Genomic DNA, 57671 nt, shown 5'->3' with positions numbered 1-57671 from the left:
CTTATTAGCACAAAGCGAAGAACTAGAGTCTGACGATGAGCCATATGTTGATGCAAATATGGACGTTGGACTTAACGAGTTTGAGAACCTACTTGCGGGTGAGAACCCGACAGACGTTGACCTTGAAGAGAATGGTTATTCAGCGAAACTCGATCTTGCAAGAGCCTATATTGAAATTGAAGATTATGATGCGGCCAATCGCGTGATCGAAGATATTGTTAACAATGGTCCTGAGAGTGTGCAACAAGAAGCGGTTGCGCTGAAAAATAAACTTGAAGCATAAATAAGATGTTGAGATTAGCTGCTTGCTGAGTAAGCTGCTCTCAAAGCCTTTTGCTCCCTAGCTCTGTTGTGTTAAGGCAAAAGTGTGAAAATATTAATCACGGGCTCAGCCGGTCGGGTTGGTCGCGCTATTTATATCAAGTTAATGAAAACACACGATGTTGTTGGTCTTGATATAACGCCTTGTTCCACAGTTGATTTTGTCGGAGATATTCGAGATATCAATCTAGTAAAAAAAGCGCTGCAAGGTGTGGATGCCATTGTTCACACTGCGGCTTTGCATGCCCCTCATGTGGGCCTGTTCTCTGAGCACGAGTTTCAGAGTATTAACGTCGAAGCGACCGAGCGTTTGGCGCTACAGGCTGTAAAAAATGACATTAAGCACTTTATATTTACGAGCACAACGGCACTTTATGGCCATGCTTCTACGCCGAATGGAATGGCAGGTTGGGTAACTGAGCAAGTAAAGCCACAGCCAAAATCGGTTTATCACAAAAGTAAAATATTAGCTGAACATAAGCTTCAGGAAATATCAAAGCAGTTTTCTTTACCTGTCACCGTGTTGCAAATGTCTAGATGTTTTCCCGAAGCTGGTGATTTAATGACGGTATATCGACTTACCCGTGGTGTTGATGTTAGAGATGTTGCTGATGCACATTTGTGCGCTGTAACTAAGCGTCTAAATGGTTTTAATCGATTTATTATATCGGCAGCCACACCTTTTCATCGATCCGATCAAAAAAGCTTGTTTAGTGCGGCCGATGTCGTAATTAAACGAAAGTGCCCAAAGATTGCTCAAGAATTTGAGCTAAGAGGCTGGGTTCTCCCGAAATGTTTGGATCGCGTATATGATTCCTCTGCCGCGCAGGAAATCTTAGGTTGGATACCTAAACACGGATTTGAAAGCGTATTAGATATGCTGGATAACGAATTAGCAGAAGTTCTACCTGTTATAAAACACGGATAACGAATTAAGTCGCACAATTTTTCAATGGTTGATTTATAACTGCGGTCAGATATAGGTACGCATGTAGACCATATCTGACAGCTTAGTTAGGTTATTTATATTGCAGTGTGTGGTCTATCCGCCTGCAATTTTTACTTTAAATTTCAACGTTTCTAAAATTTGCTTGAGCTTTTCACGGTCATCGCCTTGTATCTCGATAACACCATCTTTTAAAGCGCCGCCTTGACCCATTTTGCTTTTTAGGGTTTTGGCCAGCTTTTTCAAGTCATGTTCTTTGGGGTCAATACCAACGACAAGCATGACACCTTTGCCTTTACGACCTTTGGTTTGTCTTTCGATTCTAACAAAGCCATCTTTAAACGTTTTGACTTGGGCTTCTTCTTTAGGTTCTTTAGTATCAATTCTTCCAAGGTCAGTTGAATAAACTAAGCGACTATCTGACATGTTTAATCTCATAGAGGGTATTTAGCATATGCGGATCATACCATCTATTTTTAATATTGCAGTATAGATACACAGATGAATGAAGGGGGGAGCTTAGCGTTTTAACTTTTGTGCGCTTTATTTTTGCTAATCTATATATAGCGATTATATTTAAAGCAGTGCTACATAACAAATTCAAACCATATTAGGAGCTTAACATGAGTTTGAGCAAAAGTTCGTCTGCAGATGGAAAAGTTTTAACGATACAGATCCGTGGTAAGTTCGATTTCAACCTAGTGCAATCGTTTCGCCAAGCCTATGCTGATATAGGCTCAGGAACTGAGAAAGTGGTTGTGGACCTACGTGAAACTGACTATATGGACAGTTCGGCGTTGGGTATGCTGTTAAACATGAAAAAAACATTGTCTGAAACCATAGATACGATTCAAATAAGTAATTGCCGCCCGCAGTTAAAGAAAATTCTCCAGATTTCGCGCTTTGATAAAAAGTTCGATATTGATTAATTCATAGTCAGCGTTTAGAGAGACACACTGTGCGAGTACTGGTTGTAGACGACCAACCCCTGAACTGCATTTTGCTCAAAACAATGCTTGAGCAACAAAACTATGACGTATCGATTGCAAACAATGGTGCACAGGCGTTGGAAGTATTGAAGTCCAGCGAAGTGGATATTGTTCTGCTTGACGTCATCATGCCTGTAATGGATGGTTTTACTGCAGCACCAAAAATTAAAGAACTAGCCGGTGACGTGTATTTACCAGTGATTTTTATTACCACGCTTGAAGATCACAATAGCTTTGAACGCTGTTTGGAGGTGGGTGGTGACGATTTTATTCATAAGCCATTCGACAAGGTGATCCTTTCTGCCAAAATACGCGCACATGCACGAACTAGAAGGCTTAGCCAAGAAGCAAATCAACAAAAAAAGCAGCTTGAGTACCACTACAACCAAATTGAGCGCGAACATGAGATTGTGGAGCATATTTTCAGTAACGCGTTAAGTCAATCGCCTGAATACCAGCGTTATTGCGATTATCACCTGTCTCCAGCTTCAATGTTTAACGGCGACATGTTCTTAATGGCAAAAAGTCCGATGGGAGGCTTTTATTGTTTGCTCGGCGACTTTACAGGTCACGGGCTTGCAGCCGCTGTTGGCGCGCTGCCCGCATCTCGTATTTTCTACGCAATGGTCAATAAAGGAATGGCTGTAAACGACATTGCTTATGAGCTTAATGGGGTACTGAGTACTTTATTGCCGAGCAATATGTTTTGTGCCGCTGCGATTGTCGAATTGAGTGAGTCGGGTAAAAGCTTATCGGCTTGGTTAGGTGGGTTACCGGATCTATATTTATTAGACCAAGAAGGCAATATTGTTGAGACGTTGGAGTCGCAACATATGGCTTTAGGGATCTTGGAGCAGGATGAGTTTGAGCGAACAACGTTACACTTAGAAGTAGATGCAAGTCGCAGACTTTTTATGGCGACTGACGGTATTATTGAAACTGAAAACAAGCAAGGAGATATGTTTGGTGAAGACAGGCTAAAAGCCTTGTTATCTTCGGTACCCACCATTTCTACCGAGTTAGTTGTTAGTCATACCCAAAAGTTTTCAGAACATAGTGCTCAGCAAGATGATTTGAGCGTTGCCATATTAAATTGTTTGCCAAGTAAAGTTAAATCTACACAGCCTATAGAATACTCTCATGTTCCGTTTGAATTGAACGTAAAAGTTGATGAGACGAATATTGTGAGTACGGATCCTATCTTGGAATTAGTAGATGTACTTAGCCAAGTGAAAGGGATTAGTGAGCATCGCTCTAATATTTTCTTACTTTTGTCTGAGGCTTATAATAATGCAGTTGACCATGGGGTGCTCGGCCTTGATTCCGATATCAAGAATAAAGAAGATGGCTTTTTAGAGTTTTATCAACTGCGCGAAGATGTATTGAGTACTTTAGAGCAAGCTTTGATCGTGATACATGTGCAATACGCTCCACTAGAAAGTTTATTGATTTTTACGATACGAGACTCTGGTGAAGGCTTCAGACCTAAATCTAAGCAAGAAGATAACTTGCAGTTGGAGCACGGTAGGGGCCTTAGGTTGCTCAGTGAGATCGCAAAAGACATTCAATTTAACGACAAAGGTAACGAAGTAAAAATAATCTATGCGCTTCGTTGATTTTTTATTTGCAACAATCACGCGCCATGTTAGTCTCTATTTTTAATTTTGGAAGTTTGGATGGCTAGATGGTTTCTTCTTATCTTGATCTCGCACAGTTATCAATCGACCCTCGATTGATAGACACGGCATTAGCAGAGTTAGATTTATTTTTAAATGATGAGAGCAACAGTGTACAGGCTGTTTGGTCTTATCGTATCCCTGAGTTGGGTGAAGGTGGGGCGTGTAGCTTATTTGGGCACCTTCAAGATGAACCATTTGAACTTTCATCTATATTAGATAAAAGTGAAAATACACAAGTATGTTTAACTAAACTACAAGCTATCGTTGACTTTGTTAGTCGTCGTACTCTAGTTGATTGGTTTGGCATTTATCAAACAAGAGTGACGCCTGAAGGCCCTCAATTACTCAAGCTTGCGTATGTCGGCGCACCGAGCAGACCGCTTTTTCCCGTCAATGAACAGTTTGCGGCAACCAGCAATAATGTACAAGTGGTCATGAGCCATCATGCCCGCGTGATTAATGATGTTCAGGCTTATGTTGAAGCTGGAGGAGAGTATTATACTTGCGATCCTAAAGTGCAAGCTGAAACTTGCCTACCATTGTTTGACAGCGCGAACAACTGCATCGGAATCATTGACGCTGAAGCGTTTAGCAAAGAATTTTTTACACCTGATGTATTAGCTTTACTAATCGCTGTATGTATTAAAATTCCTCAGTATCTACCTGAGTGATATAGCTCGTTTTAGCACATAATTATGTTAAGATGAGTTCAGTTTAAACCCCCATTGCTCGGCATCAATAGACATCTAGTGCTGTGTCTGATGCGGTGCTGACCTAATATAAAAAGAGATAAACCATGTTCAGTGAACTAAAACCATTACCGACAGATCCAATTCTTGGCTTGATGGCAGCTTATAAACAAGATACTAATCCGAATAAAATAGATTTAGGCGTTGGTGTATATAAAGATGAGCAGGGTGATACACCAGTTTTACGTGCCGTAAAAAAAGCTGAAGCTTTCCGTTTAGAAAATGAAAAGACCAAGTCTTACATTGGTCTAGCTGGTAATTTGGATTTTTGTCATCAAATGGAATCTTTATTACTAGGTGAGCACAATGCATTGCTAGCAAACCGTGTGCGCACGGCACAAACGCCTGGTGGTACAGGTGCACTGCGTGTTGCGGCTGAGTTTATTAAGCGTTGTAATGCAAATGCAACCGTTTGGGTAACAACGCCAACTTGGGCAAACCACATTAGTTTGTTTGAAGCTGCAGGCTTAAATGTTAAAGAGTATCCTTACTACGATTATGAGAATAAAGGGCTACTGTTTGATGAAATGATCAACACGTTGAAGCAAGTACCAAAAGGCGATGTTGTATTGCTTCATGCATGTTGTCATAACCCAAGTGGTATGGACTTAAACGAACAGCAATGGAAAGTGGTTGCAGAACTTGCGAAAGAAGTCGGTTTTACACCATTAATTGATATTGCTTACCAAGGTTTTGGAACCAGCCTCGACGAAGATGCAAAAGGTCTTCGTATGGTTGCTGATGCGGTAGAAGAAATGATCATCTGTTCTTCATGCTCTAAAAACTTTGGTCTTTACCGTGAACGCATTGGTGCGTGCTCATTGATTGCTAAAGATGCGGCAACTGCAGATGTTTCAAACTCGGTATTGCTAAGCGTAGTGCGCAGTATTTACTCAATGCCGCCAGCGCATGGTGCAGACATTGTGAATACAATTTTGAGCAGCAATGAATTAACGCAAATGTGGTACGAAGAGCTTGACGAAATGCGTAGCCGAATCAATAGTTTACGTACTTTGATCAAAGAAAGCTTAGCAGCAAAAGGTGTTGCGCAAGATTTCTCTTTCATCGATCGCCAAAATGGTATGTTCTCATTCCTAGGCATTAATAAAGAGCAAATCGAGCGTTTACAAAAAGAGTATGCGATTTATATCGTAGGCTCGAGCCGTGTAAACGTAGCGGGTATCAGTAAAGCAAACATCGATTACTTCTCAAATGCCGTGGCTGACGTTTTAAAATAAGACTTCAGTCACATAAAGAAACCCGCTTAGGCGGGTTTTTTTATGTCTTGATTTTATCTTGATGACTTAGCTTTGGTATTAAACAAGGTTAAGCTTCTTTAAGTGGCGTGACATTTTCCGCTTGCGGTTTATTTGCCGCTTTGGTTTTTTTCACTGGTTCAGGTTTTCCGCCTTTTAATACAGCAAGAAACTGATCTTTTTGCTTAGCAATCTCAAGTGCTAAAGACTCAACCTGCTGTTCACTCAACGGTACGTCTACTTTGGTAAGCATTTGTTCTAAAGATTCTGCAACATCTAACATTTTGTCGTATGCATCAGCCTCTTTTTTACTGGTAAAGGTCATGCGCTCGACTCCATTTCTTTCTACCACATACTTAACAACAACAGCCATGATCACTCCTGCTAAACACTGTTTTTTTATACAGTAAATGTTTACATCAATTTATGCAAGGTTTTATTCGCACTTGTTGAGTGCGTACATCAATATTTAGCATAGTCATATTATTAATAAATTACATGATGCGTAATGGTGTGTGAACTTGACAAAAATGTACTACTTACCTTTATTTAAAGGGCTTTCATAAAGTTGTTATTGAAGGCATATATGGACATTAACTAGTAAGGAACTACTATGATTCAATCAATTATTCTTATTGTGACGCTCGTTCTAGCGTTTGGACACTATCCAACCGTACTTGCCCAAACTCCACTCATCGATACTGAAGAGGTTGTAGCACCACCTTCGGTTGAACTCGTGGATATAAATAATGCATCAATAGACGAGTTAACCAGCTTACCAGGTATTGGTCAGAAAAAAGCACAAGCCATTATTGATTATCGTGAGATAAATGGTCGCTTTGACAGCATTGAATCTCTACAACAAGTGAAGGGAATAGGCCCAAGGATGGTTGCTAAATTAGAAGGGAGGATCCGCTTTTAAAAGCAAGGACGGGCCCTTATTCGGGCCCATTTATATGTTCTTTAGAATTAAACTGTTTTTCAGCTTGTTCAATGGTTGATTTAGAAAAGAAAATTTCAATCGGACTAGTAAGCAAAGGGTAGCTTAAGCCTGCCAACAGTAAGATAGGCAGTAGTATCCAACCTTCAACATATGCCAGTGCAATAAAAAAAGGTATCAGTACAGATAGTTTTGCAATACGCAGCATAATTTTTTGAGTGACTGGCAGCATTTCAAGAGCATTTGACAATATACGTTGTTTGTCTCTTAGCTTATAGCCGTCAAGTGCTTTGAGCTGACTGAGTCGTAAAATCATTTGTTTTTTACCAGTAAGGCACAGCCTACGATGGCAATAAAGCTCACACTATAAAATGCGAAGATGATCTCCATCCAACCTGGCATACTCAATGACATAAACGACCAATCGATATTACCGCAATCCCCCGTGGCTGCAAAAAATGCAGGGATCCACTCGTGTAGTGGCATAAATGAAGGGAAATTGGGCACAATGTCACAGGTAAAAGCAAAAGGATCTGTCGTTGTTTGCATATCGATATGCTCACGTGCAATTAACCAGCCCCAAATGCTGCTAACCCCCCATGTCGCATAACCTAACCATCTAAGTAGCAAGTTTTGCGGGTTGATAAAGCCGATAACACCGGCAGCAAATAGCCCTAACATGGCCGTGCGTTGGTAAATACACATAATGCACGGTTCAAGGCCCATGGCATATTGGAAAAACAAAGCTGTAATTTCAAAAATCGCAGCACTAAGTGCCAAAAGCGCCCAAGCTTTTTTAGATAAAGGCAGAGTACCTAGCCAATTCATATCCGCTCCCAAGGATTATCTTTTGGTCGCTATTATGTGGCAAAACTAGATATGCCTGCAACTAATCTCGGCTGACATCAGTATATACTCGATAAGCTTCTTTGCTTGTTAGTTGAAAATCATCTGGTACAATCAGTGGATTACAATGGTACGGTCACGTATTTCACAAAAGTGGTGCTAAATGAGAATTTTCAAAGCCAAAAGCCCAGCAGGATTTGCTGAGGAGTATATTGTTGAATCTATTTGGAATGGGGAATTTCCGCCGGGTTCTATTTTACCTGCTGAGCGAGAGCTATCGGAGTTGATTGGCGTTACGCGCACCACGCTACGTGAAGTTTTACAGCGTTTGGCTCGAGATGGTTGGTTAACTATCCAGCACGGCAAGCCTACTCGCGTAAACAATTTTTGGGAAACCTCAGGGCTAAACATTCTAGAAACGTTAGCACGTTTGGACGAAGACAAAATGCCTGAGTTGACAGACCAACTGCTATCGGCTCGTACCAACATCAGTGCTATTTATACTCGTGCCGCAATTAAGTTTAATCCTGAAGATGTGATTGATATTTTATCAAAGAGTGATGAGCTGGAAGACTCTGCTGAAGCATTCGCTGAATATGACTACCGAGTTCACCATCAACTGGCTATTGCTGGTAACAACCGTATTTATGTGTTGGTACTGAATGGTTTCAAAGGCTTGTACTCGAAGATTGGTGGACATTACTTTTCAGATCCTCGCACCCGTGAGTTGGCAAGACAATTCTATAAAGATTTGACGGTGCTTGCGCAAGAGAAAAACCACGATGGTGCCATTTCGTTGATGCGTAAATACGGTCACAAAACGGGTGAGATCTGGCAGCAGTTACGTGGTGAAATGCCTGAAAACATAATGGATTAAATTCTATTCAAGATTCAGACGCTCCGAATTCGGGGCGTTTTTTTTGCGGGCAAATATTTGAATTAAAAAGCAGCAATCAAAAAAATTGATGGTGGTTATCGTTTTATTCGATTGTTAATTTGCTTATGAGCAGCATAAACTGATGCCAATTTTTACAGAGGCTTGTTTTTTCATTTACCGCCTCAATAATAAGATACAGTGTTAGTACAGATTGATGTGCTAAATTAAATTGGACAAAAAACCTAACTATTTGGAGAAAACAATGGGTGTATTAGTTGGCCGTCAGGCACCAGACTTTACAGCAGCAGCGGTACTAGGTAATGGCGAAATCGTAGATAGCTACAATCTACACGAAAACATCAAAGGTAAAAAAGCGGTTATCTTCTTTTACCCACTAGACTTCACTTTTGTTTGTCCTTCAGAGCTAATCGCTTTTGATAAGCGTTTTGAAGAGTTCCAAAAGCGTGGCGTTGAAGTGATCGGTGTTTCAATCGATTCTCAATTTTCGCACAATGCATGGCGTAACACACCTGTAAATGAAGGTGGTATCGGTCCAGTTAAATATGCACTAGTTGCAGACGTTAAACACGAAATTTGTCAAGCATACGATGTTGAGCACCCAGAAGCTGGTGTTGCTTTCCGTGGTTCTTTCCTAATCGACGAAGAAGGTAACGTACGTCACCAAGTAGTTAACGACCTTCCTTTAGGTCGTAACATCGACGAAATGCTTCGCATGGTTGATGCATTAGCATTCCACAGCGAGCACGGTGAAGTATGTCCTGCTGGTTGGACTGAAGGTAAAGCAGGTATGGATGCAAGCCCTGAAGGTGTTGCTAAGTTCCTATCTGAGAACGAAGACGCTCTATAATTGATACGTTTTTCGTTTAAACCCGCCGCTAGGCGGGTTTTTATTTGCCTGCTCGCTTCTTCAAAGTTCATCTCAACCATACTTTTACCCCATGCTTAATCGTTGTCCTACATGGCGCAAAAGCTCTATCCCCATGTACGCGGCGAATGTGCTCACGACAGGTAATGCTAGTAAGCCCAGTAACATTAACTCATTTCCCATGATTAGGTGCCTCTTGCGTTACTGCAGCTGTTTGTTCTTTTGTTGGTTGTTCAAAAGCGGTATTTAAAGATGAAGTCACAGACTCGAAAGTGGTCACTTTCAGCTCTTCAATGCTGTTGCTGATGCTATTGCTAATTGCGGTACTGATCACATTCGATAGCTCAGCTGTAACATCGGTTGTTAAGTCATTGGCATTTGCAGAAACGCTAACACCACAAAGTAATGCGATAGTTGTTAATTTAGTAAAAGTTTTCATAATCTTGCTCCTTTAATGTATTAGTCGCATTTACTATTACAAAGGTTGTGCCATGTTATGAAAATATTTTAATTAATTGTTTTAATTGTATTTTTATGTTTTTTGATATGAGGTCAATTTTGGCTGGTTGTAAAATTGACCACTTAATTTGGCGAAAAAAGCTATATTTTAGTCATGTTCTAGAAGTTGATAAATCAAGCGCTTAACAGACTCAGGTTCAAATGGTTTATCACACAGTGCATTCACCCCTGATTGCATGATATTAGCAAGATGCGTGTCATTGGCTTCTGAGGTAACCATTAGCACTGGGATATGCGCGTGTTCATCACTGGTTCTAATCGTTTCGGTGAGTTCTTGGCCATTGACTTGAGGCATGTTGTAGTCAGTGACAATCAGGTCAAACATCTGCGTTTGTAAAATTTCAATGGCTTGCGCGCCATCTTCAGCTTCCGTAAAACGATGAGCACCAAGGTTTGTGAGCACGCGTCTGATGTGATTACGAGCAAGACGAGAATCATCAACAATGAGTATTCTGAGGTCTTGTACGTCGTACAGATCAAGTTCTAACTCTTGTGGAGAGAGAATATCAAGGGTGGCATTAAGGGCTTTACCAAGGTGCTGCTTGTTAAACGGCTTTGGCAAAATTGCGATTACACCGGATTGTTTGAATATCTCCAATTGCGCTTTGCGGGTTTCGCTGGATATGAGCATAAATGGAATAGCATATTCACTCAGCTCATGGTTAAGATAATGCTGTAAATCGACTGCGCTGCCATCAGGTAAATGCAGGCAGGAAATGATCAAGTCAGGAATATTGTTGACCAACTGCGCTTTGGCATCATTGATGGAGTCAGCAAAATCAATATGCAATATACCTTCGTCTTTAAGTTCTTTGGTGATGACCTTTCGTTGTGTTGGTGAAGGTTCAACAAGCAGTATCGCAAGATCTGCGCTCAGTAATTCATTCATAGAAACCCTGTTGTTCTAAGCGTTATTAACGTTATTTACAGGGCATATTAACCAAAGGTTTTTCGATGGGCCAGATAATTAATTTGTTAGGCTTAGCGTCTGAACTCATCCGATTGTGGTAAATCGATCAAAATCAAGACCGCTCCTTTGCCACCATATTCAAGTGGCGCTTGATGCATTGCCAATACATCGGGGTGCTGAACTAAGTATTGAGGCACTTTATGCTTGAGAATATGCTCCCCAATCCCATGTACAACACACGCGCAATAGTAATGCTGCTTTTTACATGCATGGATCAAAGCGGCCAATTCGTCTTTTGCTCTGTCTGTATTTAATCCGTGTAGATCTAATATCAGCTCTGGCGCGAAATCCCCTCTGCGCAGCTGTTTTGCCAGATAGCGGTCTGCGCCTGGTTTCACATAATTAACCGTACCATGCGTATCTATATCTGGAATGTATTCGTCGGAAAAATAAAACTCAGATTTGTGCTGCTTCTTTTGCTGTGCCAGATCACTAAATTTCGGTTTTTTGGTGGTGTTACTGAAGCGAATGGTATCCTGCTTCATTTTTGTGGCACCAGCAATGGACTGACGGAATAAATCTAAATCAGCATCGTCTATTTGGGATGATTTTGAGGGTTCTTTTTTCATAGCGCCATTCTAATGAAAAAAAGCGTAAAAACCCAGTATAGAAACCATTACAAGAAATAATATGGTGATATGTGTGCAGATAGGGGGCTTACTTGAAAAATATACCTGTTATGAGCCTAATAAAAGGGGGCTGTGGTGATTGTGTGGTCTAATGCGAGTAACAAGCTAACTGCGCGCACGAGCGCTTTTACTAACGGCTCACGCGCTTGGTTTTAGCACAATACGTCACTTGAACATCATTTTGTGAAAGCAACAGACTGAGCTCTTTCTACGCCCGGCGCTAGCCTGCAATCATTTGCTGACACTACCTCAACAGGCAATAAGTTGCTCGCAGCATTGAGCAACATCAAATAGTTTGCTTGACCGCTCAAAGAGGTTACATCCAATGACCAGTGATTTTTATACTCCTCACTAACGCAGGTGAGCGGCTGCGCTTTTTTAGCAGTGGTGATAAAGTAGGCAACCCCTTCGCTGACTCGTAGGTGTTTAATATAGTCTTTGGCGTACAATGGCCCTGTGTATATAAAAATACTTAACAACGTGAATATTTTAAAGTGTTTCAGCATGAGGCTCTTCCTTACGACTTGCTGCGCCGTAAAAATTGTTTGTATCGTCATTAAATTAAATCAATTACTCATCTCTAAGAATGCAGGGCTTATCGTCGCAAAATGGATGTGTTGTCGGTTCAAGTTCATAACCGTCCATTGGAAAACTGTCTTTTAGACAACGGCCATCCTTCAATAAGTATGAATTGATTGTGACGCGTTTCCTTGAGCTTTCAATGGTTTTGAAATAACGACCACTTTCATAATATGGATTTGCTATCCATTGAGACGGAGAATTAACTACAGCTTGTTCTTTACAGTCTTTTCCTAGAAAAAACAATCGAGTATTAGCAAAAGCACCAGCAGAACGAAAATTTACAAAATGTTGGTTATCACCCGGTCTAATAATCGACCAACCGGCGCCCCCGTTATAACTAACAAATCGCCCAACCTTTGTTACACCATCACCCTTGTAAATCATGGTAATGCCTTTATATCCATCTGCTGAGCGTGGTTTTGGTGCAAACGCAACGCCTTTAGCTCGTTCAATGGTGGGTTCTACCATACAGTCATTGGCACTTTCTACAGTTACGGGCAGCTGGCTTGACACCGCGGTGATCAGCAACGAATACATCGCTCTTCCCACCTCAGACTCTAGGGAAAAGTTATAGTAATTTTTTGTTTGTGATTGCACACAACTGGGTAATTGATGCGTTTTCGCTTCTCCGATAGCAAATCGAACTGTTTGCTCGTTAACACTTAAATGGGTGATCTCGGAAGCTGCAAATGCGTTGCTACTCACAGTAAATAAAAGTGGGTAAACAAAGGAGTGTTTCATTAGTACATCTGCCTAATTAGTTTTTATATTTATAATTAATATGTTTAATTTAATGTTGTTTATTTTTTGAATGCTAAATTTTTTATTTTCGCTTTTTTAATGAAGTAGCCTCACGGCTTTTACTATTCACCTCGAACAATACAGCTTTTACTCCCACATAGTGGATGAATGGTAGGAACGAGTTCGTAAACTGGTTGTGGCCTCTTAACAAATGAATCGTAATCCAAATAACACTGTCTATTTGCGGATAAATATGATTTTAAAACCACTGCTTGGCTTGAATTGACGTCAGCCTTAAACAATGATTTATCTTTATATGACGAGTTAGATATGTAGGGTTCATTTGCTCTGTAATCATCCTGTCGTACAAATGGTTTTCCCGAACAATTAGGTCCAGCAAAATAGATAGCTTTATTTCTAAGCACATCTGCATCAAAAATTGAAAAGCCTTGCTCAGTGTCTGTATGATCCCCTGGCTTGATATACCACCACGTATTGCTAGCTCTAAAATCGACAAACTGTCCTACCTTTGTTACACCATCGCCCTTGTAAATCATGATAATGCCTTTATACCCGTCAGAAGACGACGGGGTAGCTGCGAATGCAATGCCCTTAGCGCGTTCAATGGTGGGTTCTACCATACAATCATTAGCGCTTTCTACAGTGATGGCAAGCTTGCTCGACAGTGCCGTGATCAGCAAAGAGTACATCGCTCTACCAGCGTCAGACTCTAGGGAAAAATTATAGTAACTTTTTGTTTGTGATTGCACACAACTGGGTAATTGATGCGCTTTCGCTTCCCCGATAGCAAATCTAACTGTTTGCTCGTTAACACTTAAATGGGTGATTTCGGAAGCTGCAAATGCAGATGTATTTGATAATATCAAAGGAACAAAACAGGCATAAATTTTCATGAAAATATCAATGTGAAGTGGGTTTTAAAAATTTTGGGTACAGATGATATGGTAGAACAATTAATATGTAAAGATAATTAAATTTTAATCTTATTAAGTCTATTTATATTTTTTTTGATAAAATTTCGGTGATTTTGTTTTATATATGGTGGGCGAAAAGTGCTGGTTCGGTTGTTTTTTACTCTGTTTGTTGTGGGTATTATACCTATTTTATCATTTGCTAGTACAAATACTGGCCCGTCAGTGTCTTATTTTATGGGGTATAACAAAAAAGTATCGCCATTAATTGTTGATAATGTGAGCTATGATGGAAAACTTATGCTCCGTTGGCACGAGTTTGCAAAAGAAGGTCATTACCAACTGGAAATTAGTCGCAAAGATTCAAACTGGCAAACTCTCTACCAAGGCAACAATTTATATTATCAAGCGTCAACTCCTTTAACCGCAGGGCAATATCGCATTCGATTATTATGTGCAGGTTATAATGGCTGCCCAGCGAGTGGCTATTTTGAACAACAAATAGAAGTGATCACCAAACCCGATTATGTACACCTTAACTATGACTATGACACCCAATTAATGCATGTGAAATGGTCGAAAATGGAGCAGGTATCAGGCTATATATTGGAGCAAAGTGACGACATGGGACAAAGCTGGCAAGTGGTAAAACCACAAGCTGCGCAATTTAAAACCACCTCAAACGCGGATGCGTCTAATACAGTTAAACCTAAAGAAAGCACGGGTTTTGTGCCAAAGTCAGATTTACATACACGTGATAACGCGCTTATTTTCATGCCAAGGGATGTAAATAAAAAGGTGATGTTTAGGGTAAAAAACTGTTCAACAGATTACTGTAGCTTGTATACAAATTCTAATGCATTACTCGTTAACGTAAATAATCTGGTGCCTTTAATGCCACAACCTAGCTTTGAACATGGCAGCGCCATGTTTACACTGGACCCACGTTTTGGCTCTTTGTCAATCGCATCAGATACACCACTTAATCCAGAAAAGCCGAGTTATTTAAATATCAAGCTCAAAGATTGGGGTTTTACAACTTATCATAAAATATTTGGCTGGCATGGCGTATATGGCGATATGGGTGGCAAGTATTTAACTGGGGCTTCTATTACAGGTAAAGTACGAGTTAATCAGTTGGCCCCTGAAAGTAAGGTAGTTATTACCCCCGTTGCTTATTACAACTCCAACTATCGGGTTAAAGGTAGCGAGCTGGTTATTGCTCAGGCAAGTGACAAAGCCATTAGTTTTCGAGAAAATTTATGGCTCGATAATACAAAACGCGTGCGTTATATCGCGTATGAAATTCGCTTAGTTGGTCAAGAGGCTGAAGTGCAACTTGACGACATACAGCTGTACGAAGGCTCTGGCGCTGGGCAATTTGCACCATCATTCTCTGTGTCGCCTTCTAACCTCGGTAATAGCATTGAAATGGGGTGGACGCCTTTTCACACAGAGCAAGGGCAGTACCATGTTGAATACACAGAATATGGGCAGGAAAATTGGCAGACTTATTATTATGGTGGTATGAGTCGACGAGCGCTTTACGATATTGCGCATTTGTCGCCGCAGGTATACCAATTTAGGCTCAATTGTCAGGCTGTAATAGGCTGCCCTGAAGGCGGGTATTTATATGATACTTCCGCGATTAAGTATAAATTGGATTCGATAGATCCAAGCGTTGTAAAAGCAACGTTTGACGAATCAAGTAAAACAGTACATTTAGAGTGGCCAACCATTCCGGGTGCCTATGGGTATGCGGTTAATCAAGAAATTGATGGCCGCAATTCAACCAGACTTATACCCCCAGGCTATCTGTGGGCCAAACGTTGGCGTGATGAAGTACTATTTGCGAAAACCAAGACCATTCTACCAGTATCTAAAAGTGGCAAGTATCGCTTTACGATTAGTGCATTTAGTCTATTTCAACAAATGGGCGCATTACCTGAAAAAACGGTGGACGTCACAATCTATACACCCCCTGTGGTCATACCCAAAAGCGTTGATGCAGTGACTGGGTTGTCACCTAAAAACGGCACCGAGATAAAAACCACATCGGGCATATATGTTACATGGCGAAAAGCCTATGTGCGAGGTATGCCGCTAGATACACCACTGATGTATAAACTTTATCTAAATCCGCCACAGGCAAGTGAACCGATAACACCCATTGTTGTGACGGGTAAAGAATACGATAACGGTCATAGGCTAGATAAGTATTTGCTGCAACAAACTGGGGAGTACGAAATAGAAATTGAAGCCTGTACGCTAAACGATATTTGCAGTCATAAAGCCAAAACCCAATTTACAGTGGTTCAGGGAGCACCGCCTGCTCCGGACTATATCGAAGCAACCCCCGTATTTGCATGGGGAGGCGAAGATGAGGACGTTGCTCTCGTCATGCCTGGATCAACTCTAAACATAAAGTGGGGCATGCATGAGTCATACAATCAGGATGTTAATTACAACATTAAACTGTTGGTAAACCTTGACTCTGGTAGCCAAACAACCTCACACAACCTAAAAACAAATTATCCAGACTCCAGTTTAAACTTCACGTTTGATAAAAAAGGGGTTTACATTTTCGTCGTGCGTGCTGTTAGTAAAGCGAGCGATTGCAATTCGTATGGGTGTAAATCAGTTTTGGATAAAACGATAGTTGTTGATGTACAGGATTTTGATTACTTTGAAATACTTCCTCCATCTGTGTTTGATTATACACTTGAAGGGGCAAACTCTCAGATCAATATGGGAGACGTGATCACGCTGTATTGGCGTATGCCAGAACATTATCCACAAAAGCATATCGATACATTGACGTACCGACTTTTCTACCTTGACGATAATAACCAGCTAAAGCGCATCGCGTTAACGGCAAGTGAGGTGAGCCAAATGCAAAAGCAGCATTTGGTAAATACAGAGGGCGTGCAAACCTTCTATATACAAGCGTGCACACAAAGTGGTAAATGCAGTGATAAACGAAAGTTAGTCATACCGATCAATGTGCCAGATTGTAACGTGGTGCCTAAACTGTCGGCGGTCAGTTCTGGCAACATATTTAGGTGGTGTGAGCTACAAAATAAAGAAATTGAAACGTTAGAGGTGAAAACAGCTCATTGTGGTCATAGTTGTGATGCCAATGTGGGAGAACTGTCGTGGCAAGCTTATCATGCAAAAATACCGGTTGCACAGCGCTCTGAGGCTTTAACTTCTATTGGTACCGGGTGGCATGTGCTCAGAGCGAGGGGCTGTACCATAAATGGCCGCTGTTTTGCTTGGAGCAATCGGGTCGAGCTTAATCTCATTGAATATACTGCACCGACCATTAAGGCAACCAGTGGCACGGTATCTTGGGACCGAGTTCCCAATGCAATACATTACGAGTTAGCAAGGGCTATGTGTTCAGGCAATGGCCAGTGTGATGCATTAAAGGTAAATAATTGGCAAGCAGTGCCTAACATTGGATTATCGCGTGAATATGTAGAACCTGAGAATGAAAACACGCAGCAAGAAACGCCTTATATATACAAAGTCAGAGCGTGCTTTTCTGCTAATGCTTGCTCAGCATGGCGCTACGCGGTCATGAAAAAAGCTAAAAAGGTTGTCTTCATCCACACAGATTTGTTGGGCAATCCGGTGGTTGAAACGCAATAAGTAACAAAGTCAAAGCTGCGTAGCGAGAGGTCTGTTGACTTTTCGCTACGCTGTGACGGCTAAAAGCTCAGTTAACTATTTTCAATAGAAATAGACTTAATGGCTTCAAAGTTTGGTATAAATCGGCAATCGCCCGTAGACTCGATATTCACTTGCACATTTTTACTGGCTGCGGCAAGTAAACTTAAATGCATACTTTGACCCGCTAAGGTTTCGAGCGATAACACCCAAATATGGGTGTTATCTTTTGGTACACAGTCAGGCAGTTTACTCATGCGACCATGGGAGGTCACATACACATAGTTACCAACCACTTTTATATCTTGAATATAAGTTTTGATGCCTGCAAACGCATTACCACTGAGTATGGATAATAAAATAAAGGCAGGAATAAAATGTTTTTTAAGCCGAGTAGTCATACAGTTATTTTACACACGCAACATAATGCTTATTTTGGCAGCTTGACAGTTCAAAATTGCCATAGGTTAAATTAAGAGTAATTCCAGAGTGGGCGTGAGTGTGAGTGTAGTTTTTACAATTTATTAAGTCTCGTATTTTGGGGCGATCATAAAAATTGTAGTTCATATCAAAGTTATTTACTTGTCCCCCCTTAAAAATAAACGAGTAAATCATATAGGGCAAATTTAAGTTTTTATTATCGTTTATTTCAACCGAAACATCTTTAACAACATCATTTATCCAAATCTTCTTAGAAAGAAGGTTAGTGGGGATCGAACCTTTTATACTTGGGTATTCTTCCCATTTCATAGCACGACCTGTTGGAAAATAGGCTTTACATGCTTTATTAAGTAAGCCTGAGGGGGTTGAGCTTTGCCAAGAGTGAGTAGATTGATTGAGTTTGCCATTATAAGGCCCTATCAATCCGGCAAATTCCACCGGCGACTCTTCGCTTTGTTGATTAAACTTACTAATACTTAACCCTTTTACAACTTCAATGCCATCGGCTGTACAGGTTGAATTGCTATCCACGGTGACGGTGGCATCTTTGCTAAACGCAGTCACTAAGTTAGAGTACATGGCGCGACCTGAGTGGGTGGTTAAGTCAACAGCCCACAATTGTTTAGTCGTTGCATTTACACAGCTTGGCACATCGTGCTCTTTTATTTTAGTTAATTTAAATAAGGCCGTATCGCCGCTAATTGTTAAGTCGGCGATGGTGCTGGCATACGCATTTGATAAAAATAATGCGCTACAAAGTATTATAGGTTTGGTTTTAAAAGCCATTAGTTTCTTGATTCCTAATATTGCTGCAATTTATATAGGGTTGAACGAAGTACTTAAGTGGTATTTTATCTAACACATGCGAGTCTACGAGGCTGTATGCACGACGCTACCGAGAGTCGAGAGTTTTCAAAAACGACAGTGTGATAATTGGGTAAATTATTTTGTACCTGAAAGTTGCCACATGATGAGTAATACGGTTTATTCGGGTTATAATTTAAATTAGAAAAGTCAGAAATATTCCCGTCTTTGAGCAACGCGGTGGTTGAATAAAGCGGTTGATTATTTTTGACATAAACGTGTGTTGAAAACCATTGTAACCCATCCGGCATCCACAACGCTGGTACAGTATGGGCAGGGTCGGTGATTAAGTCGGGCAATAAACGTGAAAACTCCTCCCATGTGGCCATTCGTGAACCAGAATATTTGCTATTGCATATTTGATTTAATCGTTTTCTAAAAGCAGGAGAGTTGGGGCCAAAGTTATTCTCATTACCTGGTAAGCGATTAGAGTAACCAGCAAAAGTGAGTTTATCCGGCTCGCTAGAAAAGTGACTTATCTCGACCGACTCTGCTTTTTCGTATCCACTACCCTGAGTACACAACATTGCACTTTGAACAGTGACATTGGTTTCTTTTGACAATGCGGTAATGAGCATTGAATAGATGGCTCTGCCAGTATGAGTTTGTAGATCGGCCGCCCAATAATCTTTTACATCGCTTTGCGCGGCACACGCGGGCAAAGCGTGGCTTTTAGGGCTTTTAAGTTTAAATACAGCAAGGTCACCTTTTACTTTTATTTCAGCAATATTGGTTGCCTGTGCATTTACTGCAAAAGTCAGTGCAATCAAAGCAGATAGTATAGATATGGGCTTATTTTGAGATATATGTTTCATTCTGAGCTTTCTGGCAATTATTTGGCCCCGTATTTTATACAATAAGTGCAGAATTATACAACAATCTATCGCGTTGTGATTTTTGCAGTAATTTCATTGGTGTTGGTATGGTTGTTGTTATTTTGGGTAACCACATGTAATATTGCCGCATTTTTTTGTAGTGAGAACAATGTAAATGAAACACTTTATATCTTTTTGGGTGCTCAGTCTTTTTAGCGCAAATGTGCTTAGTGCAACAATGGTTGAGTTAAAAGTGGATGGTGACTTAGCCATTTTTAAAACTGCAACAGCAAAAACTCATGTAGAACCTAGCTGTGTCGGCGAATCACTAAAGCCTTATTGGGGAGTTGACCTAACGACTGCTTCGGGTAAAGCCATGTACTCAAGTTTAGTGGCTGCATTTAGTTTAGGTGCCCATGTTGAAGCTCAAACAAGTGGCGCTTGTTCTTCTGAAAAAGGCTATGAACTTGCTAAAAGTGTTGCACTTTCGAGTGTGTCAAGTGGTATTAAGGTGGCTCGTTTAGCTGGTTTTGCAGGCCCCTATGAAGGTAATTTTGGTGCGCAAACTGTGGATGGGTATGACAACCCACTGGCCGCAATGGACGGTGTATGTGCTGCGCGATTTGGTGGTGCACGTACTATGCAGTGGCAAGATTACCTTGAAATAAAGCATGTTTACAAACCTCATAAGGGTAAACAGGTATGGATGTTTAACCCCATAAGCCATATTAGCCAATCAGCGTATGCAAATAATGGTTATAAAAGCATACGCACAAGTGATATATAAAAATGGAAAAATTGAAGATGTAATAGAAAATCGTGATTATCTTCCACTGACAAAAGGCAACTTAAACTGTAGTAACTTTGGCAGTAATCATGATATCACTCAAGGTATATATTTTTGGAATGGTCATTTTTCTAGAGGGGCATGTAATATCGCGAGATATGTGCCGTGTGTATATTAATGAGAATTAATAAAATTAAAAATAATATGGTGCTTGCGCCGTGGATACTTATGTTTTCCTTTGCTTGTAACGCACAGTACTACATCAAAGACGTAAAAGTAGAGGGGCAGTGGGTTATCGTGACCACACATACTAACCATGCTTATGCTCCACCATGTGTTGAATCTAATAAAAAGAATCAATGGGCGTTTTTAAATAACACGCTTTCTGGCCAGAGTATGTACTTAAATGTACTTACTGCTGCAACACAAAAACTACCGATTAAAGTGGATGCAGAGCAAAAATGCACATTTTATCCGGGTGTCGAAAATATTAGCGCGTTGGCGATAGTGAGCGTTCAATAAGGGAACCTATGCGATATTTTTCTATTTACTTAATTTTATTTAACTTTTGGGTAAGTGCCGCGTTTGCTAGCAATGCCTTTTTACCAGCAACATCCTATTATGTTAACCAAGAGCATAACTATCAAACGCAATTAAGTACCCAACAAGCAAGTTTTGATGGCAACATAAATTTAAGCTGGTCTGACTTTAAATTAGGTGTTGAAAATTATGTTTTAGAATACAAAGTACACGGTTCAAATGAATGGCAGGTTTTATACGAAGGTCCAAATTTGTATTACAGCAACGACTTACCTTTGAAAACCAATACCTATAATTTTCGAGTTAAATGTGCCGGTTATAAAGATTGCCCAGAGTCTGGATATTTATATCAGCAAACTGAGGTTGTACTTAAGCCTAAGTATGTAAACCTAGCGTATGATAACCGCTCTCAGAGTGTGAATGTTTATTGGCAAGGTCTAGAAAATACAGAAGGTTATGTTTTAGAGCAGTCACTTGATAAAGGGAGTTCTTGGCAACAAGTTGTACCCAATGAACCCGACACTCGATTATATCAAGGGCAAAACTTCTCCGGTTTTGTGAGTAAAAGTAATGATGTAGTTTTAACGAAAGCAGCATCTCGAACGCTCGCACAGCGTGCGGGCATTAAACTAGACACCAGCCTTTATTCAACACAAACGATTAACCGAGCCTTAAATGATGCGGCGGCAAATGGCAGTTTTAAATACCGCGTTAAGAACTGTAACTCTGCACTTTGTGGAGAGACAAAACTCTCAAACCAATATAATGAAAAACCTTTAGTCGGCCTAATGCCCGATCCTACTTTCGAAACGGGCCAGTTGCAGTTTTTACCTAATAACGCTGAAGAATTAACCATAGAAACTGCCAGACCCATTAGTGGGCAGAGAAGTTTGCGTGCCTCTTTAGTTAACTGGGGATATATTCAATATGCTCATAAATATTACCGTTGGAATAATAAATATACGAAAAGTGGTCTAAATGGTGCAACAGCAAGTGGGAAAATTGTAGTTGATTACTTAGCACAAGACTCACGGATTAGTATTTATCCAGTTGCCTATTATAGAGAAGGAGACTCAGGTCACAGACTTGAGGGGCAGCGGTTGATTATTAAGCGCAGCCCGACTAGAGCTGACAAGCTTATTTTAGAAACTGTTCGTGGCGAAATTGAAGTTGATGCGAATAAGCCAATAGATTTTAATCAACAAATTTGGTTGGGTGAATCTCAACCTATTATGAATTTACAGTACTATGTTCGTCTATTAGGTAGCGCAGCGCGTTTTCGTTTGGATAACGCGCAGCTATCTGAAAATGGTGGCTTAGGACAATTTGATCCTTCCTTTTCAATATATTTATCTAACTATATCGGTCAATTGAAGTCGGAATGGACCAACTTTGCACACAATAATGTTGCATTAAAAGACGAAGGAAATACCAATCTACCAGCGGCACAATGTAAAGCGCTTAATACCGGCAACAATAAAGACCACTATTACTTGGTTGAATATATTCGCGATAGTGAAGCTAACTCGCCAAATGCAAACTGGCAGACTTTTTATTGCGGTAAGGGTTGGCGACATGAAAACATCAGTGCAATGGAAACGGGTCGTTATCGCTTTAGATTAGAATGTAACGGCTTCCCGAACTGTTCTCAATCAGGTTATGTTTACGGGCACTCTATTGTACTGCGCGAAGTGGAAGACGTATTGGCGCAACTTAATCAGCGCGACAAGAAAGTGATTTTGACTTGGCCCAAAACACTGGGTGCATATGGGTACATTATTCAAGAAAGGACCAGTTATAGCGGTAATTGGCAGGATATTACCCCATCGTCTATTGATGAACAGATGGTATGGCGTGGCGATCATTTGTTTACAAATAACCGAGCCGTTGTGACACCGCGTTTTTATGAAGGGCGCAGTGCGCAATTTAGAATAAAAGCGTGTCGTTATACCCGCTGTCAGGACAACTTTGGTTATTCGAATAAGGTGTATTATTTAAATGGTGCTTCCGATGGGCCAGTCGGAAAAGTGCGTCACTTTAAAGCCAATAAAACAAACATTATTCCTGGTGAGGCAATTGTATTGAGCTGGGACAGACCCATAAACAACGCCGGTACTCCTTATCAAGATGAAATGACTTACAATATTTATGTTAAAAAACCCGATGGCGCTGAGTTTTTGAAGTGGAGTGGTTTAACAGAGCAAAGTGTCAAGCGAGAAGGTGATACGGGCGTACAACGTACCGGGATACAAAAGTTTAGGATTGAAGCGTGTAACTCGTTTGGGAGTTGTGGGCCTTCTGTTGAAACGCAAGTGACGGTAAATGGGCAAACTCCAATGCCTATAGAGTTTACGACTGCAAACACAGACATAAATATTGGCGACACCATCGCTTTAAACTGGAAAATGAGCGCGAACTACACGCAAGCTGTGCGTTTTAACGTGTATGTTAATACGCCGACAATGGGTGTGAATGAGCGCTTGAAGTTTAGATCTAACCTAACTACCACATCAACTGAGAGGCTGATTAACAAAGCGGGTGTTCATACTTTCTTTATTGAAGCATGTAGCGATATTGGCGGTTGCAGTGAACGACGCTCTTTAGTGATCACCGTAAAAGAGCCAGAGTGCAAAATTATTCCAAAGCTTGAAGCCCCCTCATCGGGTAATGTTTTTACTTGGTGTGAGCTCGAAGACAAGCGCATTAAGACGTTGGAGGTGATTTACGCGGCGTGTGGTGACAGTTGTAAGCATGATGCAGCTCAGCTGCAATGGAAAAACTATGGTCGCCCCTTGTCTGCTTCCAAACTATCTGGAGCGGTTACGTCAGTTGGTGTTGGGTTACACGCGGTGAGAACAAGAGGGTGCACAGCAACTGGCGAATGTTTTGGTTGGAGTAACATCATTAACCTCAACCTATTCGAGTATCACAAACCAAATGCTAAGTTGAAAGGAGACATCGTCTCTTGGGACAAAATAGAGTCAGCGACTCGTTACGAGATGGCTAAGTTCGAATGTCCTTCGCAAGAAAAATGTAACGCTGAAGTACTATTGGGCTGGGAGGATATACCAAATATTGGGCAGGCAACCTCGTATAAAGTCGCACAGAATAAAGAACACTTTATGCATTACAGAGTAAGAGCATGTTATGGCTCGACAGCTTGTTCTGAATGGAGTTATGCGTTAGAGCAAAAGACCAAACAAGTTATATATATCCACACCGACTTGTTGGGTAATCCGGTGGCGGAGACCATAGCGAAATAAAAAAAGGCAGTGCTTTAGAAGAACTTTGAAGCACTGCCTGCAAATTTAAAGTCAAAGAATAGTTTTGATGTGAGCTTTATCGCTCACATATGATTTTTGGGATAAAACTGTGAAAAAGAATTTCAAAAACAATAGTAATGTGTTTATAAAAACGACGCTGATAGGAGCGCTCGGCACTTGTAGTCATTTAGTTTTGGCTCAGCAAAGTGTTGATTTGAGCAAGTTTGTCATTACGCTGGGTCAACAGGTGAGTGAGCCCGCTGGGAAAGTAGACGGTATTCAAACTGCCATGTTGCGCCATATGCAAAGCTCAATACAAGCTGAAAATGATAATGGCATACCAAATATAGATCGTCGTGAGATAACGACAAATTATCGTGAACTTTTCAATTTAGACCATAAAGTTGAAGCTTATACATCAGATTTGTTTGGCGAGCGGTATGGCGCAGCGACGGGGTCAATTTCATTTAGTCATACGGATATAAGTATTCCAGGGAATAGTAGTTTACCGGTTGACCTAACGCGGATTTATGTTGGCTCGGATTCTTTTGATACCAATACCCGGGATTTTGGAACTTGGGGCATAGATTTACCTCATGTACGCGCTAACTTGTTGTCTCTTGAAGAGAGTGTTGCTTTTAAAGGCAGCTGGGGCACGGGTAAAGCGTGTACTGGTGAATTAGGTGATGGTGGCACATGGGCGCCTTATGTTAGCCAATCTTACGAGCCAGAAATGGGGCAAAGTGTCTGGAATGGAGACCAAATTCATATTCCAAATTATGGTAGTTCAAAAATACTGATTGACAGTAATGGTAAAAAAACAACGAATCAAAATTGGGAAATTTCATGCATTGATACGCCGCATGGGTATGAAGGGTTTGTTGTAACCACAAATGACGGAACTCGTTATACTTTTGGTCAATTGCGCATTGTGGGCGGTAAATCGTTGACATTAATTGAACCAAGCCAATTTGCAAAAAGAAAGTCGCCGCAGTTTAGAACCTATCACGCGTTTTTACTGCCTACGCAAATAGAAGATAAGTTTGGTAACTGGGTTAAGTATCAGTACAACGGTGTGTTGTTAACCAATATCACCTCAAGTGACAACAGAGAAATTGAGTTAACTTACTATGGTCAAAATGAAGCGTATCCTAATTTAGTTAAATCCGTAACAAATGTGGGTTCAGGTCAAGTTTGGCAATATGACTATGAAAGCTTAGGTGGATTTTTCAAATCGACGTACGTTGGTATGGATTTATACCCAGGAGACTACCAATTTACCGACGACATAGTCACTTTAAAGACGGTAACGCGACCAGATAATTTAAAATGGCAATTTGCTTATCCCGAAGGAGAATCGAGGTTTAATTGGAAAGCCGCCTATTTGGGATTCCACTCATATAGGGTGCCAACAGACGAAAAGAGCAGTAACCCTAAGGTGTGTGAGTTTGATAGAAACGAAGGTAACTGGGTTACGATGACGCACCCTCATGGTGCGGTTGCAACTTTCAACTATCAATTAAGGTCAATGAACCGTGCTGGAGTTGAATATAAAATAGTTGCGCCAAAGTACTTAACTGAATGGGAAGCGGGGCAAGTAGAAACCACGGCTTGTACAATGGCCTTCACCTTGTCAGATAAAACCATCACTTTGAGTGACAATACCTCATACAAATGGGCGTATAATTATTACAACTCAGTTGCTTATTATGAAGAAAAGCAAACATATATCACTCGCGAAGGGTATCCGACTTTACCCTACAATCTAATTTGGGCGGATATTAAGACAACCGTTGTCACTGCACCTGATAACAGTAAAGTAGCTCACTATTTTAGCGCGCGCTTTGGAGAAACAGAAAATAAGGAAGTGCTGACAGCATATTTTGCTAAAGACGGTAGCACTCAATTACGTCAAATTTTAAAGGTAGAAGAAAACAGCCCAAGTCGTGGCGAAAGTAAAGTACGCCATGACTTTACCAGCGCCTACTTTGCTCGTCAAAAATCAACCATTACGTATGAAAAAACAGGTGAATCGACGGACTTTAGCGATGCTTATGAAGTCACAAACGAAACATTTAATGATTACGACGCGCCCACGCTGACCAAAGAATCAAGCCCGACTGCAACGCGTTATATTAAACGCGGTTATGAACATGATGAGAATAACCATGTATTTAACTTGCTAAATTCGGTGTCGGTGTCTGCTGATAATAATACGTTTACACAAGCTTACTCAGCAGACTACGCGGCAAAATCAGCCAGTGATAGCTCGTATACCAATATTAAATTGCTAACCAACTTATACGAATATGGGCAACTTAAAAAAACCTACGCGACTTATACCGATGAAGGGCAAGTGTCTGAAATTCAGTTTAACGACACCCGTTTACAAAGCAATGGTACGCGTAGCAGCGACAAAAATTACCTAAAGCGCACCAATTTTTACCGTGGTAAAGCGCAAAACTTTGAAATGCCAGCCCGTATTGAGGGGGTGGGAAGCGTTATTACAGGCAGTATGGAAGTGAACTCAAACGGTTGGGTAACCAGCACCACAGACTTTAACGGTAATAAAACCCAATATCACTATGACATTATGGGGCGTATCACCGGGGTTGATTTAAGTAATGACGCTAATGGCACTTGGTTAGATACCGCCTATGAATGGGATTTAGCCAATAATACCCGTACCGTAAAGCGCTGTACGCTTATCGCTGGTACGGGGACCTGTGCCGATAGCTCTGTATTTACCAGCACAGAATACTATGACAATTGGTTGCGTTTAACTAAGTCGGTCGCCAACGACGTGACAAATAGCTTGTATCGTACCCAAACGTTTACTTATGACTACGCTAATCGACCTATTTTTACTTCAATTGTCACAGCTGACCAATCAGAGTCTGATTATGGCACTACCAATACCTATGACGGCTTAGGACGAAAAATTGAAGAAGCCAAAAGCGGCTTGGGCAGTATAAAAACAAAATATCTTGCGGGTAATAAAGTACAAGTTACCGACGCAAAAGGGAACATAACAACCACACAATATCTTGCGTATGGCTCACCCAGCTACAGTACAGCCAAAGAAATTGTCAATACGCTTGATGGCGGTGATGTTACTACCACGTTAGACATAGATATTTTGGGCAATATTAAAACCATTACGCAAGCGGGTAAATCAAGCAAAGACGGCTCGAATGTTTCAGCCATTGAAACACGTCAGTATGACAGTAACAATAACCTATGTTTGGTATCGCGCCCTGATGTGGGCAATACCCTATTTGGTTACAATGCACTGGGGTTAATGACGTGGAAACAAGAAGGGGTATCCTCAACAGAGTGTACAACCAGTAAGCCTGCAAATGCGATTAGCTACACGTATGATAACCTAGGCGACCCATACAAGGTGACTTACCCAACGGGGGATACAACACCAGCGTTAACCTACACCCACGACAACAGTGGTAATGTAACTAAACTTATTGCAGGGGACGTAGAGCACGATTACCACTACAACAATCAAGGATTGCTTGAATTTGAGCGTATTTATATTGCGGGTCAAACGGTGAGCCTTGAGGCTGATCATGGTTATAACAGCTTGTTGCATCGCAGCAGTTTAACGTACCCAGACTATACGACGGTGCACTTTGCGCCCAATGGTTTTGGTGAGCCAACCCAAGCGCTTGTATACAAGCCGGGTAGTACTTCAGAAGTAGAACTCACGTTTGCGACCAATGCACAATACAATGGCCAAGGCGCTTTAACCAGATTTACCTATGGTAATGGTGCAACCCATTCGCAAACTTATGACAATCAAAGTGGGCTACCAACCGTATTAGTTGATACCCTTGCAAGTAAAAAGGTTGTAAACCTCACTTATAGCTACGACAACAATGCCAATGTAACGTCGATAATCGATGCGGTTAAGCCAGAGTTTAGCTTGACGACATTGCAGTATGACAAACTTAACCGTTTAACTCATGTTTATGGTGGGTCTGAAGCTGGCGACAGCACCATACAATACGATGGGCTGGGCAATATTGAAAAGTATACCGCGCTTGGCCGAACGCTAACTTACAACTACGATAGAACCACTAACCGTTTAAGTAGTGTTACAGGCACAGGTACGCAGGGCAAATATAGCTCAATTGGCTATGATGCACGCGGTAGTATCACGCACAATGGTGCCTTTGCACTTGACTATAACTCAGCAAATCAAATGGTGAGCGCCAAAGGCAACAGCTATTTGTACGATGGTCACAACCGTCGAGTTAAGCAGGTTGAAGCCCAAGGCACCAGCTATAGTTTTTATAGCCAAGATGGCACATTGTTATATCGCGAAGAAGGAAGCAACATTGCAGGTGAGGGCGTCAACTACATTTACTTAGGTAAAAAGCTGATTGCTAAATACGGGTTTACTGATGCACAATCGTTAGAAGAAAGCCGCCAGCAGTACCGCCCTTACGGTGAAGTAATAGGCGAAGCCAAAGACGATATTGGTTACACGGGGCATAAGTTCGATAAAGAACTAGGCTTGAGTTATATGCAGGCACGATACTATGATCCAGTTATCGGGCGTTTTTATTCGAATGATCCTGTTGGGTTCAGGGATGTACATAGTTTTAACCGCTATGCTTATGCGAATAATAATCCGTATAAATATACAGACCCTACTGGAATGTGTTCGCAAGATAACTCAAGCTCAGGAGCAGCATGTGTAACCGAAGATTGGTTGACCAAGAAGCTCGAACCGTTAATGGTAGAGCTTCTTGAAGCTATGGGAGCAGAAGCTGTTCCAGATGGTGAGCGAGACCCTAATGGGGAGTTTGCACATTCGGCTGACGAAAACTCTATAGGTGAAGAAGTTCTTGCTATTGGAATTATTGCGGCAAAAGCAAAACTAACTGGTGGCGGTAAGAAAAAAATTGGTAACTTAGGTGGTCTAAAAGATAAATCAGCTGCTGACGCGATTAAGCAAAGAGGTGGTGGGGCAAGCCAAGTAAACCAATTGGGGGAATATAGCTCGCTAACTGTAGGTCAACTTGCGAATATGGCTGCGGCAGGAGATAAAAAGGCAGAAACGGCAATGAAAATTATTAAGCAAGCATCCAAGAAAGCCCAAAAATATGGAGGGAAATAAGGATATGATGGAGATTATTGATAAGTTAGTTGATAGCGGTGCGCCTTTAAGTAAAGTTGTAAGGCACTACGACAAAGAGTTAGAAAATGACAATGGTGCTTTTGAGTTAACCTTTGCAGACAATGTAATCTCATTGCTTGCTATGGAAGATGATTCTATTAGCTTAACAATTGGAACTTTAGAAGAGTTAAACGACATTTCAAAACAGGACGTTAGTAGATCAAATGTATGGAAAAGTGCTATTGGAAAACCTTTGAGTTGGGGGTGGTTACTTACGAACAATCGAGGTTATTCTGATGCAATGCAGCTGCACTTTTCTGATGGTATTTTTGATAAGGGGGTCACTTTACAGCTTTTAGTTGAATGTTCGTCCTTAAAAATTCGAGCAGTAATTGACATAGAGTGAATCAACTGAGTATTTGAATCCAAAGCCTCGCTTCACACAGCGGGGCTTTGTTATGCTTGCGATCTGAAGCCTTTAAAATTAGTTTCATTCAGATACGGAGGAATTGTAGCCGCCGAGATAAGCTGACGGAAATTGAAAATAAAGGAAGTTAAAAAATGACATTACCAAAAAAAGAGAATTAACATGGACAGCCACTTTAACTGGAAAGTTTTAGTGGCTTTCCTACACTTAGGACTCTTCAAAATCATTTCAATTTCTCAGTTCAAGGAGTGAACGATGGGATTAGCAAGGAAGTGTCAAATCAGTTTGTCAGATACGCCCTATTATCATTGTGTTTCACGTTGCGTACGCCGCGCGTTTTTGTGCGGTGAAGACAAATTTACTGGTAAATCATATGAGCATCGCCGAGGGTGGGTGGAAGAACGATTGTTGTTTCTGGCTCAAGTGTTTTGTATTGATGTGTGTGCGTACGCGGTGATGAGCAACCATACTCATGTGGTGTTATATATTGACAATAAAAAAGCACACAGATTAAGTGATAAAGCGGTGCTTATTCGTTGGCATAAGTTGTTTAAGGGCTCAATGCTCGGTCATAAGTTCTTACAGGGTGAGCGTTTAGACGAAGGGCAGCGATTCTTTTTGAATAAAGAAATTAAAGAATATCGGCAACGTTTATCGAGCATAAGTTGGTTTATGCGAGTTTTAAATGAAGGGATAGCACGTCAAGCTAACCGAGAAGATGGTTGCACAGGCAGATTTTGGGAAGGGCGATTTAAATCACAAGCGCTGTTAGACGAAGCTGCACTGATGGCCTGTATGGCATACGTAGATTTGAACCCAATCAGGGCCAAAATGGCTAAAACCCCCGAAGAATCAGCTCATACTAGCATAAAAAAGCGGTGTGAAGACGCTATACAGGGTAAGCAACCAAAACAATTGGCGCGATTTGCTGGTAGCCCGAGAAAAAATATGCCAAAAGGTTTGCCTTTCGAGCTCAAATCTTATTTAGAATTAGTCGAGTTAACGGGTAAATGCATTAGAGCGGACAAACGAGGTTATATAGAACAAAATGCAGTGCCAGTTTTACAGCGACTCAATATCAAGGCTGAAAACTGGGTTAAACTCACTACGCAGTTTGAACACGTGTTTAAAGGTGCCGCAGGAAAAGAGCAATCGTTAGATGTATATTGTGAACGATTAGAGCGAAAACGACGCAGCAATATCAGCAACAGCAAAAAGCTGCTGGCCTGAAACTATCATCATTTTGACTCATTAATGTTTACAGATGCTCGTATAGGGCAGAATAAATCGTGTCTGACGCTTGGTAAAAAGGCCGAGTTGCGTAAGCGCAAAGCGAGTCTTTACCCTTTCAATTACATACTTTGACAAAAAAATCATCACAATATGCAGGTGGTTTACACAATCGTTTTTTTGAGCACAGCTTTTAAAGTGGATGTCCTAGCAGCACTACAATCGTTTTTTTGAGCACAGCTTTTAAAGTGGATGTCCTAGCAGCACACTGTTACACGGGGCATAAGTTCGATAAAGAACTAGGCTTGAGTTATATGCAGGCACGATACTATGATCCAGTCATAGGTCGATTCTATTCGAATGATCCTGTTGATGCATTAGGGCACATGGAGCTCGGAAACCCTGTCCAAGGCTTCAATAGGTATGCTTACGCCAATAATAATCCATATAAATATACAGATCCTGATGGTAAGTTTTTACAGTTTATACCTGCAATTGTAGCTGTAGCAAAAGTTGCTCATAAAGCTTATAAGGCATACAAGGCTTCAAAAAATGCTGGTAGAGGTAAGCAAATAGGGAATATGATCAAGAAGGATGGCTCTACAAAGGCTAGTGATATTAAAGCGAAAGCTGAAAAGCTAGGCTTTAAACCTTCTCAGTCTAAAAACGGTCCTTTAAAAATGAAAGATGAGAACGGTGTTGATAGGGTAACAATCAAAGGTGGTAGCGACAGAGCGCCGGGAAGTAAAAACCCTCACGTTGAATTGAAGGATTCAAAAGGACAACGAGTGAGCCCTGAAGGTAAGCCTGTTACAAGGAAGAGTCCAGAAAATCATACTCCTATTAAAAATGATTTGGATAAGGCATAGAAATGAGTAATTATTTTGAAATAGAAGGTTTGGAAAACATTTACTTTGAGGATTCCTTCGTATTAAAAATTGAAGAGTCTAAGGATGAGTTAACCTTCCTGTTAGATTTAGTGTTGACGGATGAACACCCTTTGTACTCTGACCCCAAAGACGATGAGCAATATTGCTATAAGAAAGCTCGACTAATATTCAGGGAGTGTGAAGCAATAAATTGGATTGAGAAAACTAATAATAAGTTCTCTGATAGTAGCGGTGAATTTGATCTCGGCAATATAGATAGCTTTAGAAAAGATGGTAAAGAAAATCACCTAGAAGGAGATTGGGGAGAAGTAGTATTAGTTACCGATTTAGTTGAGATTTCTTTTGTCTAAAAGGTTCTTAATGTAATTTCTAATCCAAAGCCTCGCACTCGCGGGGCTTTTTTGTAACTCGAAAACGTCAGGGAGTAAATTCAATATTGCTCTAGTTGGTAAAGAGAATTAACATGGACAGCCACTTTAACTGCTTATGTTGACCCATCGACCGGAAAACAAAGAATATTGATACATCCGGGCGCAGACTGTGGTTCACACTGCCATGTTAACGATGCAGATGGGAATAGACTTGATATAGACGGGAATGTTGTCCCTCCAGAGTCACCTGAGGCTCATCTTCCACTAGACGATAAAAAAGTAGGTAGCGATTGATGCATGATTGGACATTTTTAGATATTAAATACTGCTGGTTAGATAAAAAGTGTGTTCTTAGGTTTAAAAACCGGAATTCAGAGATCGAAGAGGTTTGTGGAAATGGTGTTACGCTTTTAAATGTACCACATCAGGAAGAGTGGGGACCAAGTGTGAGTGTAAATGAAATAACCTACTCAAAAATGCCTGATGATATCAATGAGCTTAAAATAGAAATGCAATCTGGGGATGTTATTACTATTCAAGCAATAAGTTTTAGTGATAAAAATTAACGTGGACATATATGGACGCTCAGCTGTTGTCAAACAATACTAACCAATCGAGGTGACTTTTAGTCGCCTCGTGCCGTTTTCTATAGTGAGAACTAAAAGGGCAGCCACTCAAGCTTGAGTGGCGTTCGCTCCGAATGTTTAACTTAATCAAAACAAGCTGAACAGCAACCCGAGCAGCAATTTGCAGCAGAAGTGTTCAGTTGTGCTCAGCAGATGGTGCATTTTGAGACAGTCCCACTATATAGTGGGACTGTCAAAAATGCTCATGGCTGCTGATTGAGGTTGATCACTTCTACTGGGCGGCACTGATCATTTCACTCTATTTGATGAATAGTACATGTGTGTTTAGTTTTTGATTTCGCGGTCTGGTTTTATTGAGTTTGGTAATAAGCCATTTCAATCCTTTTGGTCTGTCTTTTAAAAAGACTTTTCTTCTTCTTAATGACAGTGCCATTTCGATAACACATAAGAATTAACATGGACAGCCACTTTAACTGGAAAGTTTTAGTGGCTTTCCTACACTTAGGACTCTTCAAAATCATTTCAATTTCTCAGTTCAAGGAGTGAACGATGGGATTAGCAAGGAAGTGTCAAATCAGTTTGTCAGATACGCCCTATTATCATTGTGTTTCACGTTGCGTACGCCGCGCGTTTTTGTGCGGTGAAGACAAATTTACTGGTAAATCATATGAGCATCGCCGAGGGTGGGTGGAAGAACGATTGTTGTTTCTGGCTCAAGTGTTTTGTATTGATGTGTGTGCGTACGCGGTGATGAGCAACCATACTCATGTGGTGTTATATATTGACAATAAAAAAGCACACAGATTAAGTGATAAAGCGGTGCTTATTCGTTGGCATAAGTTGTTTAAGGGCTCAATGCTCGGTCATAAGTTCTTACAGGGTGAGCGTTTAGACGAAGGGCAGCGATTCTTTTTGAATAAAGAAATTAAAGAATATCGGCAACGTTTATCGAGCATAAGTTGGTTTATGCGAGTTTTAAATGAAGGGATAGCACGTCAAGCTAACCGAGAAGATGGTTGCACAGGCAGATTTTGGGAAGGGCGATTTAAATCACAAGCGCTGTTAGACGAAGCTGCACTGATGGCCTGTATGGCATACGTAGATTTGAACCCAATCAGGGCCAAAATGGCTAAAACCCCCGAAGAATCAGCTCATACTAGCATAAAAAAGCGGTGTGAAGACGCTATACAGGGTAAGCAACCAAAACAATTGGCGCGATTTGCTGGTAGCCCGAGAAAAAATATGCCAAAAGGTTTGCCTTTCGAGCTCAAATCTTATTTAGAATTAGTCGAGTTAACGGGTAAATGCATTAGAGCGGACAAACGAGGTTATATAGAACAAAATGCAGTGCCAGTTTTACAGCGACTCAATATCAAGGCTGAAAACTGGGTTAAACTCACTACGCAGTTTGAACACGTGTTTAAAGGTGCCGCAGGAAAAGAGCAATCGTTAGATGTATATTGTGAACGATTAGAGCGAAAACGACGCAGCAATATCAGCAACAGCAAAAAGCTGCTGGCCTGAAACTATCATCATTTTGACTCATTAATGTTTACAGATGCTCGTATAGGGCAGAATAAATCGTGTCTGACGCTTGGTAAAAAGGCCGAGTTGCGTAAGCGCAAAGCGAGTCTTTACCCTTTCAATTACATATTTTGACAAAAAAATCATCACAATATGCAGGTGGTTTACACAATCGTTTTTTTGAGCACAGCTTTTAAAGTGGATGTCCTAGCAGCACACTAGCAGCAGAGCATCCTAGCAGCAGAAAAATAAAACATCTGATAGTTGTTTTTTGGTCTGCCAGCTCACTGAATTTAGGCTTTTTAGTGGTATTTCCAAAGCGAATGGTATCTTGTTTAATTTTTTTGGTGACAGCAATTGACTGACGAAATAAATCTAAGTCAGCGTCGTCTATTTGGTTCGATTTTGAGGGTTCTTTTTTCATAGCGGTATTCTAGTGAAAAAAAGCGTAAAAACCCAGCGCAAAAACCGCTACAATGTCGCTAATTTAAAAATGACCGAGATAGAAACATGAGCGAATTTCAGCTGACAGAAGCACTATCCGAAGAAGCGGTAAGTGACTTACTAACAATCCGAGACTGGTTACGTTGGACAACCAGCCAATTTGCAAGCCAAGGGCTATTTTTTGGTCATGGAACAGATAACGCGTGGGATGAAGCGGTTAATCTAGTTTTGCCAATTTTAAATTTACCACTAGATACTCCAACAGAATTAATGAACTCTCGTTTAACGCGTTCCGAGAAACTGCGTTTGTTAAGTTATATTGAAACACGTATCGTTGAGCGCACACCTGTGGCGTACTTAACCAACCAAGCTTGGTTCGCGGGTATGCCATTTTATGTGGATGAGCGAGTACTGGTACCGCGCTCACCATTTGCTGAGCTAATAAATAATAAGTTTGCACCTTGGTTATCGGCTGAACGGCCTGTTGAACGTATTTTGGATATGTGTACCGGCTCTGCGTGTATTGCGATTGCTTTAGCACAAGCTTTTCCAGAGTCACAAGTTGATGCAGTGGATATTTCTTATGATGCATTGGAAGTGGCAAACATTAATATCGAAGATTACATGTTGCAAGATCAAGTGTTTGCAATTCAGTCCGATGTATTTAGTGGGGTAGAAGGTCAAAAGTATGACTTAATCGTAGCCAATCCTCCGTATGTTGACGCTGAAGATATGGCTGATTTGCCTCATGAGTTTCATCATGAACCAGAGCTTGGCCTTGCATCGGGTGAAGATGGCTTGGACGTAACCCGTACTATTTTGCAAGAAGCAGCAGAGCACCTTACTGACCATGGACTTTTATTTGTCGAAGTTGGTAACTCTATGGTACATATGGAAGCGTTGTACCCAGGAGCGCCATTCGAATGGATTGAGTTTGAGAACGGTGGACTAGGTGTTTTTGTTATTTCAAAACAACAACTAGTAGAATATTTTAACGACTAAGTAAACACTCACTTAGTATTTTGGGATGTCATTTGGAATGAGGGTGAATAATGGCAGGTAATAGCATAGGTCAGCTTTTTAAAGTGAGTACCTTCGGTGAAAGTCATGGACCCGCACTTGGCGGTGTGGTTGATGGGGTTCCCGCAGGGCTTGAGCTTTGTGAAGCTGATTTACAAGTTGATCTAGACAGGCGCAAGCCAGGACAAAGTCGTTACACTACACAACGTAGAGAAGGTGACGAAATTAAAATATTGTCGGGTGTGTTCGAGGGGAAAACCACAGGCACTAGCATTGGTTTACTGATAGAAAATACCGATCAACGCTCAAAGGACTACAGTAAAATCGCCGAGGTATTTCGTCCCGGTCATGGTGACTATACTTATTGGCACAAGTACGGGCATCGTGATTATCGAGGCGGTGGACGTTCGTCGGCACGTGAAACCGCAATACGTGTTGCAGCGGGTGGTATCGCTAAAAAATACTTACGACAAGTGCATGGTATCGAAATTCATGCGTGCCTTTCTCAGTTAGGACCAATAAAAGCCGAACAATATGACTGGCAGCAAGTTGAGCAAAATCCATTTTTCTTTCCCGATGAGAGCAAGCTAGAAGCGTTAGATGAGTACATGCGTGATTTGAAAAAGTCAGGTGACTCCATTGGTGCAAAGGTGAAAGTGGTTGCCAAAAATGTGCCCGTTGGTTTAGGTGAGCCCGTATTCGATAGATTAGATGCAGAGCTTGCACATTCTTTAATGAGCATTAATGCCGTAAAAGGTGTTGAAATTGGCGATGGCTTTGCAGTTGTTGAGCAAAAAGGTTCAGAACACCGAGATGAACTGACACCTCAGGGCTTTACAAGCAATCATGCAGGTGGTGTGCTAGCGGGTATTTCCACGGGGCAAGATATTGTTGCGTCGATAGCGCTCAAGCCGACATCAAGCATTACGATACCCGGTCAAAGTATTAATAGGGCAAATGAATCAGTTGAGATGATCACAAAAGGGCGTCACGACCCTTGCGTGGGGATCCGTGCGATTCCGATAGCTGAGGCGATGATGGCAATCACCTTGATGGATCATTTGCTACGCCAGCGTGGTCAGAATCCACATGTGAATTTAGCACATGGTCCAATTAAAGGGCAGGCTGACTAAGTTTGCAAACACTGATCTACTGAATGCGATAATCGTCAGTAGATCAGTGAGCGATAGAAATTAATTGGTAATTTTTAAATTTGGTTTTGAAGTACTATTTTTGAAACTGATCGTACCCGCCACCTTTTTCTCTTTATCCCCCACTTGTGTATTGATTGCTAATTTAATCGTGGTGCATTGATACGGCTGAAGACTAATGAGTGTATCCTTAAAAGTTAAGCTACAGCTGGCGTCGTCTATTACTTCATTTGAGTATTCACTGTTATTTTTACGTACATCATAAATAACTTTGTCATCGCAATAGAGTTTTACGCTTTCTTCATGAAAGAACTCGCTGTGCAAAATGTTTTTATACGCGCCAATACAGTCGCCATTTTGCCATTTTGTACACACTTTTTTGTATTTTGATGAGAGTTCAGCGTTACCATCAATGGTGATGTCTATTTCAAGTATAGAGGCATGGATGGGCCAGTTGGGTTGAGCTTCAAGGATATACTCTCCTCCCTCTTTATCCATCGTCTTATCATAAAATGCCAACTGGTAATCTGCTGCAAAACTTGATGAACTGGCTAAAAGAAGGCCTAAAACTGGTATAAATTTCATTAGTTAGACTCCTCTCGCTGAGCATCAATTTCTTGCATAGACACCTCGAAAGAGATGTTTTGGATTTGGGTGTAGAACTGTCGACTTAGGCTGCCTCGTTTTGTTATTTCGATTTTCAGCTGTGTGCAATCTTCCATATTGTGGCGTAACTCTGAAATAGCAGGTTGAGCGGGACGCTTTTTGCCTTTAACGATTTTTCCGTAATCATATGAAACACCAACTGGGATCCCGCTGCAGCTAACGGTTGTTTTAGTTGCAAAGTTTGATGAAAACCATTTTGCAGTCATTTCACCAGTCAGTTCAAAAAACATGGAGGGTTTGGCATCTGCAACATCAATGAGCGCTTCATAACCGACTACTGCTTTTCGGCTCGCATAATTTTTTGTAATTGGTCTGAAGTCAGCCATTGAAAGCTTAACGACATCCTGTGAAACCGAGATGGTTTTATTATTCTCGGAGGCCATACTAGTTTGTGATAACACAAATAGTCCACTGACCAGTATTGAGCGTACTATCATCTTGCACTTCCTTTTAGATGTTTTATCAAAAGCTTTAAAACGAACCTGCAATAGGTAAATTTGCTATTTTGTGTTTGGTTTTAAAGCTGGGGGCGTAAAAGTGAAATCAATGCGTGGCAAAAATGAGCGAACTAAGACGAGGATTAAGCTCGAAACTTGGGCACCCAGTAAATTCCATTTTACATATCAAATAGTGGGTTGAGCGTAACGCGCAACCAGGACCTATAATAGAACCGAAAGAGAATAAAGTAAATAGTCTATTAAACGATCAAAAGGTGGTGGAAAATAATCCACCCATGTCTTGTTATCAAATTCGGTCATTTATCTAGAATACTAATAGTGCGATTAGATGCACTCAAAAAGGTACTGTCTGTAAAAAATACCAAGCGTAGACTAAGTGGTGGCTCTCAACTGAGCATGTTGAGCTAGTGTATGGTATCAGCGACTTTTTAGAGCTAAGAAATACGCATTGATATCTGACTCTTGGTTCTTTGGACTCGCGATGGCTTATTTGATGACTTGCTTAGATACTAAAGGCATTTGCGGTGCTACCAATATAAGCGTGACGTTGGAAGAAAAGGGCTGAGTCACGAAATTGTGAACGGCCCTTTCTTAATGAACACTTTAACGATTGCTTATACAGGTTCTGCTGCGTCTAAGATGCTGTCGATACACTCTTTTACAGCATGTTTTGTCGCGCGTTTGCTTTCGCCGTGTTGGACAAACTCTGCTAATGTCACGTCACCACTTCCATCGCTATCCATTGCAGAAAAAGCGTCGGCATGGTGGCTTGACATTGAGTTGGCGATTTCTTCAAGGCTGATACCACCATTGCTATCTGTGTCCAATTGAGCAAACTTCGCTTCGGGAGACGCAAAACGGTCCGCACTAGGTACAACTATATTGTCGTCTCCAGTGGCATCTTTCGTGTCTTGTACACATTGCACGATTTCAGAAGCAAAAGCGGACAGGTCATTATTGTGACGACGATTAGCTAAATATTCAGTCAGTTCAATCTCACCAGATGCGTCACTGTCAGCTCGTTCAAGCTTTTTCTGCGCCTTTTCAGCGACATTTACTGCTAGCTCATCAAGGGTGATCGTGCCACTTTGGTCGGCATCAAATTTATTGAATACGACTTCTGGCGATTTATGTGGGCCTTTGCCCCCTTTACGTGCATGTGATTGTGCGCTAACTGTTAAAGTCGTTAATGTTGCAGCAACGATTGCAATGTTAATTATTGAACGTTTCATACTTTGTCTCTCTATGTCATGGGTTAATTGTTCCACACGGCCTCATGCAAGCTGGTTACGACATGCTAAAGAGGTGTGTTGATTTCTTGATTAATAAGATGGAAGACAAATGTGCAAAAAATATGGCTGCAAAATTTTTTTTAAAAGCGAGTAATTCCATGTAATTTTATGATATTTATACACTTTGTATAATCTTAATATCGCTCTTCATTTTTTGTTCAAGGAAATTATATGATTGACCACAACTTTGATTTAGATAGCTTGACCAGTAAGGACAATATTGTCAGTGCTCACTTGAAAAGAATTTGGACGCGCGTACATAACAGCCTTACTGGCCAATCTAACCAAAGTGATGAGTCTGATTTTCTTCTTGAGCGAGCAATTTTTGATTTGTTAGGCTTAAGTCAAGCCGGAGCGTTGCGGGCACTTTATGAATGTGCTCACTCATATCAAGCGTTTTTAGAACGTATTCATCAGTTAGGCTTCGCCAGTGAATTATCGCTCATGCGTCTTAGCCATTATTTAAGTGGTTATGCGCAGCCTCAAGAGATGCAGCAGACCATAGCTCAAGTCCAACAAATGGATAATGTTTTAAGCGAAGAAGACATTTTGCACTGGCAAACGCAAGGGTTTGTTGTGGTGAAAAATGCCATTGATCAACAGATGTGCAGCGATGTGATAAGCGCGTTAGGTGAATATTTGCAAATGGATATGGCAGATAAAAGCCAATGGTATGACAATGATAAATGTTCGGGCATTATGGTTGAGCTAATCCAGCATGAAGCGCTCAACAAAGTGCGCAGCAGTATGCGAATTCATAAAGCGTTTAGTCAATTGTGGCAAACCACTGACTTAATTGTCTCGGCCGATCGATGTGGATTCAATCCGCCACAAACTGACAGTTACCCATTTCCGGGTCCAGATCTACATTGGGATATCGACTTTTCAAAGCCACTCACTTTTGGAACTCAGGGCATTATCTATTTGACCGATACCGAGGAAGAGCAGGGGGCCTTAACCTTAGTACCGGGGTTCCATAAAAAACTCACCCATGAAATGGCTGAATATCAAGCTCAGCCCGAGCCCGCAAAGCTACATCAACTCGGTTCAAGGCCGGTTGCGGCTAATGCGGGTGATTTGATCATTTGGCATCACTTTTTACCGCACGGAAGCCGCGCAAACTTGACCGACAAACCTCGACTCGTGCAGTACCTAAACATGTATCCTTTTCCATGCGAGTCTGTGAGTGCTCGAGACAAGCAATAAAAAAGGAGTCTTAAAGACTCCTTAAATGAATAATCAGTAAAAGTACGTGTCTAGCTGTGATATTTCTCGCACGCTTCTAAGGTATTTTCGATCAAGCTAGCAACGGTCATGGGACCAACACCGCCTGGTACGGGTGTAATAAAACTCGCTTTCTGTTCTGCCGCACCATATTGTACGTCACCGACTAGTTGACCTGATTCAAGGCGATTGATACCCACATCGACTACTATCGCACCTTCTTTGATCCAGTCTCCAGGAATGAATTCCGGCTTACCTACAGCAACAACAAGCAAATCGGCGCGTCTTACATGGGCTTCAAGGTCTTTAGTGAATTTATGACATACCGTAGTAGTGCAACCGGCAAGCAATAGTTCTAAAGACATCGGGCGTCCAACAATATTGGATGCGCCAACTACGACGGCATGCATGCCTTTGTAACGAACACCTGTTGAGTCTAATAACGTAATAATACCCTTTGGTGTACATGGGCGTAGTGCTGGCATACGTTGAGCTAATCTACCGATGTTGTAAGGATGGAAACCATCTACGTCTTTGTGTGGGTGAATGCGCTCAAGAATTTTCTCGGCGTCTAGACCTTCAGGTAAAGGTAGCTGTACTAAAATACCATCGACTTCTGGGTCATTGTTTAAAGAGTCGACTAGTTCTAATAGTTGGTGCTCGCTGGTGTCTCCAGGAAGGTCAAAAGACTTTGAAATAAAGCCAACTTCTTCGCATGCTTTACGCTTCGAACCAACATACACCTGACTCGCTGGATCTTGTCCAACTAAAACTACTGCAAGCCCAGGAGCGCGTAAACCTTGTTCAACACGCTCGGCAACGCGTTTAGTGACTGTGGTGCGTACTTGTTTGGCTATTGCCTTTCCATCAATGATGTTTGCCGTCATGGGTGACCTTTATTGGATTTAAAAACTTGAACGAAAATGAGCGTATAGGGGTTTAGCTCAAAATGCCACTACTATATAGAGTAGCAATACGGGTATTTTCTCAGAAAACAGCGCACGCGCCAAGCTGATATGTATTTTTGCTCTACGAGACAAAGACATTTACCTAATAAAGATGAAAAAACTGTATAAATTTCAGCAAAGTGATCTACTTATTGAACAGTTTGTAGTAAAATTAGCCACTTGAAATGTTTTTTTAAAAAAGTGTTTGACCTAGAACAGTCAAATCACTATTATGCACCCCGTTGTCAACGAGGTCACTCGGAAACAACGAAAAGGTATCGGCGATTAGCGCAGTTTGGTAGCGCACTTGGTTTGGGTCCAAGGGGTCGCAGGTTCAAATCCTGCATCGCCGACCACTTTTAAAGTAAGATAGTAACATGAAGATGTTCGTATGCGCCCTTAGCTCAGCTGGATAGAGCAACGCCCTTCTAAGGCGTCGGTCGAAGGTTCGAATCCTTCAGGGTGCGCCATTCTTATTTTAATCCACATGTAGTGGCGGCTGTAGCTCAGTTGGTAGAGCCCTGGATTGTGATTCCGGTTGTCGTGGGTTCAAGTCCCATCAGTCGCCCCATCTACATACTTTATATCGGCGATTAGCGCAGTTTGGTAGCGCACTTGGTTTGGGTCCAAGGGGTCGCAGGTTCAAATCCTGCATCGCCGACCATCTCTTAAAGTAATAGTTTCTATCGGCGATTAGCGCAGTTTGGTAGCGCACTTGGTTTGGGTCCAAGGGGTCGCAGGTTCAAATCCTGCATCGCCGACCACCTCCTCTTCTATTTTAATTCTCTCAAATTTATATTTAACTAATATTTAACCAATCATCGCTTAAATCTTCATAAATTTACCTCGATAGCTCGACTAAACGTTTTTATCGGTTATAATGCCGCGTCTATTGTTTAACATAGCGCCCATGAAGGGCAGGCAACAAGAATGACACATGCAATTGGTGCTCAAAACGGTGTTCCGTAAGTAGGCTAATTAAGGCATGATGTGCAACTTGTTTGTAAGGAAGGCGCGTTGTCGCCAAAATTGAAGATTGAGGTAAATCATGCAAGTTTCTGTTGAGACGACTCAAGGCCTTGAGCGCCGTCTGACCATCACCGTTCCTGCAGAGAACGTTGAGACTGAAGTTAAAAAACGCTTACAACAACTGTCTAAAACTCAGCGTATTGACGGTTTCCGTCCTGGTAAAGTACCAGTATCAGTGATCACGAAGCGCTTTGGTGCAGCTGTTCGTCAAGAAGTAGCTGGCGAATTAATGCAGCGTAACTACATCGAAGCGATTGTTGCTGAGAAAATCAACCCAGCAGGCGCACCTGCATTCGCACCTAAATCTCTAGAAGCGGGTAAAGACTTAGAATTTGATGCAACTTTTGAAGTATATCCAGAAGTTGAATTGAAAGACTTAGATAAAATCGCGGTTGAAAAGCCAGTTGTTGAAGTGACTGACGAAGATCTAGCAAACATGCTTGAAACACTTCGTAAGCAACACGCAACTTGGGCTGAAAGTGATGCAGCTGCAGGCGAGAAAGATCGTGTAACGATCGATTTCGTTGGTACTGTAGACGGTGAAGAGTTCGAAGGTGGTAAAGCTGAAGACTTCCCTCTAGAACTTGGCCAAGGTCGTATGATCCCAGGTTTTGAAGACAACATCGTTGGCAAAAAAGCGGGCGAAGAAGTTGTAGCTGACGTGACTTTCCCTGAAGAATATCACGCGGAAAACCTAAAAGGTAAACCAGCTCAGTTCACTATCACAGTGAAAAAAGTTGAAGTTCAAGAACTTCCAGAGCTAAACGACGAATTCGCAACTAAGTTTGGTGTTGCTGAAGGTGGCGTTGATGCACTTAAAGAAGAAGTTAAAAAGAACATGACGCGTGAACTTTCTCAAGCGGTTAAAGCAAACGTGAAAGATCAAGCGATCAAAGGTCTTCTTGAGCACAACGAGACTGAAGTTCCAAAAGCGCTAATCGATCAAGAAATCAATGCATTACGTCAGCAAGCTGCTCAACGTTTTGGCGGCAACGCACAAAACATGCCTGAGCTTCCAGCTGAGCTGTTCCACGAGCAAGCATTAACGCGCGTTAAAACAGGTCTTTTACTTGGTGAAGTGATCAAAGTTAACGACATCAAAGTAGATGAAGCGAAAGTTGACGAGTTAATCGACACTGTTGCTTCAGCGTACGAAGATCCAAGTGAAGTAGTTGCTTACTATAAAGGCAACGAGCAAATGATGCAGCAAATGCGCAATGTAGCGATGGAAGAGCAAGCAGTTGAAGCTATCCTAGCTGCAGCTCAGGTTTCTGATGTTGAAAAAGCATTCGACGAAATCATGAATCCACAGCAAGGTGCTTAATAAGTCATTGACTTAAAGCATAGCTAACGATTTAATGGCTCGAGATATTCTACAGTTTTTGTAGCGTGTCCGGGCCATTTTATTTTCTAGGCACAGAATACCAACCACACGCAGTGTTTTTGATATTACTGCGGATAAGGAATAAAAATTATGAATGACGGTATGATCGATCCTTTCAATGCATTAGTACCTATGGTTGTAGAACAAACAGCTAAAGGTGAGCGTTCTTTCGATATCTATTCTCGACTACTAAAAGAGCGTATTATTTTCTTGACGGGCCAAGTTGAAGATCACATGGCAAATCTGATTGTCGCGCAATTGTTATTCTTAGAATCAGAAAGCCCAGAAAAAGATATTTATCTTTATATTAATTCACCAGGCGGTTCGGTAACTGCGGGTATGTCTATTTACGACACTATGAACTTCATTAAGCCAGATGTCAGTACGGTATGTGTTGGCCAAGCGGCGAGCATGGGCGCATTCTTATTATCTGGCGGTGCGAAGGGCAAGCGTTATTGTCTGCCAAACTCGCGTGTGATGATCCATCAGCCTCTAGGCGGATTCCAAGGTCAGGCATCAGATTTTGAAATTCATGCAAAAGAAATTTTGTCGATAAAAGAAAAATTAAATCGCCTAATGGCGGAACATACCGGTCAACCATTTGATATCGTTTCTCGCGATACTGATCGTGACAACTTTATGAGTGCACAGGAAGCGGTAGAGTATGGATTGGTAGATGCAGTACATACACGCAGAGATAACAAGTAAATCTGACAGTGAGAGGCGTTAAACCTCTCACTACAACTATGCTAAAGTAAAATTTATTTGGTATAGTTAAAACAACGTATATGGTTGCCGCTAAACGGTGACAAAGAATTTAAGAGGTAGCTGAATGTCAGACACTCCAACAGACGGCGACAAAAGTAATAAACTATTGTATTGCTCTTTTTGTGGTAAGAGCCAGCATGAAGTACGCAAGTTAATAGCAGGACCTTCTGTTTATATTTGTGATGAGTGCGTCGAGCTGTGTAACGACATCATTAGGGAAGAAATAAAAGATATTGCACCAAAGCATGAGTCTGGTGACAAGCTTCCGGTTCCAAAAGAAATTAGAAACCACTTAGATGACTATGTAATTGGCCAAGAACATGCCAAAAAAGTTTTATCTGTGGCTGTGTATAACCACTATAAGCGTTTGCGTAGTCAAGGTTCTAAGATCGACGTTGAATTAAGTAAGAGTAATATTCTACTGATTGGTCCAACGGGCAGTGGTAAAACGCTTTTAGCTGAAACACTGGCTAGATTATTAGATGTGCCATTTACCATGGCTGACGCAACAACGTTGACAGAAGCTGGCTATGTTGGTGAAGACGTCGAAAATATCATTCAAAAGCTACTGCAAAAATGCGACTACGATGTAGAAAAAGCCCAACGCGGTATTGTGTACATCGATGAAATCGATAAGATTTCACGTAAATCGGATAACCCATCAATTACCAGAGACGTATCGGGTGAGGGGGTTCAGCAGGCCCTGTTAAAACTGATCGAAGGTACGGTTGCATCTGTGCCACCTCAGGGCGGTCGTAAACATCCACAGCAGGAGTTTTTGCAGGTAGATACTTCGAAAATCTTGTTTATCTGTGGTGGCGCGTTTGCAGGCCTTGATAAAGTCATTGAACAGCGCAGTCACAAAAATACCGGCATTGGTTTTGGCGCGAACGTTAAGTCGGCCGACTCAACACGCTCATTGAGTGAAACTTTTAAAGATGTTGAGCCAGAAGACTTAGTAAAATACGGGTTAATTCCAGAATTTATCGGTCGTTTACCCGTGGTTGCTACGCTAACGGAACTTGATGAAGATGCGCTTATCCAGATTTTGAATGAGCCAAAAAATGCATTAACCAAACAGTTTGCTGCATTATTCAAGATGGAAGACGTAGAACTCGAGTTCCGTGAAGATGCATTGAAAGCAATTGCTCGTAAAGCAATGGAGCGTAAAACAGGTGCACGTGGATTACGTTCTATCGTAGAAGGCGTGTTGCTTGATACAATGTACGAACTGCCTTCTATAGAAGATGTCAGCAAGGTCGTTGTTGATGAGACCGTTATTAAAGGTGAATCAGATCCTATTTTGATTTACGAAAATAGCCCAAAAGACAAAGCTGTGTCTGAGTAGGTTTACTAATCGTTTAAAAAGGAGCCAACGGCTCCTTTTTTTATCAACGAGTTGAACTTTACAACCACTATCCCCATATAGTTTGGTATAAATAAAAATTAAAGAAGTGTGAAGAGAATAAAATGACGCTTGAGAGAACGGATCGAGTTGAAATTCCTGTGCTAGCACTACGCGATGTCGTGGTCTATCCGCACATGGTGATCCCGCTTTTTGTTGGCCGAGAGAAATCGATAAGGTGCCTAGAAGCGGCGATGGAAAATGATAAGCAGATCTTTTTGGTTGCGCAAAAAGATGCCACTGTTGATGACCCAAAAACAGATGAAATTTATGAGGTTGGCACCATTGCAACGGTACTTCAGTTGTTAAAGTTGCCAGATGGCACCGTCAAAGTTCTAGTTGAAGGTACGCAAAGAGCCAAAATAGAAGAGTTTTTGGTAACAGATGATTATTTCCTAGCACAAGCGCAGTTTTTAGAATCAAAAGACATTGATGAGCAAGAGCAGGATATTTTTATTCGTAGTGCGGTTAGTCAATTTGAAGGCTACGTGAAGCTTAATAAAAAAATACCGCCAGAAGTTCTAACATCAGTATCAGGTATTGATGAGGCTGCTCGTCTAGCCGACACCATGGCTGCTCATATGCCAATTAAAGTACCAGAAAAGCAAAAGGTACTTGAGCTTGGCAGTGTGACTGAGCGTTTAGAGTATCTCATGGCGTTAATGGAAGGCGAAATCGACCTGCTTCAGGTAGAAAAGAAAATTCGTTCTCGCGTTAAAAAACAAATGGAAAAATCGCAGCGTGAGTACTATTTGAATGAGCAAATGAAAGCTATTCAAAAAGAGCTTGGCGAGCTTGATGATGTACCAGACGAATTTGAAGCGCTGAAAAAACGCATCAGTGAATCGCAAATGCCAAAAGAAGCTGAAGAAAAAGCGATGTCTGAGCTGAATAAGTTGAAGATGATGTCGCCTATGTCAGCTGAAGCAACGGTCGTTCGTTCGTATATTGATACCATGATTGGTGTACCTTGGAAAAAACGCTCTAAGGTTAAAAAAGACTTAGCGGGTGCGCAAAAAATCCTTGATGCCGATCATTATGGCTTAGAAAAAGTCAAAGAAAGAATTATTGAATATCTTGCCGTTCAACAGCGTACCAACAAACTTAAAGGCCCAATTTTATGCTTAGTTGGTCCTCCTGGTGTTGGTAAAACGAGCTTAGGGCAATCTATCGCGCGTTCTACGGGTCGCAAATACGTGCGTATGGCATTAGGTGGGGTGCGAGACGAAGCAGAGATCCGCGGGCATAGAAGAACTTACATTGGTTCAATGCCGGGTAAGCTTATCCAAAGCATGAGTAAAGTCGGTGTTAAGAACCCATTATTCTTGCTTGATGAGATTGATAAAATGTCGTCAGATATGCGTGGTGACCCTGCATCTGCACTGCTAGAGGTTTTAGACCCAGAGCAAAACAGCACGTTTGCAGACCATTACTTAGAAGTTGACTATGACTTGTCTGATGTCATGTTTGTTGCAACATCAAACAGCTTTAATATCCCAGGACCATTACTCGATAGAATGGAAGTGATCCGTCTTTCAGGTTATACCGAAGATGAAAAGCTGAATATTTCAAAACAGCACCTCATTCCAAAACAAATCAAACGCAATGGATTGAAGGAATCTGAAGTTGTCATTGAAGACAGTGCAATCATCGGCATCATTCGTTACTACACGCGAGAGGCGGGTGTGCGTAACTTAGAACGCGAAATTTCTAAGCTATGTCGTAAAGCGGTAAAAAACATTTTGTTAGATAAAGACATCAAACAAGTTGTGATTAACCAAGATAACCTAGAGTCATTCCTTGGTGTTCAACGTTTTGACTATGGCAAAGCTGAAGATGGTGATCGTATAGGTCAGGTAACAGGTTTAGCATGGACGGAAGTTGGTGGTGACTTACTTACGATCGAATGTGCAGCTGTGCCAGGTAAAGGTAAGTTGACTTACACGGGGTCACTGGGCGACGTGATGCAAGAGTCAATTCAAGCTGCGATGACGGTGGTGAGAAATCGAGCCGATAAACTTCGCATCAATGAAGATTTTTACGAAAAACGTGATATTCACGTGCACGTTCCTGAGGGTGCGACTCCGAAAGATGGGCCAAGCGCTGGTATTGCTATGGTGACGGGCTTAGTTTCAAGCTTAACCGGTAATCCTGTTCGTTCTGACGTTGCTATGACAGGTGAGATAACGTTACGTGGCGAAGTACTGCCGATTGGTGGCCTAAAAGAAAAACTTTTAGCGGCGCATAGAGGTGGCATCAAGACTGTGGTTATCCCAAAAATCAATGAAAGGGACCTAAAAGAGATACCACAGAACGTGCTGGATGGTTTGGAAATTCACCCTGTTACGTGGATTGATGACGTGTTATCACTCGCTTTAGCTAATCCAATTGAGAGTTTTGCTGTTGAAAGCAGCAAAAACTAAGAAAAAAGCTAAAAAAGTGTGTGAAAGGGCTTTTCAAATCGAAAAGGTATGTTAACTTAAGCACTAGTTTTAAGCCTAGGCCTTATGAGACCTAGGCTTGACAAAGATTTCCGAATTAGAGAGTCGCTGTGATATCTCTAAATGAACAGCAAGAGCGTATCAACATAACTATCCGGTGCGCTTTTGATAATAACAATGTAAGAGGATGATATTGTGAATAAATCTCAATTAATCGATCAAATCGCAGCTGATGCTGATATTTCTAAAGCGGCTGCTGGTCGTGCTCTAGATTCATTCATCGAGTCAGTAACTGGTGCGTTAAAAGATGGCGACTCAGTAGCGCTTGTTGGCTTTGGTACTTTCTCTGTGCGTGAGCGTGCTGCACGTACTGGTCGTAACCCGCAAACTGGTGAAACAATCCAAATTGCTGCTGCTAACATCCCATCTTTCAAAGCTGGTAAAGCACTAAAAGACGCTGTTAACTAATCCAGTTGGATTAGATTACAAGCGCGGCTTTACGTAGCTTTACACTTTTGGGCTACAAATGCCGTGTTCAGCTTCAAGAAAAAAAGCGTATCTGATAAGATACGCTTTTTTTACATTAGCGATAAATTTCAAAGCGCATATGTGCTTTGGCTTAGATAAGAGAAGAACAAATGCTTGAAAAGATCAGAGAGGGTTCTCAAGGCCCCGCAGCCAAAATTATTCTTGGCGTAGTTATCTTGTCTTTTGCGCTAGCAGGGATCGGTGGTTACCTAGGTCAAACCACAGAGCAACCTGTTGCAGAGGTCAATGGAGTAAAAATCAGTCAAACCGAATTTTCTAGAGCTTACCAAAATGAACGCGCTCGATTAGAACAACAGTTTGGCGAGTATTTTAATCAAATTTCGGCAGATCCGGCGTACATGGCGCGAATCCGTCAAGGTGTCGTTGATCGTTTAGTACAACAAGAGCTGCAAAATCAACTGGCGCTTGAGCTAGGTTTACGCGTGAGCGACGAGCAAGTAAAAAATGCGATTGTTGAAATGCCATATTTCCAAATTGGCGGACAATTTAGTAATGATCGTTACCTACAACTTATCCGCCAAATGAACTTCCAACCAGACTCGTTCCGTGAATATTTACGCGAAGAGATGACCAGAACACAACTGGTACAAGCGTTAGCAGGTTCTGAGTTTGTGCTATCGTCTGAGCTTAAGCAAACGGTTGCTTTGCAACAGCAAACTCGTAACTTAGATTACGTGATTCTAAGCAAAGATAAAATGACGGACAAAGCCGAAGTATCAGAGCAGGAAGTTAAAGACTATTACCAACTCAACCAGAGTCAATTCCAGTCGCCAGAGCGTGTTGCAGTTCAATACTTGGAACTTAAGGCAAGCGATATTGAACTGGCAAATCCAGTATCTGACGAAGATGTATTGGCATACTACGAAGAGAGCAAATCTCAGTATGTTGAGCCTGAAAAACGTCGCGTGTCGCATATTCTAATTGAAGGCAGTGCGGATGATGCGCAAGCTCAGGAAAAAGCGCAAGAGATTTTGGCCAAATTGAACGATGGTGCAGACTTTGCTGAACTGGCACAAACTGAATCAGATGACGTGGTGAGTGCTGAACTTGGTGGCGACCTTGACTGGATTGAACTAGACATGATGGACCCTGAGTTTGAAGCGGCTGCTTTTGCTCTCGAAAATGTCGGCGATATGAGTGAGGTTGTAGCTTCAGAGTTTGGTTTACACATCATTAAGTTAACTGATATTCAACGTCAGCAAACTAAAGCGTTTGACGATGTGAAAGATGAGCTTCGTGTTGAACTTGAAAAGAACAAGAAAATAGATGCGTTCTATCAAAAACAAACTGAAGTAGCGGAAATAGCATTTGAGCAATCTGACTCGCTAGAAGATGCTGCAGCTGCGGCGGGTGTAGAGCTTCAGAAAACAGAACTTTTAGCTAAGAACATGTTACCTGCGCCATTAAACTCTGTTGCAGTGACAAATGCGCTTTTCACGCCTGAACTACTGGAAGACAGAGTCAACTCTGAAGTGTTAGAGGTGGAAAGCGAACATATTGTTGTTGTTAGAGTCAGTGACTATCAAGCGGCGGCGACTAAGCCACTGGAAGAGGTTAGTGCACAGATCAAAACTAAACTTATCAATGACAAAGCATCAACTTTAATTAAAGAGTATGCAGAAGGTCTATTTGCGCAATTGAAAGAAGGTAAAGCTCTGGCTGATATTGCTCAAGAAGAAGCGCAAGAAGTTAAATCAGAAGCTGCCTTGAAGCGTCAGACATATAATGTTGATCCTGCCATTGTCAGTGAAGCATTCGAGCTTCCTCATCCTGTAGATGGTAAGCCTCAGCTTGCTATGGTTGAACTGAACAATGGTAACGCAGCGTTACTTCAGTTAAATGAAGTGATAACACCAGAGTTGAGCGAAGAAGTCGATGCTCAACAAAAGAGAAACATTGAAATGTCGCATGCAAACAAAAGCTATACGGCATTATTGGCTGCCTTAGAAGCGCAAGCTGAAGTTGCTCGTCCGCAATTGAGCGTGTCTCAAGAAGACTAAAATAATATTTAGTAAAATACTAAAAAGGCACCTTTTAGGTGCCTTTTTTAACGTACTTCCGATGCCAGTTTTAGCAAATGTGCACTGAAATTCAGACCTTTACGTTTGGCATCCGTTAAATTCACTCTAAAACTCAGGTTATTCGCATCAGCAATTAGACCAATCATGGCGCCTTGGCGGAAGCCTTCACTTGTATCAGCCACTATCAAAACAGGCTCTTGCTCGAGTTCCGCTAACCAATATTGTGTTTGCTGGCGGTTCTGTTGGCTCAAAAAAAGTACATCACATTGACGCACTTGCTGGTTGTTTGGCAGTTCAATGGCAGTAATACTCTCTTGCATTTTTTGGGTCTTGAGCAGCTTTAGTACTTCTTGATAAAGCGCATGGTTGCCCACGACACAAAAATTTAAGGTTTCAGGTGGCGGAGGTGGCCATTTGCTAAATTGAGTAAAACGATATAAGAATGCCGCCTTGAGTTCGTTTTCAGTCAGACTTTGTGCGACACAAAAGGGCATAGTGATTAAAAAGCACAAGAAAATGAGCACTTTAATCATTATCCCAACTCCAGTTTATTGACAGGTGTACTTGCCTTTGTCTTTGTATATGGGGCACAAATCCATCCCCCGTAATATTGAGTATCTCCTCATCATTAAGGTTTCGAACACCCAGCGCAATGAATAGTCCATTGTCATTTTGCCAGCTAATACTTGCATCGTGCGTTGTATATTTAGGCAGCGTGCCGGTAAAAGTCTTTCTTTTACTGACAGTATGAGAATGAATACTAAATAAGAATTTCGAGCTGAGTGGCACACTAAAGCGCAGTTGAGCAATAAGACGCGGTGAGTTCGCAATGATATGTCCGCCTTCAATTTCGGTGCGTTGCAGTGCCATATTGGCTGCCAAGGACATACCACTAGGCCAACGTTTATCAATGCCCATCTCCAGCCCTTGGCTTTTGATTGGTGGCGTATTGAAGTAGACGGGCAAAAATACATCCTGATGGATCAGGTCGTCTACATCCGCTTGGTATAGCGTTGCAAATGAAGACAAAGAACTCGACCAATTATTGATTATACTAAGCTCGTTATAACTGACCGTTTCATTGCTCGGGTTGGGTAAGTCAAACGATTGGTTCGCATTGCGCTCAAGTACGTTAGTGACTCTAAATGCCTTACTGTGTCTGGCTAAAATACTATGTTTGGGAGTTAGGTGGTATTTTGCGGTAAGCGTAGGAGACCAACGCGCTTCACTAAAGTCAGAATTATCGTATCTTAATGCCCATTGCAATTTAAAGTTATCCGTTAATCGCCACAAATCCTGCATATAGATACCGTATCTCGACTCACTGCTTTTTTTCGTTAAATTGAGCCCATTTCGGATTGATGAAATTGCGGAGAACTCTTGGCGATGATCTCTTTGGTAGTCAACACCAATTAAAACTTCATGGTCATCAAGGCCTAAAAACATGAGCTGACCATCCAAATTACTCCATCGTCCAGAGTTTTTTATGTTGTCAGTTTCGGTGTTGCCATTTGCGAAGATGATCGGGATATTACGGGAGAGGTCATCACCATGAGTGGAAGCATGAAAATACAGCTCGGTATCTTCGCTTAACTTGCCGTCGTAGCTTAGTGCTAGTAAGTAAGCATCTCCTTTGAGTTTTTCTATTTCGGGCGTGTCTTGAACTGATAAACTTAGACCATCTGGAAAGTTTCGCTCACGACGCGATGCCGCAGCTTGAAATTGGAAACCGCCAGTTTGATGGCTAAACATAAGTCGAGTGCTTTTTTCTTCGTTTAAGTCTTGCCATGTAAGTAATTCATCGGGCGTGTCGATGACAGTGTAGGGTATTGAGTCGAGTTTAGTTCGACTGATTGAAAACCAGCTATCAGCTCCTGAGTCGGAACGCAGTCCAAAAGTGGCTCGGGCGTGTTTGGCATTGTCGTTGGTAAGCGACAAGGAGGTATCAACACCGCGTAATTTGGCTGATGTTTTTGTCACTATATTTATTACACCTAACAATGCGTTATTTCCATACAATGCAGCGGATGCTCCGGGACTGTATTCAACTCGCTCTATTAACCCAACATCGACAAAATTTTCATTGCCGAGTAAACCTGCGTCGAATAAGTTTTCGTTAATTCTGGTGCCATCGAGTAGGAATAGAATTCTGGAGTTAAAGTCTCCAGGTCGACCAATACCTCTGGCGCCGACATAGATAAATGAACTATCGTCGCGGATTGTGATCCCAGCAAAGAGAGAAATAATGTCAGCCAATGACTGAAGATTAAGTTGTCTAATTTCTTTGTCGGTTATTACATGTGTGATGGCCATGCTGTCACTGCTTGAGCGCTCTATGCGCGAGGCTGTGGATATTTGGGTATTACTTGGTAGCTCTTTTAGTTGTTGATTAAGTAAATCTTCTAGATCAGGAAGTGGCTCGGCATTTACATTCACACTCAATAAGATAGTGATGTAAACCATCATTCTTATTAATGCGCTCATGGAACGATCACCTTCTTGCGATAAACCTGAAAGTTGTTTTTGCCTGCTCGTTTAGCGGCGTACATGGCATCATCGGCGCAATTGAGCAAGTCCATTGGCGAGCTTGCATCTACAGGGGAATATGCTAAGCCTATACTGATCCCAATAGGCATGGTAGTGCCTTTGATCACGATAGGGTGGTTAATGCTGGAAACAATTCTGGCTGCGAGCTTCTCGGCATTTTCGGTCGATTCAATATGAGGTAGGAGTAGTGCAAACTCGTCCCCACCGAGGCGACATAATAGATCGTCGTTGCGAATAATTTCGCTAATGCGATTACCGACTTCAATTAGGGTTTCATCTCCAGCATCATGACCAAAGTTATCGTTTACAAACTTGAAGTTATCTAAGTCAATAAACATCAAGCAGCTTAACATCGGCTGAGTGATACCCTCTTTTGTTATCTCTTTGAGCATAGTGTTTAATGCAACTCGGTTGGGGAGTTTTGTGAGCGGATCGGTACGTACCATTTGTTTGAGTTGTTGGCCCTGTAACTGCTCTTGCTCTAGTTGTTGACGTAGTTCTGCTTGAGAAATATCTACACGTTTAAGTAGTTCGTTAAAACTACGCGTTAATATGCCGATTTCATCATCTCTGAAAACCTGAGCTCTGAGTTGGAAGTTATGCTCTTTGGTGACTGTCTGTGCCAATTGCGACAAAGAAAGCAAAGGAGCCAATGCACTTCTTTGTACCCCTGCGAGCATTAATGCTGATACAGTAAATAGTGCCATGGTCAATAAAGCGAGCATGAGGGTGAGCTGTAAGAACCAGTAAAGCAAACTGCTTAGGTCGACCACCATGACGAGATCGCCCTCCACCTTTCCTTTCATTTTTACTGGATAATAGAGCAGCATTTTAAGCCCAGAGTATAGGCGGCTTGGTTGCGAACCTGCTTCATTGTATAAAGTCGTCGGCTGAACAAAGCTGGGCTCAGCATATTCAGCAAATATCTCTCCACTGGGTTTGCGTAGAGCGATAAAGAGCACTTCTTTTTGTTCTCCAATCAATGTGAGTTCTTTGTTTGCTGTTTCACTGTCATTGAATAGCAGCATAGGCACAACATTGTGAGCCACTTGCGCTAAGTTGATTTCAGCGGTTTCTGCTTGTCTATCCCTTACCATAAACCATAACAATGCCGATGTAAGCGTAAACACTAAAAGCATTCCGCCAGCCATGACTGACATGTTTAATTGCGTTAATCGGCGTACTAGTGACATTGTAGGAAGTGGTTCGGTCAAAGGTACCTCACAAAACAAGTAAATGTAATGTTTTATAAAATATAGATGAGAGATCCTTAAAAGACAGCAAATTAGTAGAAATTACACTGACTTTTCAACACTGCTAATCGCTTTAGTAAATATTTGAGAGGAGTAATTAGCTTTAAACTCTAGACGAGGTTTTATTCGCTATATGTTTATTTAAGGTATTGAAAATCAGCTATTAGTTTTAAGCTAATACGTATTTACCACTTACAGATAGTTGTTTGGTTTTCATTATTCGAGTTGTTATAATGGCCGAAATTTTGAAATTTGATTTATCTAAGGGCTTGAAGTGAAAAGGATTTATGATCTATTTTATGTGTTGTTTTTTATTGCAGCTGCTTGTGTAGCACATGCTCAAGTTAGCGATAGCGCTCTAGAAATAGCAAACCCAGGCTATGGCATAGGAGCAATTCAAAAAGTTATATACGCTGATCAAGCTCGAATGATAGCGATCGATGAGTTGGACCAACGTCACTTTCTGACAATGCTCTCAAGAAAAGATAGCGGATTTGAAATTGATCAACGCTTCTATTTGGGCAAAAAAGTTACTTCCTTCTATCACTATTTGGATAAGGAAGATTTGATCATTGCAATTGGTACAGACGAAGGGAAGCTAAAGCTTTTTAACGCGAATAAAAAAAGTCTGCGCAGTGAAATATCTATTTCCAAACAAACCATTCACTCTATTTCACTTAAAAGTCACCAGGTGGGCAGTATAGAGCAATTATTGGTCTCCTCAGATAGCAAACTATATGTCGTCGATATCACCGATAATAGTGTTGTTACTGCTTATGATGTTGGTGAAGGTGCGATGGTACAGGGCAGTTTTACAACCAAAGGTGCTCATGAACTGTTGTTTTCAGATGGTTCAATATACACATTTGGGGTGTCTGGGGTAAAAAAAATCGCATCCTTAACGAAAAATAAACTTCAAGGCGTCCCTATATTAGCGAAAGATGAAGATGGAGATGGACTTGATGAAGTTTATCTACAAAGTGGGGGGGTAGAATTATCGTTGGACAACAGATCGTTGTCATTATTTAGTGTGAAGGATGATGAATATATATGGTCTAGGGGATATGGGAGCTTTCGCTCTTTATTTCCCAGTGAAAATGGAGGTAGCCCAAAAGCGCTCATGGTATCCGATTGGGAGATAATATATCCAATTGAAATGGACACAAATGAGTATTGCGTTTTGACATTAGGACTTGAAGTTACTTCAGTTTGTTATGAAAAACCATTTGAATACAATGGATATACCCGTAATGTTACTGCGTTTGTTTATGATTTTGATGCCGATGGCAAACTGGACTTGTTTGAATCAACGGCTGAGCCATATAGCTTAGGTCATACTGCGTATTCTAATATTGAGGATCCAATAATTTGGAAACGTATCTTCTTTCCCGATTTTAATTTTGGATGCTTCAACTCTTATCATAACTCTATTATCCGTTATCAAGGTGAAGATGCATTGAAATGTATCAGAAGCTCTTCTCATATCACAGCTATGGGAAATTTCAGTGGTCGCACTAGCTATTTTACGTCATCCATAGAAACTGGAAACTGGCTGTCACGCGGTGACGTTTCAGAACAATTTTTTCGTGACTATACAAAATTCTATGATGATGTGAACGGCGATAATGTAGACGATGTACTGATTTATATGAACTTCCGCGAAGGAGTAACGCCAGTTAATCAGATTGTTGTTGTTGATGGTACAGATGAGTCAACATCAATAGATTATGCGCCGCTGATTGATGCTTTTGGCGAGGAAAAGCCTTTGAAAGTCATCTACAGTACTAAAGACAAAGGTATATACTTTCTCTTTTCTTCGGGTATCTGGTTTTACTCCGTTGGAGAAGGGATTAAAGCAGTCGACTATCAGGTCCAGTTTGCTGATATCGCACCAAGTGCATTTTTAGGAAAACAGTCCCTATTTGGTTTATCTGAAGATGGCCACCTGCATTTGCTAAAGTCAGATGGTGTTCATGAGCAGCAGCTTTCTTTGTGTGAATCGGGAAAGGCATTTTCACTAAACGAAGTATCAGCCACAACGCTCGTGTTTAGCTGTGAGGGTTACTTCGGTTTATATGACACCGCAAACAAGCTTGTTGAGTGGCAATATGATGAGCCGCTTCATTTTCAGCGGGTATTTTTTAAAGCGTTAAACGATATAGGCTATTTTTACACATCTGGTTCAGACCCTATAGTGTATAAGAGAGAGCGCACTGAAGTAACGAGTAAAGAGCTAGCGCCGCAAAGCCTATCTGTGCATGTTGCATCATCAGTAGACTTTAAGTTGAAGAATTGGTTTTTGGGTGATTATTATTCAATTGAGCACCATCCTTACACTGGTGATCTTGGGTCTGTTGACCCGCAAACAGGTGCTTTTCAATATCAACCTAGTGTCATCGGCAAGGAATATTTAAGCTACAAAGTGATGAGTGATGACATGGCGGTGGCCCATGGCAGCGTGATCATTGAGGCATACAATAACGAGCCACAAGTTCAATCACTTGAGCTGCCCATACATTGGCAAGGGGTTTCCACTGTTAACTTAATCGGTGAAGACATAGACTTTGAAAATATTAATTATGAAATAGTCAGTCAACCGGACTCTGGAACAATAGTCAACTTGAACTCTGAAACAGGTAAAATTGAGTTTGACCCTCAAGCA

Annotated in this window: 51 protein-coding genes, 5 tRNA genes and 1 pseudogene (2 of these 57 only partly in view); 36 read left to right on the top strand and 21 right to left on the bottom strand. The window is 41.4% G+C overall.

Annotated features, from left to right (window positions below; all coding sequences use genetic code 11):
* Positions 1-283 carry the 3' portion of a FimV/HubP family polar landmark protein gene (locus AC5FX4_RS15020; protein ID WP_493607158.1) on the top strand. The gene continues 4622 nt to the left of window position 1, outside the view, so 283 of the gene's 4905 nt are visible here — the last part of the coding sequence; the start codon falls outside the window, past its left edge; its stop codon occupies positions 281-283.
* An 84-nt stretch (positions 284-367) separates the two neighbouring features.
* Entirely contained in the window at positions 368-1249 is an 882-nt protein-coding gene (locus AC5FX4_RS15015) for an NAD-dependent epimerase/dehydratase family protein (RefSeq protein WP_493607157.1), read from the top strand.
* A gap of 114 nt (positions 1250-1363) precedes the next feature.
* Here AC5FX4_RS15015 and AC5FX4_RS15010 read toward each other — a convergent pair whose 3' ends face one another.
* The gene (locus AC5FX4_RS15010) at positions 1364-1693 is read right to left on the bottom strand and encodes an SUI1 family translation initiation factor (RefSeq protein ID WP_493607156.1); all 330 of its coding nucleotides are present in this window, start codon (positions 1691-1693) and stop codon (positions 1364-1366) included.
* 197 nt (positions 1694-1890) lie between these two features.
* Here AC5FX4_RS15010 and AC5FX4_RS15005 point away from each other — a divergent pair, with 197 nt between their 5' ends.
* From AC5FX4_RS15005 to AC5FX4_RS14990, 4 genes are all read left to right on the top strand, one after another.
* Complete coding sequence (locus tag AC5FX4_RS15005; protein ID WP_476287552.1) at positions 1891-2196, top strand: STAS domain-containing protein; 306 nt, start codon at positions 1891-1893, stop codon at positions 2194-2196.
* 29 nt (positions 2197-2225) lie between these two features.
* Positions 2226-3872 carry a SpoIIE family protein phosphatase gene (locus AC5FX4_RS15000; protein WP_493607155.1) on the top strand — a complete coding sequence of 549 codons (1647 nt, stop codon included), beginning with the start codon at positions 2226-2228 and terminating at the stop codon, positions 3870-3872.
* Positions 3873-3940: 68 nt separating this feature from the next.
* Positions 3941-4606, top strand: a complete 666-nt coding sequence (locus AC5FX4_RS14995) for a GAF domain-containing protein (protein WP_493607154.1) — start codon at positions 3941-3943, stop codon at positions 4604-4606.
* Positions 4607-4731: 125 nt separating this feature from the next.
* Positions 4732-5922, top strand: a complete 1191-nt coding sequence (locus tag AC5FX4_RS14990; protein WP_493607153.1) for an amino acid aminotransferase — start codon at positions 4732-4734, stop codon at positions 5920-5922.
* A gap of 88 nt (positions 5923-6010) precedes the next feature.
* Here AC5FX4_RS14990 and AC5FX4_RS14985 read toward each other — a convergent pair whose 3' ends face one another.
* Positions 6011-6313: a YebG family protein gene (locus tag AC5FX4_RS14985; protein WP_493607152.1), complete on the bottom strand. Its 303-nt coding sequence runs from the start codon at positions 6311-6313 to the stop codon at positions 6011-6013.
* A gap of 240 nt (positions 6314-6553) precedes the next feature.
* On the opposite strand from AC5FX4_RS14985, the gene AC5FX4_RS14980 reads away from it, so the two are divergent.
* Positions 6554-6862 carry a ComEA family DNA-binding protein gene (locus AC5FX4_RS14980; RefSeq protein WP_493607151.1) on the top strand — a complete coding sequence of 103 codons (309 nt, stop codon included), beginning with the start codon at positions 6554-6556 and terminating at the stop codon, positions 6860-6862.
* Between the two features lie 16 nt (positions 6863-6878).
* Here the strand turns inward: AC5FX4_RS14980 and AC5FX4_RS14975 are convergent, their stop codons facing one another.
* The gene (locus AC5FX4_RS14975; protein ID WP_493607150.1) at positions 6879-7196 is read right to left on the bottom strand and encodes a DUF6170 family protein; all 318 of its coding nucleotides are present in this window, start codon (positions 7194-7196) and stop codon (positions 6879-6881) included.
* Complete coding sequence (dsbB, locus tag AC5FX4_RS14970) at positions 7193-7708, bottom strand: disulfide bond formation protein DsbB (protein ID WP_493607149.1); 516 nt, start codon at positions 7706-7708, stop codon at positions 7193-7195. Before dsbB ends, AC5FX4_RS14975 begins: the two co-directional genes overlap by 4 nt.
* Before the next feature lie 181 nt (positions 7709-7889).
* On the opposite strand from dsbB, the gene fadR reads away from it, so the two are divergent.
* Together fadR and AC5FX4_RS14960 are read left to right on the top strand one after the other, a co-directional pair.
* Entirely contained in the window at positions 7890-8603 is a 714-nt protein-coding gene (fadR, locus tag AC5FX4_RS14965; protein WP_493607148.1) for a fatty acid metabolism transcriptional regulator FadR, read from the top strand.
* 262 nt (positions 8604-8865) lie between these two features.
* A complete protein-coding gene (locus AC5FX4_RS14960) occupies positions 8866-9471 on the top strand; it encodes a peroxiredoxin C (RefSeq protein ID WP_493607147.1) in 606 nt (201 codons plus the stop codon).
* Between the two features lie 190 nt (positions 9472-9661).
* Here AC5FX4_RS14960 and AC5FX4_RS14955 read toward each other — a convergent pair whose 3' ends face one another.
* From AC5FX4_RS14955 to AC5FX4_RS14930, 6 genes are all read right to left on the bottom strand, one after another.
* Positions 9662-9928, bottom strand: a complete 267-nt coding sequence (locus AC5FX4_RS14955) for a hypothetical protein (RefSeq protein WP_493607146.1) — start codon at positions 9926-9928, stop codon at positions 9662-9664.
* Between the two features lie 168 nt (positions 9929-10096).
* Positions 10097-10897, bottom strand: coding sequence for a response regulator (locus AC5FX4_RS14950; RefSeq protein WP_493607145.1), 801 nt, complete (start codon positions 10895-10897; stop codon positions 10097-10099).
* A 92-nt stretch (positions 10898-10989) separates the two neighbouring features.
* Entirely contained in the window at positions 10990-11547 is a 558-nt protein-coding gene (smrB, locus tag AC5FX4_RS14945; protein WP_493607144.1) for an endonuclease SmrB, read from the bottom strand.
* Between the two features lie 236 nt (positions 11548-11783).
* Positions 11784-12113: a hypothetical protein gene (locus AC5FX4_RS14940; RefSeq protein WP_493607143.1), complete on the bottom strand. Its 330-nt coding sequence runs from the start codon at positions 12111-12113 to the stop codon at positions 11784-11786.
* 64 nt (positions 12114-12177) lie between these two features.
* Complete coding sequence (locus tag AC5FX4_RS14935; protein ID WP_493607142.1) at positions 12178-12930, bottom strand: hypothetical protein; 753 nt, start codon at positions 12928-12930, stop codon at positions 12178-12180.
* Between the two features lie 122 nt (positions 12931-13052).
* Positions 13053-13844, bottom strand: a complete 792-nt coding sequence (locus AC5FX4_RS14930; protein WP_493607141.1) for a hypothetical protein — start codon at positions 13842-13844, stop codon at positions 13053-13055.
* A gap of 318 nt (positions 13845-14162) precedes the next feature.
* Between AC5FX4_RS14930 and AC5FX4_RS14925 the strand changes: the two genes are divergently transcribed.
* Positions 14163-17516, top strand: a complete 3354-nt coding sequence (locus AC5FX4_RS14925) for a hypothetical protein (RefSeq protein ID WP_493607140.1) — start codon at positions 14163-14165, stop codon at positions 17514-17516.
* Positions 17517-17587: 71 nt separating this feature from the next.
* Here AC5FX4_RS14925 and AC5FX4_RS14920 read toward each other — a convergent pair whose 3' ends face one another.
* The 3 genes from AC5FX4_RS14920 to AC5FX4_RS14910 form a co-directional block, all read right to left on the bottom strand.
* Positions 17588-17935: a hypothetical protein gene (locus tag AC5FX4_RS14920; protein ID WP_493607139.1), complete on the bottom strand. Its 348-nt coding sequence runs from the start codon at positions 17933-17935 to the stop codon at positions 17588-17590.
* A 4-nt stretch (positions 17936-17939) separates the two neighbouring features.
* Positions 17940-18761 (bottom strand): hypothetical protein, encoded by an 822-nt coding sequence (locus AC5FX4_RS14915; RefSeq protein WP_493607138.1) that lies wholly within the window; start codon positions 18759-18761, stop codon positions 17940-17942.
* A gap of 65 nt (positions 18762-18826) precedes the next feature.
* Entirely contained in the window at positions 18827-19654 is an 828-nt protein-coding gene (locus AC5FX4_RS14910) for a hypothetical protein (protein WP_493607137.1), read from the bottom strand.
* A 175-nt stretch (positions 19655-19829) separates the two neighbouring features.
* On the opposite strand from AC5FX4_RS14910, the gene AC5FX4_RS14905 reads away from it, so the two are divergent.
* From AC5FX4_RS14905 to AC5FX4_RS14855, 11 genes and pseudogenes are all read left to right on the top strand, one after another.
* Positions 19830-20441: a hypothetical protein gene (locus AC5FX4_RS14905; protein ID WP_493607136.1), complete on the top strand. Its 612-nt coding sequence runs from the start codon at positions 19830-19832 to the stop codon at positions 20439-20441.
* Between the two features lie 177 nt (positions 20442-20618).
* Positions 20619-20963, top strand: coding sequence for a hypothetical protein (locus AC5FX4_RS14900; RefSeq protein WP_493607135.1), 345 nt, complete (start codon positions 20619-20621; stop codon positions 20961-20963).
* Between the two features lie 8 nt (positions 20964-20971).
* Positions 20972-24244 carry a hypothetical protein gene (locus AC5FX4_RS14895; RefSeq protein WP_493607134.1) on the top strand — a complete coding sequence of 1091 codons (3273 nt, stop codon included), beginning with the start codon at positions 20972-20974 and terminating at the stop codon, positions 24242-24244.
* Between the two features lie 109 nt (positions 24245-24353).
* A complete protein-coding gene (locus AC5FX4_RS14890) occupies positions 24354-29381 on the top strand; it encodes an RHS repeat domain-containing protein (RefSeq protein WP_493607133.1) in 5028 nt (1675 codons plus the stop codon).
* Between the two features lie 4 nt (positions 29382-29385).
* Positions 29386-29787 (top strand): DUF6334 family protein, encoded by a 402-nt coding sequence (locus AC5FX4_RS14885; protein WP_493607132.1) that lies wholly within the window; start codon positions 29386-29388, stop codon positions 29785-29787.
* A gap of 276 nt (positions 29788-30063) precedes the next feature.
* Positions 30064-31038, top strand: coding sequence for a transposase (locus tag AC5FX4_RS14880; protein WP_493607128.1), 975 nt, complete (start codon positions 30064-30066; stop codon positions 31036-31038).
* Positions 31039-31352: 314 nt separating this feature from the next.
* Positions 31353-31907 carry an RHS repeat domain-containing protein gene (locus tag AC5FX4_RS14875; protein WP_493607131.1) on the top strand — a complete coding sequence of 185 codons (555 nt, stop codon included), beginning with the start codon at positions 31353-31355 and terminating at the stop codon, positions 31905-31907.
* A 2-nt stretch (positions 31908-31909) separates the two neighbouring features.
* Positions 31910-32278 (top strand): hypothetical protein, encoded by a 369-nt coding sequence (locus tag AC5FX4_RS14870; RefSeq protein ID WP_493607130.1) that lies wholly within the window; start codon positions 31910-31912, stop codon positions 32276-32278.
* Between the two features lie 153 nt (positions 32279-32431).
* A pseudogene (locus AC5FX4_RS14865) lies at positions 32432-32593 on the top strand (hypothetical protein); the annotation flags it as partial.
* A complete protein-coding gene (locus AC5FX4_RS14860) occupies positions 32593-32865 on the top strand; it encodes a hypothetical protein (protein ID WP_493607129.1) in 273 nt (90 codons plus the stop codon). The pseudogene AC5FX4_RS14865 and the gene AC5FX4_RS14860, both read left to right, overlap by 1 nt.
* Before the next feature lie 570 nt (positions 32866-33435).
* A complete protein-coding gene (locus tag AC5FX4_RS14855) occupies positions 33436-34410 on the top strand; it encodes a transposase (protein WP_493607128.1) in 975 nt (324 codons plus the stop codon).
* A 193-nt stretch (positions 34411-34603) separates the two neighbouring features.
* Here AC5FX4_RS14855 and AC5FX4_RS14850 read toward each other — a convergent pair whose 3' ends face one another.
* Positions 34604-34834, bottom strand: coding sequence for a hypothetical protein (locus AC5FX4_RS14850; RefSeq protein WP_493607127.1), 231 nt, complete (start codon positions 34832-34834; stop codon positions 34604-34606).
* 86 nt (positions 34835-34920) lie between these two features.
* On the opposite strand from AC5FX4_RS14850, the gene prmB reads away from it, so the two are divergent.
* The gene (gene prmB / locus AC5FX4_RS14845; RefSeq protein WP_493607126.1) at positions 34921-35856 is read left to right on the top strand and encodes a 50S ribosomal protein L3 N(5)-glutamine methyltransferase; all 936 of its coding nucleotides are present in this window, start codon (positions 34921-34923) and stop codon (positions 35854-35856) included.
* A 50-nt stretch (positions 35857-35906) separates the two neighbouring features.
* On the top strand, positions 35907-37007 hold the full coding sequence (gene aroC, locus AC5FX4_RS14840; RefSeq protein WP_493607125.1) for a chorismate synthase: 1101 nt from the start codon (positions 35907-35909) through the stop codon (positions 37005-37007).
* Between the two features lie 60 nt (positions 37008-37067).
* Here the strand turns inward: aroC and AC5FX4_RS14835 are convergent, their stop codons facing one another.
* The 3 genes from AC5FX4_RS14835 to AC5FX4_RS14825 form a co-directional block, all read right to left on the bottom strand.
* Positions 37068-37610: a hypothetical protein gene (locus AC5FX4_RS14835; RefSeq protein WP_493607124.1), complete on the bottom strand. Its 543-nt coding sequence runs from the start codon at positions 37608-37610 to the stop codon at positions 37068-37070.
* A complete protein-coding gene (locus tag AC5FX4_RS14830) occupies positions 37610-38128 on the bottom strand; it encodes a hypothetical protein (RefSeq protein WP_493607123.1) in 519 nt (172 codons plus the stop codon). Before AC5FX4_RS14830 ends, AC5FX4_RS14835 begins: the two co-directional genes overlap by 1 nt.
* A gap of 635 nt (positions 38129-38763) precedes the next feature.
* Positions 38764-39381 carry an EF-hand domain-containing protein gene (locus AC5FX4_RS14825; protein ID WP_493607122.1) on the bottom strand — a complete coding sequence of 206 codons (618 nt, stop codon included), beginning with the start codon at positions 39379-39381 and terminating at the stop codon, positions 38764-38766.
* Positions 39382-39612: 231 nt separating this feature from the next.
* Between AC5FX4_RS14825 and AC5FX4_RS14820 the strand changes: the two genes are divergently transcribed.
* Positions 39613-40647, top strand: a complete 1035-nt coding sequence (locus AC5FX4_RS14820) for a phytanoyl-CoA dioxygenase family protein (RefSeq protein ID WP_493607121.1) — start codon at positions 39613-39615, stop codon at positions 40645-40647.
* Positions 40648-40697: 50 nt separating this feature from the next.
* Here the strand turns inward: AC5FX4_RS14820 and folD are convergent, their stop codons facing one another.
* Entirely contained in the window at positions 40698-41552 is an 855-nt protein-coding gene (gene folD / locus AC5FX4_RS14815; RefSeq protein ID WP_493607120.1) for a bifunctional methylenetetrahydrofolate dehydrogenase/methenyltetrahydrofolate cyclohydrolase FolD, read from the bottom strand.
* A gap of 339 nt (positions 41553-41891) precedes the next feature.
* Here folD and AC5FX4_RS14810 point away from each other — a divergent pair.
* The 11 genes from AC5FX4_RS14810 to ppiD all read left to right on the top strand — a co-directional run bounded on the left by AC5FX4_RS14810 (position 41892) and on the right by ppiD (position 51188).
* Positions 41892-41968 (top strand) — tRNA-Pro (locus AC5FX4_RS14810).
* A 37-nt stretch (positions 41969-42005) separates the two neighbouring features.
* Positions 42006-42082, top strand: a tRNA-Arg gene (locus AC5FX4_RS14805).
* Between the two features lie 25 nt (positions 42083-42107).
* A tRNA-His gene (locus AC5FX4_RS14800) sits at positions 42108-42183 on the top strand.
* A 16-nt stretch (positions 42184-42199) separates the two neighbouring features.
* A tRNA-Pro gene (locus AC5FX4_RS14795) sits at positions 42200-42276 on the top strand.
* Positions 42277-42299: 23 nt separating this feature from the next.
* Positions 42300-42376, top strand: a tRNA-Pro gene (locus AC5FX4_RS14790).
* A gap of 284 nt (positions 42377-42660) precedes the next feature.
* Positions 42661-43965 (top strand): trigger factor, encoded by a 1305-nt coding sequence (tig, locus tag AC5FX4_RS14785; protein WP_493607119.1) that lies wholly within the window; start codon positions 42661-42663, stop codon positions 43963-43965.
* Positions 43966-44115: 150 nt separating this feature from the next.
* Entirely contained in the window at positions 44116-44733 is a 618-nt protein-coding gene (gene clpP, locus AC5FX4_RS14780) for an ATP-dependent Clp endopeptidase proteolytic subunit ClpP (protein ID WP_493607118.1), read from the top strand.
* 124 nt (positions 44734-44857) lie between these two features.
* On the top strand, positions 44858-46141 hold the full coding sequence (gene clpX / locus AC5FX4_RS14775; protein ID WP_493607117.1) for an ATP-dependent protease ATP-binding subunit ClpX: 1284 nt from the start codon (positions 44858-44860) through the stop codon (positions 46139-46141).
* 122 nt (positions 46142-46263) lie between these two features.
* Positions 46264-48621 carry an endopeptidase La gene (gene lon / locus AC5FX4_RS14770; RefSeq protein WP_493607116.1) on the top strand — a complete coding sequence of 786 codons (2358 nt, stop codon included), beginning with the start codon at positions 46264-46266 and terminating at the stop codon, positions 48619-48621.
* A gap of 213 nt (positions 48622-48834) precedes the next feature.
* The gene (gene hupB, locus AC5FX4_RS14765; protein ID WP_476287597.1) at positions 48835-49107 is read left to right on the top strand and encodes a nucleoid-associated protein HU-beta; all 273 of its coding nucleotides are present in this window, start codon (positions 48835-48837) and stop codon (positions 49105-49107) included.
* A gap of 170 nt (positions 49108-49277) precedes the next feature.
* On the top strand, positions 49278-51188 hold the full coding sequence (gene ppiD, locus AC5FX4_RS14760) for a peptidylprolyl isomerase (RefSeq protein ID WP_493607115.1): 1911 nt from the start codon (positions 49278-49280) through the stop codon (positions 51186-51188).
* Between the two features lie 47 nt (positions 51189-51235).
* Here ppiD and AC5FX4_RS14755 read toward each other — a convergent pair whose 3' ends face one another.
* The 3 genes from AC5FX4_RS14755 to AC5FX4_RS14745 are packed head-to-tail and all read right to left on the bottom strand — an operon-like array spanning position 51236 to position 54949.
* Positions 51236-51742: a YfiR family protein gene (locus tag AC5FX4_RS14755; protein WP_493607114.1), complete on the bottom strand. Its 507-nt coding sequence runs from the start codon at positions 51740-51742 to the stop codon at positions 51236-51238.
* Complete coding sequence (locus AC5FX4_RS14750; RefSeq protein WP_493607113.1) at positions 51735-53693, bottom strand: TonB-dependent receptor plug domain-containing protein; 1959 nt, start codon at positions 53691-53693, stop codon at positions 51735-51737. The genes AC5FX4_RS14755 and AC5FX4_RS14750 overlap by 8 nt, the downstream gene beginning before the upstream one ends.
* Positions 53690-54949 carry a sensor domain-containing diguanylate cyclase gene (locus tag AC5FX4_RS14745; protein ID WP_493607112.1) on the bottom strand — a complete coding sequence of 420 codons (1260 nt, stop codon included), beginning with the start codon at positions 54947-54949 and terminating at the stop codon, positions 53690-53692. The genes AC5FX4_RS14750 and AC5FX4_RS14745 overlap by 4 nt, the downstream gene beginning before the upstream one ends.
* A gap of 334 nt (positions 54950-55283) precedes the next feature.
* Here AC5FX4_RS14745 and AC5FX4_RS14740 point away from each other — a divergent pair, with 334 nt between their 5' ends.
* Positions 55284-57671, top strand: the 5' portion of a protein-coding gene (locus AC5FX4_RS14740) for an Ig-like domain-containing protein (protein WP_493607111.1). 474 nt of this gene lie beyond the right edge of the window; only the first 2388 of its 2862 coding nucleotides appear in the window; it begins with the start codon at positions 55284-55286; its stop codon lies beyond the right edge, outside the window.

The sequence above is a fragment of the Pseudoalteromonas sp. ATL1 genome (assembly GCF_058933015.1).
The sequence above is the reverse complement of the archived record's forward strand: the minus strand, read 5'-3'. Positions and strand labels throughout refer to the sequence as shown.

Excerpts from the sequence above, each read along its gene's own strand:
- AC5FX4_RS15010 (WP_493607156.1), bottom strand. The coding sequence starts at position 1,693 with ATGTCAGATAGTCGCTTAGTTTATTCAACTGACCTTGGAAGAATTGAT.
- AC5FX4_RS15005 (WP_476287552.1), top strand. The coding sequence starts at position 1,891 with ATGAGTTTGAGCAAAAGTTCGTCTGCAGATGGAAAAGTTTTAACGATA.
- AC5FX4_RS14995 (WP_493607154.1), top strand. The coding sequence starts at position 3,941 with ATGGTTTCTTCTTATCTTGATCTCGCACAGTTATCAATCGACCCTCGA.
- AC5FX4_RS14990 (WP_493607153.1), top strand. The coding sequence starts at position 4,732 with ATGTTCAGTGAACTAAAACCATTACCGACAGATCCAATTCTTGGCTTG.
- AC5FX4_RS14985 (WP_493607152.1), bottom strand. The coding sequence starts at position 6,313 with ATGGCTGTTGTTGTTAAGTATGTGGTAGAAAGAAATGGAGTCGAGCGC.
- AC5FX4_RS14980 (WP_493607151.1), top strand. The coding sequence starts at position 6,554 with ATGATTCAATCAATTATTCTTATTGTGACGCTCGTTCTAGCGTTTGGA.
- AC5FX4_RS14975 (WP_493607150.1), bottom strand. The coding sequence starts at position 7,196 with ATGATTTTACGACTCAGTCAGCTCAAAGCACTTGACGGCTATAAGCTA.
- dsbB (WP_493607149.1), bottom strand. The coding sequence starts at position 7,708 with ATGAATTGGCTAGGTACTCTGCCTTTATCTAAAAAAGCTTGGGCGCTT.
- fadR (WP_493607148.1), top strand. The coding sequence starts at position 7,890 with ATGAGAATTTTCAAAGCCAAAAGCCCAGCAGGATTTGCTGAGGAGTAT.
- AC5FX4_RS14960 (WP_493607147.1), top strand. The coding sequence starts at position 8,866 with ATGGGTGTATTAGTTGGCCGTCAGGCACCAGACTTTACAGCAGCAGCG.
- AC5FX4_RS14955 (WP_493607146.1), bottom strand. The coding sequence starts at position 9,928 with ATGAAAACTTTTACTAAATTAACAACTATCGCATTACTTTGTGGTGTT.
- AC5FX4_RS14950 (WP_493607145.1), bottom strand. The coding sequence starts at position 10,897 with ATGAATGAATTACTGAGCGCAGATCTTGCGATACTGCTTGTTGAACCT.
- smrB (WP_493607144.1), bottom strand. The coding sequence starts at position 11,547 with ATGAAAAAAGAACCCTCAAAATCATCCCAAATAGACGATGCTGATTTA.
- AC5FX4_RS14940 (WP_493607143.1), bottom strand. The coding sequence starts at position 12,113 with ATGCTGAAACACTTTAAAATATTCACGTTGTTAAGTATTTTTATATAC.
- AC5FX4_RS14935 (WP_493607142.1), bottom strand. The coding sequence starts at position 12,930 with ATGAAACACTCCTTTGTTTACCCACTTTTATTTACTGTGAGTAGCAAC.
- AC5FX4_RS14930 (WP_493607141.1), bottom strand. The coding sequence starts at position 13,844 with ATGAAAATTTATGCCTGTTTTGTTCCTTTGATATTATCAAATACATCT.
- AC5FX4_RS14925 (WP_493607140.1), top strand. The coding sequence starts at position 14,163 with ATGCTCCGTTGGCACGAGTTTGCAAAAGAAGGTCATTACCAACTGGAA.
- AC5FX4_RS14920 (WP_493607139.1), bottom strand. The coding sequence starts at position 17,935 with ATGACTACTCGGCTTAAAAAACATTTTATTCCTGCCTTTATTTTATTA.
- AC5FX4_RS14915 (WP_493607138.1), bottom strand. The coding sequence starts at position 18,761 with ATGGCTTTTAAAACCAAACCTATAATACTTTGTAGCGCATTATTTTTA.
- AC5FX4_RS14910 (WP_493607137.1), bottom strand. The coding sequence starts at position 19,654 with ATGAAACATATATCTCAAAATAAGCCCATATCTATACTATCTGCTTTG.
- AC5FX4_RS14905 (WP_493607136.1), top strand. The coding sequence starts at position 19,830 with ATGAAACACTTTATATCTTTTTGGGTGCTCAGTCTTTTTAGCGCAAAT.
- AC5FX4_RS14900 (WP_493607135.1), top strand. The coding sequence starts at position 20,619 with ATGAGAATTAATAAAATTAAAAATAATATGGTGCTTGCGCCGTGGATA.
- AC5FX4_RS14895 (WP_493607134.1), top strand. The coding sequence starts at position 20,972 with ATGCGATATTTTTCTATTTACTTAATTTTATTTAACTTTTGGGTAAGT.
- AC5FX4_RS14885 (WP_493607132.1), top strand. The coding sequence starts at position 29,386 with ATGATGGAGATTATTGATAAGTTAGTTGATAGCGGTGCGCCTTTAAGT.
- AC5FX4_RS14880 (WP_493607128.1), top strand. The coding sequence starts at position 30,064 with ATGGGATTAGCAAGGAAGTGTCAAATCAGTTTGTCAGATACGCCCTAT.
- AC5FX4_RS14875 (WP_493607131.1), top strand. The coding sequence starts at position 31,353 with ATGCAGGCACGATACTATGATCCAGTCATAGGTCGATTCTATTCGAAT.
- AC5FX4_RS14870 (WP_493607130.1), top strand. The coding sequence starts at position 31,910 with ATGAGTAATTATTTTGAAATAGAAGGTTTGGAAAACATTTACTTTGAG.
- AC5FX4_RS14860 (WP_493607129.1), top strand. The coding sequence starts at position 32,593 with ATGCATGATTGGACATTTTTAGATATTAAATACTGCTGGTTAGATAAA.
- AC5FX4_RS14855 (WP_493607128.1), top strand. The coding sequence starts at position 33,436 with ATGGGATTAGCAAGGAAGTGTCAAATCAGTTTGTCAGATACGCCCTAT.
- AC5FX4_RS14850 (WP_493607127.1), bottom strand. The coding sequence starts at position 34,834 with ATGAAAAAAGAACCCTCAAAATCGAACCAAATAGACGACGCTGACTTA.
- prmB (WP_493607126.1), top strand. The coding sequence starts at position 34,921 with ATGAGCGAATTTCAGCTGACAGAAGCACTATCCGAAGAAGCGGTAAGT.
- aroC (WP_493607125.1), top strand. The coding sequence starts at position 35,907 with ATGGCAGGTAATAGCATAGGTCAGCTTTTTAAAGTGAGTACCTTCGGT.
- AC5FX4_RS14835 (WP_493607124.1), bottom strand. The coding sequence starts at position 37,610 with ATGAAATTTATACCAGTTTTAGGCCTTCTTTTAGCCAGTTCATCAAGT.
- AC5FX4_RS14830 (WP_493607123.1), bottom strand. The coding sequence starts at position 38,128 with ATGATAGTACGCTCAATACTGGTCAGTGGACTATTTGTGTTATCACAA.
- AC5FX4_RS14825 (WP_493607122.1), bottom strand. The coding sequence starts at position 39,381 with ATGAAACGTTCAATAATTAACATTGCAATCGTTGCTGCAACATTAACG.
- AC5FX4_RS14820 (WP_493607121.1), top strand. The coding sequence starts at position 39,613 with ATGATTGACCACAACTTTGATTTAGATAGCTTGACCAGTAAGGACAAT.
- folD (WP_493607120.1), bottom strand. The coding sequence starts at position 41,552 with ATGACGGCAAACATCATTGATGGAAAGGCAATAGCCAAACAAGTACGC.
- tig (WP_493607119.1), top strand. The coding sequence starts at position 42,661 with ATGCAAGTTTCTGTTGAGACGACTCAAGGCCTTGAGCGCCGTCTGACC.
- clpP (WP_493607118.1), top strand. The coding sequence starts at position 44,116 with ATGAATGACGGTATGATCGATCCTTTCAATGCATTAGTACCTATGGTT.
- clpX (WP_493607117.1), top strand. The coding sequence starts at position 44,858 with ATGTCAGACACTCCAACAGACGGCGACAAAAGTAATAAACTATTGTAT.
- lon (WP_493607116.1), top strand. The coding sequence starts at position 46,264 with ATGACGCTTGAGAGAACGGATCGAGTTGAAATTCCTGTGCTAGCACTA.
- ppiD (WP_493607115.1), top strand. The coding sequence starts at position 49,278 with ATGCTTGAAAAGATCAGAGAGGGTTCTCAAGGCCCCGCAGCCAAAATT.
- AC5FX4_RS14755 (WP_493607114.1), bottom strand. The coding sequence starts at position 51,742 with ATGATTAAAGTGCTCATTTTCTTGTGCTTTTTAATCACTATGCCCTTT.
- AC5FX4_RS14750 (WP_493607113.1), bottom strand. The coding sequence starts at position 53,693 with ATGAGCGCATTAATAAGAATGATGGTTTACATCACTATCTTATTGAGT.
- AC5FX4_RS14745 (WP_493607112.1), bottom strand. The coding sequence starts at position 54,949 with ATGTCACTAGTACGCCGATTAACGCAATTAAACATGTCAGTCATGGCT.